General features: G+C 30.9%; 52 protein-coding genes and 1 other annotated feature (2 of these 53 running past the window's edge). Of the genes, 44 read left to right on the forward strand and 8 right to left on the reverse strand.

The window, feature by feature from the left end; translation table 11 throughout:
- Together hydF and add are read left to right on the forward strand one after the other, a co-directional pair.
- Window positions 1-1,023: the 3' portion of a [FeFe] hydrogenase H-cluster maturation GTPase HydF gene (hydF, locus tag CPJCM30710_RS00445; RefSeq protein ID WP_212902189.1), read on the forward strand. 213 nt of this gene lie to the left of the window's left edge; only the last 1,023 of its 1,236 coding nucleotides appear in the window; the start codon falls outside the window, past its left edge; its stop codon occupies window positions 1,021-1,023.
- A gap of 214 nt (window positions 1,024-1,237) precedes the next feature.
- Window positions 1,238-2,251, forward strand: coding sequence for an adenosine deaminase (gene add / locus CPJCM30710_RS00450; protein ID WP_212902190.1), 1,014 nt, complete (start codon window positions 1,238-1,240; stop codon window positions 2,249-2,251).
- Between the two features lie 317 nt (window positions 2,252-2,568).
- Here add and CPJCM30710_RS17740 read toward each other — a convergent pair whose 3' ends face one another.
- The gene (locus tag CPJCM30710_RS17740) at window positions 2,569-2,883 is read right to left on the reverse strand and encodes an RIO2 family protein (RefSeq protein ID WP_246503418.1); all 315 of its coding nucleotides are present in this window, start codon (window positions 2,881-2,883) and stop codon (window positions 2,569-2,571) included.
- A gap of 390 nt (window positions 2,884-3,273) precedes the next feature.
- Here CPJCM30710_RS17740 and CPJCM30710_RS00460 point away from each other — a divergent pair, with 390 nt between their 5' ends.
- Together CPJCM30710_RS00460 and CPJCM30710_RS00465 are read left to right on the forward strand one after the other, a co-directional pair.
- Window positions 3,274-3,474, forward strand: a complete 201-nt coding sequence (locus CPJCM30710_RS00460) for a DUF4250 domain-containing protein (protein ID WP_212902191.1) — start codon at window positions 3,274-3,276, stop codon at window positions 3,472-3,474.
- A 354-nt stretch (window positions 3,475-3,828) separates the two neighbouring features.
- Window positions 3,829-4,067: a binding site (T-box leader), on the forward strand.
- A 223-nt stretch (window positions 4,068-4,290) separates the two neighbouring features.
- Window positions 4,291-4,812, forward strand: a complete 522-nt coding sequence (locus tag CPJCM30710_RS00465; protein ID WP_212902192.1) for a tryptophan transporter — start codon at window positions 4,291-4,293, stop codon at window positions 4,810-4,812.
- A 160-nt stretch (window positions 4,813-4,972) separates the two neighbouring features.
- Here the strand turns inward: CPJCM30710_RS00465 and CPJCM30710_RS00470 are convergent, their stop codons facing one another.
- Window positions 4,973-5,275 carry a hypothetical protein gene (locus CPJCM30710_RS00470; protein WP_212902193.1) on the reverse strand — a complete coding sequence of 101 codons (303 nt, stop codon included), beginning with the start codon at window positions 5,273-5,275 and terminating at the stop codon, window positions 4,973-4,975.
- Window positions 5,276-5,482: 207 nt separating this feature from the next.
- Here CPJCM30710_RS00470 and CPJCM30710_RS00475 point away from each other — a divergent pair, with 207 nt between their 5' ends.
- From CPJCM30710_RS00475 to CPJCM30710_RS00490, 4 genes are all read left to right on the forward strand, one after another.
- Window positions 5,483-6,673 carry a DUF2334 domain-containing protein gene (locus CPJCM30710_RS00475; RefSeq protein ID WP_212902194.1) on the forward strand — a complete coding sequence of 397 codons (1,191 nt, stop codon included), beginning with the start codon at window positions 5,483-5,485 and terminating at the stop codon, window positions 6,671-6,673.
- A 107-nt stretch (window positions 6,674-6,780) separates the two neighbouring features.
- The gene (locus CPJCM30710_RS00480; RefSeq protein ID WP_212902195.1) at window positions 6,781-7,422 is read left to right on the forward strand and encodes a hypothetical protein; all 642 of its coding nucleotides are present in this window, start codon (window positions 6,781-6,783) and stop codon (window positions 7,420-7,422) included.
- Window positions 7,423-7,435: 13 nt separating this feature from the next.
- Entirely contained in the window at window positions 7,436-7,990 is a 555-nt protein-coding gene (locus CPJCM30710_RS00485; protein ID WP_212902196.1) for a hemerythrin domain-containing protein, read from the forward strand.
- Window positions 7,991-8,298: 308 nt separating this feature from the next.
- Window positions 8,299-9,294, forward strand: a complete 996-nt coding sequence (locus tag CPJCM30710_RS00490) for an N-acetylmuramoyl-L-alanine amidase (RefSeq protein WP_212902197.1) — start codon at window positions 8,299-8,301, stop codon at window positions 9,292-9,294.
- A 34-nt stretch (window positions 9,295-9,328) separates the two neighbouring features.
- Here CPJCM30710_RS00490 and CPJCM30710_RS00495 read toward each other — a convergent pair whose 3' ends face one another.
- Window positions 9,329-9,832 (reverse strand): amidase domain-containing protein, encoded by a 504-nt coding sequence (locus tag CPJCM30710_RS00495; RefSeq protein ID WP_212902198.1) that lies wholly within the window; start codon window positions 9,830-9,832, stop codon window positions 9,329-9,331.
- Window positions 9,833-9,916: 84 nt separating this feature from the next.
- Window positions 9,917-10,627 (reverse strand): polysaccharide deacetylase family protein, encoded by a 711-nt coding sequence (locus tag CPJCM30710_RS00500; protein WP_246503419.1) that lies wholly within the window; start codon window positions 10,625-10,627, stop codon window positions 9,917-9,919.
- A 609-nt stretch (window positions 10,628-11,236) separates the two neighbouring features.
- Between CPJCM30710_RS00500 and CPJCM30710_RS00505 the strand changes: the two genes are divergently transcribed.
- Window positions 11,237-11,506 carry a hypothetical protein gene (locus CPJCM30710_RS00505; RefSeq protein WP_212902200.1) on the forward strand — a complete coding sequence of 90 codons (270 nt, stop codon included), beginning with the start codon at window positions 11,237-11,239 and terminating at the stop codon, window positions 11,504-11,506.
- A gap of 221 nt (window positions 11,507-11,727) precedes the next feature.
- On the opposite strand, the gene CPJCM30710_RS00510 is transcribed toward CPJCM30710_RS00505, so the two are convergent.
- Window positions 11,728-12,981 (reverse strand): alpha-amylase family glycosyl hydrolase, encoded by a 1,254-nt coding sequence (locus tag CPJCM30710_RS00510; protein ID WP_212902201.1) that lies wholly within the window; start codon window positions 12,979-12,981, stop codon window positions 11,728-11,730.
- Between the two features lie 321 nt (window positions 12,982-13,302).
- On the opposite strand from CPJCM30710_RS00510, the gene CPJCM30710_RS00515 reads away from it, so the two are divergent.
- The 22 genes from CPJCM30710_RS00515 (at window position 13,303) to dut (ending at window position 41,691) form a co-directional block, all read left to right on the forward strand.
- Complete coding sequence (locus CPJCM30710_RS00515) at window positions 13,303-14,301, forward strand: LacI family DNA-binding transcriptional regulator (protein WP_212902202.1); 999 nt, start codon at window positions 13,303-13,305, stop codon at window positions 14,299-14,301.
- Between the two features lie 334 nt (window positions 14,302-14,635).
- Window positions 14,636-15,304, forward strand: a complete 669-nt coding sequence (gene pgmB, locus CPJCM30710_RS00520; RefSeq protein ID WP_212902203.1) for a beta-phosphoglucomutase — start codon at window positions 14,636-14,638, stop codon at window positions 15,302-15,304.
- 2 nt (window positions 15,305-15,306) lie between these two features.
- Complete coding sequence (locus CPJCM30710_RS00525) at window positions 15,307-17,604, forward strand: glycoside hydrolase family 65 protein (RefSeq protein WP_212902204.1); 2,298 nt, start codon at window positions 15,307-15,309, stop codon at window positions 17,602-17,604.
- A 256-nt stretch (window positions 17,605-17,860) separates the two neighbouring features.
- Window positions 17,861-19,084, forward strand: a complete 1,224-nt coding sequence (locus CPJCM30710_RS00530) for a sugar ABC transporter substrate-binding protein (protein ID WP_212902205.1) — start codon at window positions 17,861-17,863, stop codon at window positions 19,082-19,084.
- A 63-nt stretch (window positions 19,085-19,147) separates the two neighbouring features.
- Entirely contained in the window at window positions 19,148-20,074 is a 927-nt protein-coding gene (locus tag CPJCM30710_RS00535) for a carbohydrate ABC transporter permease (RefSeq protein WP_212902206.1), read from the forward strand.
- Window position 20,075: 1 nt separating this feature from the next.
- On the forward strand, window positions 20,076-20,975 hold the full coding sequence (locus tag CPJCM30710_RS00540; protein ID WP_212902207.1) for a sugar ABC transporter permease: 900 nt from the start codon (window positions 20,076-20,078) through the stop codon (window positions 20,973-20,975).
- 167 nt (window positions 20,976-21,142) lie between these two features.
- On the forward strand, window positions 21,143-22,864 hold the full coding sequence (locus tag CPJCM30710_RS00545) for a glycoside hydrolase family 13 protein (RefSeq protein WP_212902208.1): 1,722 nt from the start codon (window positions 21,143-21,145) through the stop codon (window positions 22,862-22,864).
- Between the two features lie 340 nt (window positions 22,865-23,204).
- Window positions 23,205-25,559 (forward strand): sensor histidine kinase, encoded by a 2,355-nt coding sequence (locus tag CPJCM30710_RS00550; RefSeq protein ID WP_212902209.1) that lies wholly within the window; start codon window positions 23,205-23,207, stop codon window positions 25,557-25,559.
- Between the two features lie 329 nt (window positions 25,560-25,888).
- On the forward strand, window positions 25,889-28,246 hold the full coding sequence (locus CPJCM30710_RS00555) for a glycoside hydrolase family 31 protein (RefSeq protein WP_212902210.1): 2,358 nt from the start codon (window positions 25,889-25,891) through the stop codon (window positions 28,244-28,246).
- A gap of 27 nt (window positions 28,247-28,273) precedes the next feature.
- Window positions 28,274-30,289, forward strand: coding sequence for an amylo-alpha-1,6-glucosidase (locus CPJCM30710_RS00560; protein ID WP_212902211.1), 2,016 nt, complete (start codon window positions 28,274-28,276; stop codon window positions 30,287-30,289).
- Between the two features lie 65 nt (window positions 30,290-30,354).
- Window positions 30,355-30,936: a sugar O-acetyltransferase gene (locus CPJCM30710_RS00565; RefSeq protein ID WP_212902212.1), complete on the forward strand. Its 582-nt coding sequence runs from the start codon at window positions 30,355-30,357 to the stop codon at window positions 30,934-30,936.
- A 394-nt stretch (window positions 30,937-31,330) separates the two neighbouring features.
- Window positions 31,331-31,648: a hypothetical protein gene (locus tag CPJCM30710_RS00570; RefSeq protein ID WP_212902213.1), complete on the forward strand. Its 318-nt coding sequence runs from the start codon at window positions 31,331-31,333 to the stop codon at window positions 31,646-31,648.
- Window positions 31,649-31,751: 103 nt separating this feature from the next.
- The gene (locus CPJCM30710_RS00575) at window positions 31,752-32,792 is read left to right on the forward strand and encodes a V-type ATPase subunit (RefSeq protein WP_212902214.1); all 1,041 of its coding nucleotides are present in this window, start codon (window positions 31,752-31,754) and stop codon (window positions 32,790-32,792) included.
- Window positions 32,793-32,807: 15 nt separating this feature from the next.
- The gene (locus tag CPJCM30710_RS00580) at window positions 32,808-34,793 is read left to right on the forward strand and encodes a V-type ATP synthase subunit I (protein WP_212902215.1); all 1,986 of its coding nucleotides are present in this window, start codon (window positions 32,808-32,810) and stop codon (window positions 34,791-34,793) included.
- Between the two features lie 90 nt (window positions 34,794-34,883).
- Window positions 34,884-35,306, forward strand: a complete 423-nt coding sequence (locus tag CPJCM30710_RS00585; protein ID WP_212902216.1) for an ATP synthase subunit C — start codon at window positions 34,884-34,886, stop codon at window positions 35,304-35,306.
- Window positions 35,307-35,320: 14 nt separating this feature from the next.
- Entirely contained in the window at window positions 35,321-35,629 is a 309-nt protein-coding gene (locus CPJCM30710_RS00590) for a V-type ATP synthase subunit F (RefSeq protein ID WP_212902217.1), read from the forward strand.
- A gap of 11 nt (window positions 35,630-35,640) precedes the next feature.
- Window positions 35,641-36,279 (forward strand): V-type ATP synthase subunit E, encoded by a 639-nt coding sequence (locus tag CPJCM30710_RS00595; RefSeq protein WP_212902218.1) that lies wholly within the window; start codon window positions 35,641-35,643, stop codon window positions 36,277-36,279.
- Window positions 36,264-38,024, forward strand: coding sequence for a V-type ATP synthase subunit A (locus CPJCM30710_RS00600; RefSeq protein ID WP_212902219.1), 1,761 nt, complete (start codon window positions 36,264-36,266; stop codon window positions 38,022-38,024). The genes CPJCM30710_RS00595 and CPJCM30710_RS00600 overlap by 16 nt, the downstream gene beginning before the upstream one ends.
- Window positions 38,025-38,035: 11 nt before the next feature.
- Window positions 38,036-39,418 carry a V-type ATP synthase subunit B gene (locus tag CPJCM30710_RS00605; protein WP_212902220.1) on the forward strand — a complete coding sequence of 461 codons (1,383 nt, stop codon included), beginning with the start codon at window positions 38,036-38,038 and terminating at the stop codon, window positions 39,416-39,418.
- A gap of 1 nt (window position 39,419) precedes the next feature.
- Entirely contained in the window at window positions 39,420-40,040 is a 621-nt protein-coding gene (locus tag CPJCM30710_RS00610; RefSeq protein WP_212902221.1) for a V-type ATP synthase subunit D, read from the forward strand.
- A gap of 74 nt (window positions 40,041-40,114) precedes the next feature.
- Complete coding sequence (locus CPJCM30710_RS00615) at window positions 40,115-40,786, forward strand: hypothetical protein (RefSeq protein WP_212902222.1); 672 nt, start codon at window positions 40,115-40,117, stop codon at window positions 40,784-40,786.
- Between the two features lie 464 nt (window positions 40,787-41,250).
- Window positions 41,251-41,691 carry a dUTP diphosphatase gene (dut, locus tag CPJCM30710_RS00620; protein ID WP_212902223.1) on the forward strand — a complete coding sequence of 147 codons (441 nt, stop codon included), beginning with the start codon at window positions 41,251-41,253 and terminating at the stop codon, window positions 41,689-41,691.
- A gap of 258 nt (window positions 41,692-41,949) precedes the next feature.
- On the opposite strand, the gene abc-f is transcribed toward dut, so the two are convergent.
- Window positions 41,950-43,869, reverse strand: coding sequence for a ribosomal protection-like ABC-F family protein (gene abc-f / locus CPJCM30710_RS00625; RefSeq protein WP_212902224.1), 1,920 nt, complete (start codon window positions 43,867-43,869; stop codon window positions 41,950-41,952).
- A gap of 250 nt (window positions 43,870-44,119) precedes the next feature.
- Between abc-f and CPJCM30710_RS00630 the strand changes: the two genes are divergently transcribed.
- From CPJCM30710_RS00630 to CPJCM30710_RS00640, 3 genes are read left to right on the forward strand one after another with little or no spacing between them, the layout of a single operon-like run.
- A complete protein-coding gene (locus CPJCM30710_RS00630) occupies window positions 44,120-45,463 on the forward strand; it encodes an efflux RND transporter periplasmic adaptor subunit (RefSeq protein WP_212902225.1) in 1,344 nt (447 codons plus the stop codon).
- The gene (locus CPJCM30710_RS00635) at window positions 45,464-46,183 is read left to right on the forward strand and encodes an ABC transporter ATP-binding protein (protein WP_212902226.1); all 720 of its coding nucleotides are present in this window, start codon (window positions 45,464-45,466) and stop codon (window positions 46,181-46,183) included.
- A gap of 12 nt (window positions 46,184-46,195) precedes the next feature.
- Entirely contained in the window at window positions 46,196-47,404 is a 1,209-nt protein-coding gene (locus CPJCM30710_RS00640) for an ABC transporter permease (protein WP_212902227.1), read from the forward strand.
- Between the two features lie 123 nt (window positions 47,405-47,527).
- On the opposite strand, the gene CPJCM30710_RS00645 is transcribed toward CPJCM30710_RS00640, so the two are convergent.
- Window positions 47,528-48,181, reverse strand: coding sequence for a DUF4397 domain-containing protein (locus CPJCM30710_RS00645; protein WP_212902228.1), 654 nt, complete (start codon window positions 48,179-48,181; stop codon window positions 47,528-47,530).
- Window positions 48,182-48,202: 21 nt separating this feature from the next.
- Complete coding sequence (locus CPJCM30710_RS00650) at window positions 48,203-48,637, reverse strand: hypothetical protein (RefSeq protein WP_212902229.1); 435 nt, start codon at window positions 48,635-48,637, stop codon at window positions 48,203-48,205.
- Between the two features lie 310 nt (window positions 48,638-48,947).
- Here CPJCM30710_RS00650 and CPJCM30710_RS00655 point away from each other — a divergent pair, with 310 nt between their 5' ends.
- The 10 genes from CPJCM30710_RS00655 to fabF form a co-directional block, all read left to right on the forward strand.
- Entirely contained in the window at window positions 48,948-50,249 is a 1,302-nt protein-coding gene (locus CPJCM30710_RS00655) for an aminotransferase class V-fold PLP-dependent enzyme (RefSeq protein ID WP_212902230.1), read from the forward strand.
- A 671-nt stretch (window positions 50,250-50,920) separates the two neighbouring features.
- The gene (locus tag CPJCM30710_RS00660) at window positions 50,921-51,472 is read left to right on the forward strand and encodes a manganese efflux pump MntP (RefSeq protein ID WP_212902231.1); all 552 of its coding nucleotides are present in this window, start codon (window positions 50,921-50,923) and stop codon (window positions 51,470-51,472) included.
- A 234-nt stretch (window positions 51,473-51,706) separates the two neighbouring features.
- The gene (locus CPJCM30710_RS00665; protein ID WP_212902232.1) at window positions 51,707-52,126 is read left to right on the forward strand and encodes a Fur family transcriptional regulator; all 420 of its coding nucleotides are present in this window, start codon (window positions 51,707-51,709) and stop codon (window positions 52,124-52,126) included.
- 250 nt (window positions 52,127-52,376) lie between these two features.
- On the forward strand, window positions 52,377-52,844 hold the full coding sequence (locus CPJCM30710_RS00670) for a MarR family winged helix-turn-helix transcriptional regulator (RefSeq protein WP_212902233.1): 468 nt from the start codon (window positions 52,377-52,379) through the stop codon (window positions 52,842-52,844).
- 2 nt (window positions 52,845-52,846) lie between these two features.
- The gene (locus CPJCM30710_RS00675; protein ID WP_212902234.1) at window positions 52,847-53,821 is read left to right on the forward strand and encodes a beta-ketoacyl-ACP synthase III; all 975 of its coding nucleotides are present in this window, start codon (window positions 52,847-52,849) and stop codon (window positions 53,819-53,821) included.
- Between the two features lie 45 nt (window positions 53,822-53,866).
- Complete coding sequence (gene acpP / locus CPJCM30710_RS00680) at window positions 53,867-54,091, forward strand: acyl carrier protein (protein ID WP_212902235.1); 225 nt, start codon at window positions 53,867-53,869, stop codon at window positions 54,089-54,091.
- 20 nt (window positions 54,092-54,111) lie between these two features.
- Window positions 54,112-55,044, forward strand: coding sequence for an enoyl-[acyl-carrier-protein] reductase FabK (fabK, locus tag CPJCM30710_RS00685; RefSeq protein WP_212902236.1), 933 nt, complete (start codon window positions 54,112-54,114; stop codon window positions 55,042-55,044).
- Window positions 55,045-55,053: 9 nt separating this feature from the next.
- On the forward strand, window positions 55,054-55,983 hold the full coding sequence (gene fabD, locus CPJCM30710_RS00690) for an ACP S-malonyltransferase (RefSeq protein WP_212902237.1): 930 nt from the start codon (window positions 55,054-55,056) through the stop codon (window positions 55,981-55,983).
- Between the two features lie 27 nt (window positions 55,984-56,010).
- On the forward strand, window positions 56,011-56,745 hold the full coding sequence (gene fabG / locus CPJCM30710_RS00695; protein WP_212902238.1) for a 3-oxoacyl-[acyl-carrier-protein] reductase: 735 nt from the start codon (window positions 56,011-56,013) through the stop codon (window positions 56,743-56,745).
- Between the two features lie 14 nt (window positions 56,746-56,759).
- A protein-coding gene (gene fabF, locus CPJCM30710_RS00700) for a beta-ketoacyl-ACP synthase II (protein WP_212902239.1) crosses the window boundary here: on the forward strand, window positions 56,760-57,671 show its 5' portion. 327 nt of this gene lie beyond the right edge of the window; the window shows 912 of its 1,239 coding nt (coding positions 1-912); its start codon is at window positions 56,760-56,762; its stop codon lies beyond the right edge, outside the window.

Here is a 57,671-nt window from a genome sequence, read left to right on the forward strand (position 1 = left end):
GATGAGGGAGAGCTAGGAGAACTTAGAAAAAAGAAGACACTTGAGGTTCTTGATAAGACTGATGTAGCTTTGGTAGTAGTTGATGGTACAATTGGAGTAACTGATTATGATAAAACTATAGTAGATATAATAAAAGAAAAGAATATACCTGTGATTGGAATACTGAATAAAGTTGACAAGATAGAAAATGTTCAAGAAGTTCCACAGATCATGGCAAAGGAATTGGCAATTCAAGTAGTTCCAGTTTCAGCTTCTACTAAAAAGGGGATAAAGGAAGTTAAAAATAAAATTATAAGCCTTCTTCCGGAGGATGAAGATAAGTTTAAGATCGTTGGAGACTTGGTAAGTCCAGGGGATATTGTAGTACTTGTTACCCCTATAGATAAGGCTGCGCCTAAAGGAAGACTTATCTTACCGCAACAGCAGACTATAAGAGATATTTTAGAAAGTGATGCTATTGCTATAGTAACTAAGGAATTTGAACTTAGGGAAACTTTAGATAGCTTGGCGAAAAAACCAAAGCTTGTAATAACAGATTCTCAGGTGTTTTTAAAAGTAGCGGCAGATACCCCAAAAGATATGATGATGACATCCTTTTCTATATTATTTGCAAGATATAAGGGCGATCTTGTGGAGCTAGTTAAGGGGGTAAAGGCAATAAAAAGTCTTAAAGACGGAGATAAGATTTTAGTGGCAGAGGGCTGCACCCATCATAGACAGGCTGATGATATTGCAAGGGTAAAAATACCAAGATGGCTTCGTCAGCTTACAGGTAAAGAACTTGTTTTTGAATTTTCCTCAGGAGTAGTTTTCACTGACGATGTTACACAGTACTCGTTGATTGTACACTGTGGAGGATGTATGCTAAATAGAACAGCAATGTGTTCACGAATCAATGATGCTAAGGAATATCAAGTTCCAATCGTTAACTATGGAATACTTATAGCTCACGTTCATGGAATACTTGAGAGAGCTCTACAACCATTTCCACTGGCAAAGATGATTTGGGAAGAAGAACTGTGAAAAATTGTGACGATATTGTCACAATTTTTTTGTTTTCTAAGAATATATTAAGTTGTTTATCTTTAATAATAGTTATAATTAGTATATAAGACTTTTGTATAACAATTATAATAAAAATGATTGTTGAGATACTAAGAAGTATTGAAGAGAGAAGAGTTTGTTATACTTAACAAAGTTTTATAATTATAAAATTTTATAAGAATCAGGTGATTTTATGGATATACAGGAGAGAATTAGAAACTTACCAAAAGTTCATTTACACTGTCATTTAGATGGGTCTGTGAGACCGGAAACTTTGATGGAAATAGCATTGAAAGAAAACATACCTCTTCCGGCTTATGAGTTGGAAGAACTAAAGGAGCACATCCAAGTTCAAAATAAATGCTTATCTTTAAAGGAGTATCTAAAGAAATTTGTTTATCCTATAAGTGTTATGCAAAAGAAAGAATACTTAAAAAGGATAGCTTTTGAGCTTATTGAGGATTGTAGTATAGAAAATATAAGATATGTAGAAATAAGGTTTGCTCCGTATCTTCATATTTCTCAAGGATTATCAGAAGAAGATGTAATAGAAGCGGTTCTTCAGGGAATTAAAGAAGGTGAAGAAAAGTTTCGTGTTCATAGTAATATCATCATTTCTTTTTTAAGACATGAAACAATAGATAAGAACTTACATCAGCTTCAAGCAGCAGCAAAGTATTTAGGGAAAGGAGTAGTTGCAGTAGATCTTGCAGGGAATGAGGATGATTATCCCCCTGAGCTTTTTATAGATTTATTTAATAAATCTAAGGTGATGGGCTTTCATATAACAATACATGCAGGAGAAACCGGTATTGCAGAAAACATTGAAAAATCTATTAGGTTACTTCATGCTGAAAGGATAGGTCATGGAGTATCAGCTATTAAAGATAGTAATATTATGAAACTTCTTAAAGAAAAAAACATACCGCTTGAGGTTTGTGTTACAAGTAACTATAATACTGAGATAATTGAAAATATTAATGATCATCCAATAAAACAATTTTATGATAGAGATATAAAGGTAACTGTAAGTACGGATAACAATACTGTATCTAATGTAACTTTAACTTATGAGTTATGTTTATTAAATAAAAGCTTTAAATTTACTGTAGAGGATATAATTAATATTATTAAAAACGGCATTGAAGCGTCCTTTTGTAATGATGAGTTAAAAAAGAAATTATTGAAAGAATTATCTCAATTTTAATTAATATAATGAGAATAAAGAGGATACCTTGCTTTAAAGGTATCCTCTTTTTGGGAGATGGTGTGGTAGTTATCTAATTTTATCATATGCAGAAATACTAGTTTGAAGAACACAAATCTTTTTTAAGTCTAATTTTATTAGCGGTTGAAGAGTTACTACAATTCAGTTTAAGAATTATAGGTTGATTTTTGGGGTCTTTGTATAAGCATTGACAATTTAGAGTATAAATTTAGATAAACAAGTTTACAATTAAATCAAATACAAAAACCTCTGATTAATATAATCAGAGGTTTTTGTTAGATTAATAAATCGAAGATCTAATCTTTTTTTGTCCAAAACGAAATCAAATGAGGCTTGTAGTTAGAAAGAATTTTTAAAAAATCATCAAACAGATTAAGTTTTTTTAGGGTACGAACAATTCTTGTCGGATAAGGATAATTTGTAGTATAAGTTTTTCTTGGATCAATTACCATGATGTTTTGTTGGTTATCAACAAAGATGTGCTTAGCCATTATGTCTATTTTGGTAAAGCCAAGTCGCTTAAATTCTTCCACCAAGTCAATTATATTTTTTGCGAGTTTTTGTGTAAGTCCTCGCTTTTTTATATATGAAGGCAGTGGCTCCCCTTCCACAAACTCCCTCAATATAGTTTTGTCTCTATAATAGATTACTTTTGGGAAGAACTTGCTTCCTTCTACCTTTGAAAGAATATCAAACTCATGCTTTGCATTTTTCTTTCTCTTAAATAGCTTTAATGCAAAGAATTCAGGCGTAAGGTAAACAATACCCTCATATCCTTTCCCGAGAATTTTACATTTTTTTAGATTAACCTTATATTTGATAGCCTATCTCCCCTAACATAGCTTAGACAATGTATAATATGTAATAATATATAATAGATGTTACAATATTTTACCTTAAATAATATGTGCATTTTTTACTTGGTTTTTAGAGAAAAGAAACACAAATATGGTATATTAATAATATTGATATTATAAAAATTAAGAAAGGTGTGTACGTTAATGCAGATAGAGAATATTAAAACAATGGATCCATATATACTTTTAAGTATAGTAAATATGAAGCTTAGAGATATGTATAGCAGTTTGGAGAATCTATGTGATGATTTAAACATATCCATTGAAGATATTTTAGTGAGATTAAAATGTATTGGTTATTTTTATAGTACAGAAAGAAATCAGTTTTTAGCTAAAGATAATTAGTATATAGATACACAACTTAACAACTTAATTTATAATTCATGCTATACAAGTTCATATTAAATTAAGAATTTTAGAAAAAGTATTGAATGCCGAGACTATTTTCTAAAATTTGCTAAGGATTGAACTTGTATATCGTAGAAAAAGCATTGCATGTCGAGGCTATTATGCTGCCATTTCACAAAGTGAAATCTGGCTCAAATTTAATAGGATCGATGCCTATTAAATTTTATTTAACATGAATTGATTAAAGATTGAAGTTGTTTATCTTTAACAAAGAAATTCATAACTGAGTTTACAATAAGTTATTATTGACAAATTATTAATTTATCAATATAATTATATTAAATTAATAAAGAAAATCCTATGAAGAGGAAAAGTAACTAGAAAGTAAATATTACAGAGAGCTGTGAGTGGTGGAAATACAGTATACGAGCTTCTAGCGAATGGGCCTTTGAGGAATATGGTGAAATCTTTTAGAGAGTAGCTATTATCGTAATTTGTACGTTAAAACAAATAGGGTATGTTAGTACCTGAAAAAGAGTGGCTTTTTGAGCAATTTAGGTGGCACCACGAATATAATCTTCGTCCTATTATTTAGGATGGAGTTTTTTATTTGCTGCTATTTAACAAATTGAAATCAGCTTGGCTTTTGCTCAATTTTATTTTTAACTTGCTATTAAGAATTATATAAATTTTATTTTAAATATTTACTTATCTACGAAAATATTAAAAGGGTGATGTTTTATGAAATGAAGGATAGATATTAATTAGATATAGTGTTTTATATAGAAAATATAATTTATGGGGGAGATCTTTATGAAAACTAATAAGATGATATTAAATGCTATTTTTATTGCTATAGGTGCAATATTACATCAAATTACACCAGCTTTAGGACTTCCAATGCAGCCAGATTTTGCATTAGTTGCACTATTTATTGTTTTAATGATAAATACAGATTATAAAACTGCTGCCATTTCAGGAATAATTATTGGAATATTTACTGCATTGACTACTAAATTTCCAGGTGGACAACTTCCTAATATAATAGATAAAGTAATAACAGCTAGTATAATGTATATTTTTATATCACTTATGAGAAAAAGATTTAATATTAATTTAATTATGCTTATAGTTTTACCAATTGGAACATTAATCAGTGGAGTTACTTTTTTAACTTCAGCATCAATGATAGTAGGACTTCCTGCAGCATTTAATTCACTTTTTATGATTGCAGTAGTACCAGCAGTAATTATTAATACTATTATAGGGTATATAATTTTTAAAGTTGTACTTTCAGCTATGAAAGTAACTAAAAAAGAAAATTTATATTTTTAGGTGCATCTACATAATTTCATAATTGAAATTCATTAAAGATACACTTGGTTATTCTTAATAAAAAAGAGGAGGTTATGTAACATAACTTCCTCTTTTTCTATGTTTCTTTTCACAAAGTGAAATCGGGCTAAAACTGAATATACCTGATGCCTAATAGGATTTATTCATATTTAAATTTAATAATAACTTCCTTTATTTCACCCTTGCTGTTTTTTCTTACTCTGAAGTCCTTAATATCCTTAAATTCAGCTTGTATTTGATAGTTTAATTCATTTATTGTGGCTTTTGCTTTTTTAGCTAAATTGCTATCTTCAATCACAACAAATCTTTCTTTTCTTGTTGTGATTTCATTCTGAGTGTCATCAATAATTACATAATACTTGTCCCCTTCTTCAAGAACAATATATTCCTTACCAACTGTTAAAGTTGAACAAAGAGAGTTATTTTCACATCTAACTAGCATAAGATTGCCTCCTTAAATATAATTTATATTACTTAAAATATACCATATATACAGCAACTTTAGTATATTATTTGTAAACGTATTTACTGAATTGTAAGTTAGCACAAAAAAATATTATCATATTGTAATAAATTCTATTTTATACAGTTGTATACAGTATTGCGAGTATTACATATAATGATACAAACAATTCATGGAGAAGTATAAATGATTTTAGAAAATTTTAAGCCACGTTATTTTAAGCAAATATCTTTGGTATTAACGTATGATGGAAAAACTATTTTAGATAGTCAACCAATTTATATTAATAATAATAGATATTTTGTACCATTAATTGAATTTATAAATGATATAGGTGGCAAAATAAATATTATAGGAAGTAGTTGTTATATTTCTATCAAAAAGAATGAGGTAATTATACTTGAATTAGAAACAATAAAACTTTCATATTTTAATAATAAATTATATGTAGCGCTGTTTGATATAGTAAATTCACTTGATTTTCACACTTATTGGGATTATAAGCAGAACAATATTAGGATTGCTAAATTATTAAAAAAGAAGGTTGTGCCTAAAATAGTAAGAAGCAAAAGGAATGTATTAGTAACACTAGAGGACTTTACTGATGGAAAAAATTATGATAGTGGGGATGCACTTTTTAAAGTTAGGATAGTGATGGATTATTTAAATGATAGGGGCATACCTTTCCATCTTTCATGGATACCTAGATATATAGATCCTTTAATGGGAATTGATAATAATTTATGTAATGATCAAAATATAAAAAATGCTGATTTTATATATACATTAGATTTTTGCTTAAGTAGAAAGGGAATTATTGGGCTCCATGGATATACTCATCAGCATGATGGAGAAATTTCAGGACAAGGAACTGAATTTAACGATGTAATCAATAACGAAGAAAATATAATTAAATATAGAATAGAAAGTGCTATAAACATTTCAAAAAAATTAGAAATTCCTTGTAGGTATTTTGAAACTCCACATCATGCAGCTAATACACTGCAGCAGAGTATTTTTGAAAGATATTTTGATTATATGTATGAACCTTATGTAGGCATTGTAGGAGATAAGGTTATAAGAAGTCCTAGGAATAAGAAGACTTTATATATTCCTATATCCTTTGATTATGTTAAAGAAAATAAAATTGAGGATATGCTAAAATATATTGATAATCTTTCAGAAAATACAATAGGTAATTTTTTTTATCATGTAAATAAAGAGTTCGATTTTATTAAATATCAAACTTCTAATGAATTTATTTCTATAGATTATAATAACAATTCCTTTTTAAAGAAAGTTCTTAATAAGTTTGAGGAAAATAGTATTAAAGTTATTAGCATATATGATGTTAATGAAGGTGATTTATTAAATTAACAATTCACAATAATCAATTGTTTTTTTGTAACTTAAGTTACTGATAAAATATTAAAAAATAGATATACTAAATGCATTAGAAGAGTTAAAGAAAGGTTGTGTAAAAAATGAGTTTGTTTTTAGGAAAGATACATTACTGGTTATTTAATAAGATAGAGTGGGTCGAGGACCTTGAAGATAAAATAGTAGAATTAGCTGAAAATAAGGGGTTAGCAGTTTCTCAATGGAAAGATGAAGTATACTCAAGATATGGAGCACCAATGGACAAAAAGCCTCTTGAGGACATGATAGATACTGGTAATATTCATGGGTGGCTTCAAGGTAAGATATCTTCAGCGGAGGGAAGACAGGCGTTTTTTATAACTAGAATTCTTAAACAGGATAATTCATTAAAGAATGATTTAATCAATATTTTTAAAGAACAGGGAACTAAAGCTGGAAAAGAATATAATGAGGAAAAAGGCATGCCTCAAAGTCCAGCTGAAGCGTATACAGCATTAAATGATTATATTCTTGAAGGAATGCCTTGTGATAGAATAAATGAAGTTATAGAAAATAATGAAGATAAAGTTATTTGGATTGCTAAAACATGCATACATGCTGAATATTGGCAACGAGAAGGTGGAGATGTAAAGAACTTTTATGAATTAAGAGATAATTGGATAACTTCTTTTGTCAAAGAATTAAATCCTGCTTTCAATTATCAAGTTTTAGAAGATGGCACAAAACTAATAAAGAGAGTGCAGTAATGGAGTGATTAATATGAATGCTATAGATTTAATGATAGAGGAACATAAAAATATAAAAAGAATGTTGCAAGTAATAAGAAAATATAGTTATAAGGTACTTAAGGGAGAAGAAATAGATTACAATGATTTCTTTAAGATAATTGATTTTGTTAGAAATTATGCTGATAAGCATCATCACGGAAAAGAAGAATCAATGCTATTTAATAAAATGCAGGATGAGTTAAATCAAGCTATTAAAAAGACAATACAGTATGGTATGCTTGTTGAGCATGATTTAGGTAGATTTTATACTACAAGTTTAGAAAAGTCTATTAATGAAGTTAAATCAGGGAATGATGAAGCACGACTTGATGTTATAGCTAATGCAATTTCTTATGCGGAACTCCTAAATAGACATATTGATAAGGAAGATAAAATACTTTATAAGTTTGCTAGAGAAAATCTATCAAGAGAGTCTTTAGAACAACTTGAAAAGCAATGCAGAGAATTTGAAGAAGAAGCAGAAAAAGTAGGAATTCAACAAAAGTATATGAATTTATTAGAGGAGCTTGATCGAAAAATAAAATAATTATGTATGTAATAATACACTACTGAGGAATAATCCTTTAGTAGTGTTTTTATTTGCTGCAATTTCATAGAGTGAAATCTAACTAAAAATAAATGAATTCGATGCGTATTCACTTTTATTTTATTAATATAAAAGGGTTTTGAAACAAATTATTAAAAAGATGCATAAAATGAATATATAAATGTAGACAAGTAAGTTTAAAGTTAAATTTGGTACTTAGTAAAAATATTTTAAGTCTATGTTATTTTCTCTAATTACATTAAGGAAAAATTTTTTCATTTTATTATAAAATTAAAAGGAGTGATAAGATGTATTTACCAAAAGGGGCTCTAATCAGTGGAGATGCTGGACACAATTGCTATCCAGATAGTGGAGCTGTAGGAATACGGGTAGAAGATAATTGTACTAAAGCTGTATGGAATCTTGTTCAGGTTAAGCTGAGAGATTTAGGGTATTATGTAAAAGACTGCACTCCGTGGAATATGTCCTTTAATTCTGTAGGAGCATCACTAGCTTATAGAGTGAAAAAAGCAAATGAAAGTAGTTCATCTCTTCATTTATGTATTCATTTTAATGCAGGGGGAGGTAAAGGTGTTGAATGCTGGATAAGTGATTTTGGAGGCAGATCGGAAAAGTTTGCCTCCAATATATGTGAAGAATTTTCGAAACTTGGATATTATAACAGGGGGATAAAATCAGGCAATCTTTATGTAGCTAATTATACTAATATGCCTTGTGTTATAATTGAGTGCTGCTTTGTAGATTCTAGAATAGACATGGATCTATATAATTCAGAAGACATTGCTAATGCAATAGTAAAGGCTGTAACAGGTGAACAATCTTTTGTAAAAAATGTGGATACATCACCAAGTTTTAATAGCGAAAATATAAATATGAATTACAGGCCGAATGCTGTAGTTCAATATGATTGGCTTTATGTCAGAGATTTTAATGGACAAATTGAACCTGAAAGAAGAGTTGATATTGGAGATAAAATTGAAGTTCTAAGTGTTTCATCTAAAAGTCAACTTGCATATATTATTTATCCTACGCCATGGGGAGTAAGAAATGCATATGTGGCCAATGGAAAGTGGATAAGCTATTTTAATCCTAATAACGGGGAAATTTCACAAAGTATAGAAGTTAGACAAGATCCGGATGGGATAGTTATAGGATCACTTTCAAAAGGAGAAAAAATTACTATATTAAAGCAAGAAGGAAATTGGGTGAATGTAGTTTATTCAACTAATAAAGGAGAGTTTACAAAGTCAGGGTGGATTCCTAATAATTTTGTGAACTATTAAAAGCTATGCATTGCATAGCTTTTTCTTTGAATTATTAAAGATAAATTTTTAAATAATGTATAGCGTCTCTGGGCCAAGTATCCTTTATAGCAATATTTAATGCATCAAAGGTATGTTGTGCAATAAGAGGCTCTCTATTAGAGGTAAAAGAAGTAATGATAGCACTATGAAAAACTAAACCCTTACTGTCTCTTAAAAAAATAATATCTCCTAATTCTAGTAAATTTTTGTTAGTAATTTGTTTTCCTTTAGGTCCTGGATATCCTTTCTCATCATTTACTCGTAATAACCAATATAAAGAATGGGCCACAGACCAAGAAATAGAGCACTCATATTTAGGAGGCGTTAAAAGTTTTTTGTAGTACCAAGGTTGAGGAGAATATGACATTGAAGCTCCACCTGCTAGCAGACATTGAGAAGTAAAATTTGTACAATCTCCCCCTACATTTTCTCTTAGAGGGAAATATACAAATTCTTTGTTCGGTTTTAGTGCGTACTTATATGCATAATTTACTGCAGCTATTCTGTTATAAACCATATCTTCACCTGAAATATTTATATAGTTTATTTTATACATTTTTTACAAAATTGTACTTAGAGTAAGAAATAAAAACTTATATTATTATTTTCTTCTAATCCTATATACTTCAGGGGTTTCAGATGTTATAACTTTAAACTTATAGTCATTTTTCTTATAATATTCAATAATTGATGGTAATGCCTTTACAGTATTTTTATTAACAGCCCCACAATGAAGAAGTATTACTGCTGGATTTTTTATGCTTTGTGCTCTTTTAGCTATCATAGAAGGTTCAATTTTAGGATTAAGACCATCAGTAGAATCAACATTCCAATCATAAATTTTCAGTTCACTATTATGAAGATTATTAACCATAGATGCAGAAAGTTTGTATGAGCCATTATTGGATCCAAAAGGAAATCGAAGAATATTGGTTTTAAATCCGGTTACTTCATAAATAATTTGTTGAGTAAGAATCATCTCATCGATAAAACTCTGGTTACTTCTATAGATTTTATTTCTTTCATGGCTATAAGTATGAAGTCCTAGAGAATGTCCTTCATCTACCATTCTCCTAAGATCTTGTTCTTGGCCTTTTATCATTTTGCCTATTAGAAAGAAGGTAGCATTAACGTTATATTCTTTTAAAATATCCAGGATTTCTCTGGTTATTATTTCGCTGGGTCCATCATCAAAGGTTAAATAAACAATTTTCTCAGTTCTAGCTTCCTCTGTTAAGGAAAAACACTTATATTGAGGAATAATAAAAATAAAAATTAAAATAAGTAAAAAAGTTTTTTTTATTACTTGCATAATCAATCACCTTTTTTATAATATTATCTGACTAAGTTAGTATGTCAACTTTGTAATAAATTATTTATATCCTTGTGTTTTGTATTTTAGTAATATTTCAAAATGGAGATTTCATTTTTATTTTTTCATTTTCAAGTTTTAGGGTATTATTTTGAAAATCAAACATATTTAGGTAATATAAACCTTTCTGTTCACCAGGAGGGTTTTTATATTTTTGTAAATAGATGAAAAACGTTATTAAATTTTAGTGAATTTTCTGAATGTATTTTAAATATTAAGATAGAATGATATAATTGGATAAAGATAAACAACTTCAGTCTTTAAATAATTCATGTTAAATAAAATTTTAAAGGCATCGAATCTATTAAATTTCAGCCAGATTTCACTTCGTGAAATGGCAGCAAATAGTCTCTGCATTCAATATTTTTTTCTAAAATTCCTAATTCAATGTAGATTTATACATCATGAATTATAAGTTTAGTTATGAAGTTGTGTATCCATAATTTATAGAAAAGGTATTACTTTCAGTGCATTTTTTTGTTCAACATTTAATTTAAAGTTATTTACTATAAAGTGTATTAAATAAAATAATTACAAAGGAAGGTTATTATGAATAATAAATTAAATAATTTGATAGTAATATTAGTGTCTATAGGGCTAATTTTTATAGTAACATATTTTTTTATAAAAGTTTTACCTTTTATATTGATTGTTATTGCAGTTACATGGGTATACAAAATGATTAAGAATATAAAGATTCGCAGTGCTAATAAACAACATGAAGATTCTAGTTGTGTTGAAATTATTAATGATAAACAAGATTTAAATGAATATGAAGATAAGAAAGTAATAGATGTAGAATATGAGGATTTACATTAATATAAGTGGCGTGGTGCCACTTTTTTTAATGTCATTTTATTATGCAGGTAAAAAAAGAGGAGGAACATTCATATCTAATAGAAGATGATGAATGTACTCCTTTCTAAAGATAGTCTTGGTAAGGAGATTTTTTTATGTGTAATTTATGGTAACAGTTTGTCAAGTACAGGTTTTAGTATTAAGCCTTTTTTGACTTTATATTTTTTCAAAAAATAATCAAATTATTTAATATTGATGATTTCAAAGCTCCATGGGTCAAGTACGATCTCTTCAAAATTACTATTCTTCTCTATCCTCTGACATTTATCAGAAAAGTTTATAACTATGATTATTTGATTTTTATCTTTCGTTCTGGTAAAGGCAAAAATACTCTGGTTTGTTTGTTCCAAAACGTTAATTTCTCCGCCATACTGCCCATTCCATAATTCAGGATTATTTTTTTTCAACTGAAGTAGTTCTCTATAAAAATCTGAGTATTCAAAGTTCTTCCAATCAATAATGTCTTTTTCAAAAAAAGCTAGTCTCTTATCTAAAACAGATTCTTGACCGCCATAGATTAACGGCATTCCCGGTAAAGTGGCAGCTAAGACAGCAAAGGCTTTAAAAGACTGTCCGAAGAGTTCTGTATCGGTGGCTTCCCAAGCATTTTTATCGTGATTTGATGTAAATAACATGCGATAGGCATCATTAGGAAAACGAACTTGAGATTGTTCAATGTATTTTTGAATATCCAAGGCAGTTTTCTTTCCTTTGACAATATCAGACATTAGGTCATACAAATCCCAATCATAAGTCATATCAAATGCTTTATTATGAAGTTCTGGATCAGACCATTCAGCTAGCATAAAAACAGGTTTTATGTTATCTAGTTCTAATCGAGCACGTTCCCAAAAGGCTGTAGGAACCAAACCCGCCACATCACAACGATAACCATCAATATCTGTTTCTTTCACCCAATAGGTTAAAGCTTCGATCATGCCGTCCCATAGAGTTGGCTGTTTATAATCTAGACCTACAACATCAGTCCAATACTCGAGTTCTTTACCATTATCATAGATATAGTCGTGAATCTCTCCTCGCTCATTTTTTTTGTACCATTCTGGGTGTTCTGTCACCCAAACATTATCCCAAGATGTATGGTTAGCCACCCAATCTATAATTACATACATACCGAGTTTATGAATTTCTTTAACTAAGTGTTTAAAGTCTTCTAAGGTTCCAAACTCTGGATTAACAGTCATATAGTTTTGCACAGAATAATTACTACCTAGGCCTCCTTTTCGATTTTTAAGTCCAATGGGCTGAATAGGCATAAGCCATAGTATATCTACTCCCATGTCTTTTAATCGAGGTAAATGCTGCTCAAAAGCTTTAATGGTGCCGTCAGGAGTAAACTGACGAAGGTTAACTTCATAGATATCGGCATTTTTTGACCACTCAGCATGTTTAAATTCCTGTTTTAAATAATCTTTCATTTATTTTCCCCCAAATTATAAATTTTTAAATAGTCATCTTAAATTCAAACTGTATTTTAACAATAAATGCAAACAAACGCTTGCGCAAATTCTAACATTAGAGTAAATGTATGTCAATATCGTAGATACAAAAAGTTAGACTTTTTATGTTAATTTTTTATCTCCATCTTCACAAGCAATAACTTCCGGGTATCACTGCGACTTTAGAGGTCATAGCCATCGAGTTAAGCTGTTGACACTCAAGTTTTATTTATATAAAATTAACATGTGAAATCGATTGTTGTTTATTTATATATATTACGAAAGTAGGATGTGAATTTTATGAATGTGACTATAAAGGATGTGGCTAGAGAATGCAATGTATCTCCATCAACTGTATCAAGGGTTATTGCTGGAAGTCCTAAAATTAGTGATGAAACTAAGAAAAGAGTAAAAGAAGCAATAAAAAAATTAAACTATCATCCAAATATTATTGCTAGAAGCCTGGCTAATAAAGCTACTAAGGTTATTGGTTTAGTTTTACCAAGTGAAGTGGATAACTTATTCGAAAATCCTTTTTTTATTCAGGTTATGACGGGAATAAGTTCTTATGCCAAAAAATCTGGATATTATATAATGTATACTTTTTGTAAAACAGAGGAAGAAGAATTAAAAACTATAAAAGATTATGTTAATAGTAATTTAGTAGATGGGGTAATTCTTTCAGTAGTTCGTTTTAAAGATAAATGTATAAAATATCTTCAAGAAATAGACTTTCCTTTTGTGGTAATTGGTAGACCAGAGGATACTAAAAATGTACTTTGGGTAGATAATGATAATTTTCAAGCTATGTACAATGTAGTAAGTAAATTGTTGCTTAATGGTCATAGGGAAATAGCATTTATAGGAGCTAATAGTCAATTAAATGTAACCAATGACAGATTAAGCGGATATAGACAAGCACATAAAATTCATGGTTTAGATATTAATGAAGATATTATAGTGGAAGTTGAAGATTTTAAAGAACATTTAGCCTATAAGGCTATGAAAGAAATATTGAAAAAAAGTAAACCAACAGCAGTAGTAGCTACGGATGATCTTTTAGCCATTGGAGCTAACCATTGTCTAGTAGAGAATAGTATAAAAGATGTGGCTATAGTGGGATTTAACAACATTCCTTTAGTAGAATATCAAAAGCCTTCTTTAACTTCTGTGGATATTAATGCAAAAGAAGTAGGGCATTTTGCAGCAAAATTATTAGTTGATAAGTTACAAGATAATATAAAGATAGGTCACTATATTATAGATGTTAATTTAGTAGAAAGAGAATCAACCAAATAATAAAAAATAGAATAATTTAATTATAAGAGTCCTAAGTTTATATTAGTAATATCTTAGTGCTCTTTTCTTCTTTATTTAGGAAATTTTAAATTAAATTTACCATTATATTGACAATATTTCCACTAAGGAATATAATTTACCTATAAGGCAAGCGATTGCACAAATGAAATTAAAATAAAGATAGAGTGTTAACCCTTTTAAGAGAATATTTTTTTTGTATTTTGTGCAATCGATTGCAATTGGATTAGTTCTATTAAATCAATATTATAACTACATTAATAGTATCAGACCATTATGGAGTAGAAGTAGATATAAATTTAAGGGGGGATAAACAATGACAAAGATTAAAGCATGCTTATTTGATTTAGATGGTGTAATTGTAGATACCGCTAAATATCATTATTTAGCATGGAGGAGATTAGCTAAAGAATTAGGATTTGATTTCACAGAGGAACATAATGAAAGATTAAAAGGCATAAGTAGAATGGATTCTCTTGAAATACTTTTAGAAGTAGGTGGCTTAACCTTAGATGAAAACGTAAAAGTGAAGCTAGCAGAAAAGAAGAATAATTGGTACTGTGAATATATTGCAAAGATGACTCCAGATGAGATATTACCTGGTACTAAAGAATTTTTGGAACTTTTAAGGGGAAATAAAATTAAAATTGCGTTAGGTTCTGCAAGTAAAAATTCTATGAGTATATTAACTAATGTAGGATTAGTTAATCATTTTGATGCTATAGTGGATGGAAATAATATAACCCATGCAAAGCCTGATCCACAAGTTTTTTTATTAGGTGCAAAGGAGCTTGGCGTAGCACCTGAGGAATGTGTAGTTTTTGAAGATGCTAGGGCAGGTATTGAAGCAGCAATTAATGCTGGAATGTACAGTGTTGGAATTGGTGATCCAAAGATTTTAAATAAAGCAAATATTGTTGTTTCTTCTTTAAAGGAAATGACATTAGAAAAATTAAATTCTCAAATTTATTGTAAAGGAGCTTAAGTATGAAACAATATTTAAAAATAGATGAATGGAATATAATAGAAGAAGGTTTTAATGGGGATAATCATGAACTATCTGAGGGTATTTTCAGTATAGGAAATGGATATATGGGACAGAGAGCTAATTTTGAAGAAAAGTATAGCGGAAAGTCTCTTCAAGGAAGCTATATGGCAGGGGTATATTATCCAGATAAAACAAGAGTTGGTTGGTGGAAAAATGGATACCCAGAGTATTTTGCAAAGGTACTAAATTCTACTAACTGGATTGGAATAGATTTTAGTGTTGATGGAGAAGTTTTAGATCTTGCAACATGTGAAGTAAAGGATTTCGTAAGAACTTTAAATATGAAAGAAGGATATTTGCATAGAAGTTTTATAGCAAAACTTCCTAGTGGAAAAGAAGTAAAAGTAGATGCAAAAAGATTTGTGAGTATTGTTGAGAAAGAAATAGGAGCTATTAGATATTCTATTACTCCACTTAATTTTGAAGGAACATTAAGTGTATCACCTTACTTAGATGGTGATATAAAAAATAAAGATTCTAATTATGATGAAAAGTTTTGGGATGAAGTTTCAAAGAAAAGCAATTTAGGACAAGTATCTCTAGTAGTAAAAACAAAAAAACTTGATTTTTATGTATGTTCTTCAATGAGATACGATATTATACAAGCTGATAAAAAAGTAGATTTTAATGGAGAATGTATAGAAAAAGAAAAGTTTGCAGGTAATATAGTTAATTTAAATGTAAAACAAGGTGAAGAAACTGTAGTTTATAAATATGTTTCTAATGTAACTTCAAGGGACTATAAAGCGGAAGAATTATTAACTGTTGGTAAAGAAGCTTTAGAAAAGGCTTATGAAAAGGGCTTTGAAGTATTACTTGAGGAACAAGCAGGAGCTTGGGCTGAAAAATGGAAAGAAAGTGATATTGTTATTAAAGGGGATGCATCAGCTCAACAGGCTATTAGATTTAATATTTTCCAAATGAATCAAACATACACTGGAGAAGATGATAGATTAAATATAGGACCAAAAGGATTTACAGGAGAAAAGTATGGTGGAAGTACTTATTGGGATACAGAAGCATATTGCTTACCATTTTATTTAAGTACTGCTGATTCAAGAATTGCTAAAAATCTTTTGATCTACAGATATAAGCAATTAGAAAAGGCTAAGGAAAATGCAAGAAAGTTAGGCTTTACAAAAGGTGCGCTATATCCGATGGTTACTATGAATGGAGAAGAGTGCCATAACGAATGGGAAATTACTTTTGAAGAAATTCATAGAAATGGTGCTATAGCACACGCTATATATAATTATGTTAATTATACTGGAGATAAATCTTATTTGGGACAATGTGGATTAGATGTATTAGTAGAGATTTCAAGGTTCTGGGAAGAAAGAGTTAATTTTGCTTCAAATAAAGGAAAATATGTAATGCTAGGGGTTACTGGTCCTAATGAATATGAAAATAACGTAAATAATAACTGGTATACTAATAGAATTGCTGCTTGGACATTAGAATATACTACAGAGGTAATTGATTACTTGAAAAATAATGAAGCTGAAAGATATGCAGAGTTAGTAAAGAAATTAGATTTAAAAGAAGAAGAAGTTAATAAATGGCAAGATATAATTGAAAACATGTATTATCCAATAGATGAAGAATTGGGCATATTTTTACAACAAGATGGTTATATGGATAAAGAACAGATTCTTGTAAAAGAATTAGATCCTAAACATTTGCCACTAAATCAAAACTGGTCTTGGGATAGAATTCTTAGATCCTGCTTTATAAAACAAGCGGATGTACTACAAGGATTATATTTCTTAGAGGATAGATATGATTTAGAGACTATAAGAAGAAATTTTGAATTCTATGAGCCAAGAACAGTACATGAGTCATCTTTATCTCCTTGCGTACATTCTATTCTTGCAGCAAAATTAGGAGAACAGGAAAAGGCTTATGAAATGTATTTAAGAACTGCAAGATTAGATTTAGATAATTACAATAATGATACAGAAGATGGATGTCATATTACTAGTATGGCTGGAAGTTGGATGTCCATAGTTGAAGGCTTTGGGGGGATGAGAGTAAGAGATGGAAAACTTACTTTAAATCCTTTTATACCAGAGAACTGGGAGTCATTCTCCTTTAAGGTTATGTTTAGAGGAGCATTACTTAAAGTAAATATAAAGAAAGATAAGGTTGCTATTACTAACGAAAGTCAACAAGGAATAACTTTAGCTGTTAATGGTAAAGATTATACAATAGCTGGAGTCAGTGAAATTTCTGCCTAAATAATATTTTAGAAACAAAAAAGAAAAAGTCACCAGCAGATAACATGCTGGTGGTCTTTTGGTGCATGCATTTGCATTGAAAAGGTTCGCAACAAGGGAAACATGCATGAAATTTACATGAAAAAGTTATTTATGAATAGAAAAAAATATTTTATGAAAACGTATTGATTGCTTATGTATAAAGGTATATAATAAAGCCAAGGGTTGTTCAAACGTTTGCACTAAAGTGCAATATATTTAAGAGAGGGGAATGGAAATGAATAAACGTGTAAAAATATTAGCAACTATGATGTCAGCTTTAGTTCTTTCAACTGCATTTGTTGCATGTGGGAAGAAGGAAGAAAGTAAAGGTGGAGACGGAAAAAGTGGTAAGGAAATAGTAGTATGGTCGCACTTAACTGACCCAGAAGTTAAGGAGTTAGACAAGCTGGCTCAAGAATGGGCAAAAAAAACTAATAATAAAGTAAAAGTTGTAGCGGATAAAGGAGACATGCAAGCTTACATTCAAGCTGCACAAAGCTCAAAGGGTCCAGATGTTATGTATGGTATAGCGCATGATAACTTAGGTACATTCCAAAAGGCTGGATTATTAGCTAAGGTACCAAGCGGAGTAATAGATGAGAGCAAGTACGTTTCAAAGTCAGTTATGGATGCTGTAACATTAGTAGGGAACAAGTATGCTGTTCCATTATCAATGGAAACGTATGCATTATTCTATAACACTGAAAAAGTTAAAGAAGCTCCAAAGACATTAGATGATTTAGTTGCTAAGGCTAAGGAAGTTGGATTTAAGTACGATGTAAATAACTTCTACTTCTCATATGGTTTCTTAGCAGGTAACGGTGGATACGTATTTAAAAATAACAATGGAACACTAGATCCTAAGGATATCGGATTAAACAACGAAGGAGCAGTTAAGGGATATCAATTCATTCAAGATTTAGTAGTGAAGAACAAATTTATGAATGCAGACATAAAGGGAGATGGAGCTAAGGGAGAATTCCAAGCTCAGAAGATTGGTTTATACATTTCAGGTTCATGGGATGTTAAGGGATTTGAGGATGCTAAAGTGCCATTTGCAGTAGCTCCACTTCCAACCATAGATGGAAAACCATGTCCATCATTCATGGGTGTACAAGCTGCCTTTGTAAGTTCAAAATCTAAGAATCAAGATCAAGCATGGGATTTAATGAAGCACCTAAATGAAAAATCATCTCCAATATTAATTAATGTTGGTAATAGAATACCAGTATTGAAATCAGCTCTAGACAGTGATGCATTTAAAAAGAATAAATACTCAGCACAATTCGCAGAACAAGCTAAAAATGCTGAACCAATGCCAAACATTCCAGAAGTTCAAACTATGTGGGGACCTGGTGGAGCTAATCTAACTCTATTAACTGCAAATAAGGTAGATGCTAAGAAGGCTGCTGATACTACAGTTGAACAAATCAAGCAAAGTATAGCACAACAAAAGTAACTACCTAATGGGGGGAGGAGAATAGCTACCCCCATTATTTAAAAATATAGAGGAGGGTTAGTTATGGAACAAATAAAAAGAAATAAAACTTTAGGTTTAAAAACATACGGATACCTAATGCCAGCGCTTATTACAATAACTATATTTACATTAATTCCGATATTATATACGATTTACATTGCTTTTACTGACTATACAATGTTTAATGAAAACTATAAATTCGTTGGATTAGCAAATTTTATTGAGATACTAACAGGTCCATTTAAAGAAGTTTTCTTTCCAGTATTCGGATGGACGTTTGCGTTTGCATTACTTTCAACTTTTGGTACATTTTTTGTAGGTTTGATAGTTGCACTTGTTCTTTCCAATAAAAATATGAAGGAAGCATTTTTATATAAAGGTATATTGATTATTCCATGGGCACTTCCAGTAACAATTGCTATACTTTCATGGCAAGGACTATTAAATACTGACTACGGTGCAATAAATACATTTCTTATAAATTTACATTTAATAAAAGAACCAATTCAATGGCTTACAGATCCATGGTATGCAAGAACAGCTATAATTATTGTTAATATATGGCTAGGTTTTCCATATATGATGAACGTTTGTATAGGAGCTATATCAGCAATTTCAGAGGATCAATATGAAGCTGCTGAGGTTGATGGTGCTAGCAAGTGGGTACAATTTGTTAAGATTACATTACCTTCACTTGCAAGAACAGCTTATCCACTATTAATTTCATCATTTGCATTCAATTTTAACAATTTTGGTTCAGCATTCCTAATCACAGGAGGAGGTCCTGCAAAATTAGATACTCAATTTGCTGGATATACTGATATACTTGCATCAACAACATATAAGTTAGCAATGCAGTTTGGTAGGTATGATATAGGTTCAGCTTTATCAATAATGATGTTCTTACTTATAGGAACAATCTCATTAGTACAAATGAAGTCTTCAGGTCAGTTTAAGGAGGTTGAATAGTATGGCAGAGATAAGCATAGGAAAGATAAAGATAAAGTCTAAAAGTGATGTGTCATCTAAGTATAAGAAAAAGCTAAGACCATCTGAAATAAGAAATCTATGGCTTGGTAGAATATTTATATGGATTGTAACAGTACTTACTCTTGTGCCAATAATTGCTGTACTTTCAGCATCTATGGCACCTGGAGATGCCTTTGTACAAACATCATTTTTTCCACAGCGTTGGACATTGGAAAACTATATTAAGGTTATAAAAGAAACAGATTTCTTAATATGGATGAAGAATTCAATGGTTCTTTGTTTTTCAGTAGCCACTATTCAGCTAATAGTAACATTACCAGCAGCATTTGCATTTTCAAGACTAAGATTTAAAGGAAGAAAGAATGGATTGATGTTCCTACTAATACTTCAAATGTTCCCTGCAACAATGGCTTTACCAGCTATACTTGGTATAGCATACAATCTTGGTTTTATGGATAAGTTATGGTCATTAGTATTATTAATGTGTGGTGGTTCAGCATATAATGTATGGCTTGTAAAGGGATACATTGATGGAATTCCAAAAGATTTAGACGAATCAGCATATGTTGATGGAGCTACAACATGGCAGATGTTTATTAGAATAATCCTACCATTAACTAGGTCAATGCTTGTAGTAATATTTTTATTTACATTTATTGGAACATATTCAGACTTTATATTTACTTCAGCGTTGATGAAAGACCCAGGAACTCAAACGGTTGCAACGGGACTTAGAAGTTTCATAAATAACAAGTTTTCAGCAAACTGGACACAATTCTCCGCTGCATCCATAATGGCTTCGCTTCCAATAATGGCAGTATTTATGGGATTACAGAAGTGTATTGCTAAGGGACTTACTGCAGGATCAGTTAAGGGTTAATAAAAAATAAAAATGAATAGGCATTGAGCCTATTCATTTTCAATAAGATTTCACTTATTGAAATAACAGCAAATAAAGAAAAAATAGGGACTTAAGTTAGGAAATTATATAATTTTAGTTTCCATAAGTAGTTGAGTTCCCAAAGTTTTAATGGGGGTAATATAGTTATGAATAAGCATGCAATTTATCATATAAAAGAAGCACCATATACATATGGTATAGGAGAAAAGACTTTAGCTTTAAGATTAAGAGCAGCTAAGGGTGACTTAAAAAGCTGTAAGATTTATTATAAGGATAGATATGATTGGAAAACAGAGTTTGAAGTAAAAGAATTAGAATTAGTAAATACATCTAATCTTTTTGATTACTACGAATGCAGAATAGAAGTAGAAGAAAAGAGATTTAGATATTTTTTTGAACTTGAAGACAATGATGAAAGTATATGTTATCTAAATGAAAGAGGTTTAGTAACTGAAAGGCCAGAGGAACCAAATGCATTCCAATTTCCTTACCTTTGTTTAGCAGATATTTATGATGAAGTCAATTGGGCTCAGGAAGGTATAATATATCAAATATTCCCAGATAGGTTTTGTAATGGAGATAAAAGCAATGACCCAGATGGTACTCTTCCTTGGGGGGAAGAAGTAACTGAAAAGACTATGTTTGGAGGGGACATTCAAGGAATCATTAATAAGGTGAACTACTTAAAGGATCTTGGAGTAACTATGATTTACATGACTCCAATATTTATGTCAAAGTCAAACCATAAATATGATACCAAAAGCTATTATGAAGTTGATCCGCACTTTGGGGATAATGAAAAATTAAGAGAGCTTATAAAGAGGTGTCATGATGCAGGTATAAAGGTAATACTTGATGCTGTATTTAATCATTCAGGAAAGGATTTCTTTGCATTTGAAGATGTTATAGATAAAGGTAAAAAGTCAAAATATAAGGATTGGTATTTTATTAATTCTTATCCAGTAGATACTGAGAAGGTTAACTATATTACATTTGCAGACAATGTAGCAAATATGCCCAAATTAAACACAAAGAACTCAAAGGTTAAAAAGTACCTTCTAAAGATAGCGAAGTATTGGATAGAAGAAATCGGAATAGATGGATGGAGATTAGACGTTTGTGATGAGGTTGACCATGTATTTTGGAGAGAGTTTAAAAAAACAGTTAAGAAGGCCAATAAAGATGCCTTCATTATAGGTGAAATAGCGCACGAATCAGGTTCTTTCTTAAAAGGAGATCAGCTCGATTCAATAATGAACTACCCATTTAGAGAGTGTTGTTTAGACTTTTTTGCAAGAAGAAATATAACTGCTGAAGAGTTAGATCATATATTAGCAGAAAATAGATCATCATACATGAATTCAGTAAATAGACAGCTTTTAAATCTAATAGATAGTCATGATACCCCTAGATTTTTAACTGAGTGTGAAGATGATAAGGAAAAAATGAAGCTTGCCATAGTACTTCAATACACTTATATTGGTGTTCCATATATATACTATGGGGATGAGATAGGACTAGCAGGTGGAAAAGATCCAGAATGTAGAAGATGTATGATTTGGGAAGAGGATAAACAAGATAAGGAACTTCTAGATTTTTATAAAAAGATGAATATAATGAGAAAAAAATATAAGACATTAGTGTATGGGGAGTATACTAATGTTTATAAAAAAGAGATGGTTCTTGGATTTGTAAGAAAGCATAAGGACGAAGAAGTTCTTATACTTATAAATAATAGTGATGATAGCTTTAACTATGTCACTGACATCAAAGGAACTGTATTTAATATATTTGAAGAAGAAGAAGAAATAGTTGATGGAAGAATTGAGTTAAATCCGATGTCTTTTAAAGCTTTAAAAATCAAATAAATCAATGGTAGCTTGAATTAGTTATAACTACTAATTCAAGTTACCTTTTTCGCTGTATAGGGAATTATAGAATCGTCAAGTTATATAAGATATCTCTTATAGTTTGTACAGGATTATTAACTAAATCTCAAAGATTAATAAACTAATAGTAATAATCTATAAATACTATTAGTTTTTTCAAACAATGGGTAAAATAGAAGGTTTTTTTATATAAATGTAGAATTGTATAAAAATGTAGCACTTACAAGGAGTGTTTTTAGAATATCTTATATAATTAAAAGTTATAGCAAAATATACAATTTTAGTTGCAGTACGATATCTTTCTTAGGAGGCTTAATTTATGAAGCATAATAAACGCACACAACAATGCAGTATTTTTTTTATATTTTCTAGTATATTCTTTTTTTTCTTTCAAAAATCTGTTTATGCCGTAGGTGAAGATAGGAAAAATGTACTGATTTTAAGTTCCTATGGAAATGAAAGTGCTATTTTATCTGGAAATGAATCAAGACAATGGACTGATGAAATTATATCTTCTATAAATTCTAAGTTTATAGATAGTAAAAAAAATATAAATGTAAAAATGGAATATATGGGTTTAGGATATAAAGCTTGGCCACAATATTATGAGCTATACCAACATAATTTTACAAATACTAAATTCGATGTTGTAATTAGTCTAGATGATAATGCATTTAATTTTTTGCTACAGTATGGAGATAAGTTATTTGCCAATACTCCTGTTGTATTCAGTGGTGTATATACATTTAATAAGTCTATTATTAGTGAGCACCCCCTTTTTACTGGGATAGTAAAGAGTCATGATACTGAACGCACTTTAGATATTTCTTTGAAGCTTCATCCTAATACTAAACAAATATTTGTAATTGATGATCATGAAGAATCCATGAAATGGGCATCTACTTTATATAAAGATAAAGTTAACATAGTGTTTTCTGATGTGGATAATATTCTAGAAGCTAAAGAAAAAATAAATAATCTACCTAAAGATACTGTTATTTATTTTAGTAAAACATTTAAGGATGATAAAGGTCAAGACATCTCTATTCAGAAAAGTACAGATTTTCTATTTAAAGATATTAACATACCTGTTTATTCTAAATACTACATACAACTTAACAGAGAAAGTGTTGGGGGAATGATTACAAATGGTACTAACTTAGGAAAAGAAGTAAGTCAATTAGCTTTAAGAGTATTAGATGGTGAGAAACCCTCGGATATTCCTGTTACTGAAGATTTGTCTCATAACTATGTATTTAATTATGATAAATTAAAACAATTTCATATTAACTTAAAAGCTTTACCTAAAGGGTCACAGATAGTCAATCAGCCTTCTAAATTTTATAATATATCTAAAACGCAAGTTTTGTATTTAATAACTGGTATTATATTTGTTATTGTTCTAGCAATATCTTTTGTAATTATTAATATATATAGACGTAGACTTGCTGAAAGATTATTATCTGATAGTGAGAGTGTGTTATATACAGTAATGGATTCCACTCCGAATATAATCTACATGAGAAGTCCCGAGGGGAAGTTTCTTAAGGCAAATAATACAGTTTTAAACTTATTAGATATTAGCGAAAAGGATTTTGAAAATAAAAGTGTTGATGAGTTAACCAATTCATCAGTTGATGCAAAGTATGTACTGGAAAGTTGGATGGATCAAGATGAGGAAGCATGGAAATGTGGCACTATGTATAGAAGTGAAGAAGTTATACCAGATAAAAAAGAGAACATTGATAGATTTTATGATACATTAAGAATACCTCTATTTAATGATGATGGAACCCGTAGAGGATTAGTTTTATTTGGACTTGATATTACAGATCATAAGAACAATGAAGAAAATTCAAAGCTTATTCAAGAAATGATGCACTATGATAAGTTAAAAACTAATTTCTTCTCTAATATTTCTCATGAACTGAGAACACCATTAAATTTAATTTTTAGTGCTCTTCAAATTATAGAATTGAAAACTAATGTATTTAGGGAAGAACAAGAGAGCGTAGAAAAGTATATAACTATAATGAGACAAAACTGCTATAGACTGCTTAGAATTATAGGTAATCTTATTGATATAACAAAGATTGATGCAGGACATTTTTTTACACATCATCAAAATAGGGATATAGTAAATATCGTTGAAAATATTGTATTATCAGTTGTTGATTATGTTGAAAGCAAAGGTATTTCTATTACTTTTGATACAGAAATAGAAGAAAAAATTATGGCTTTTGATCCAGATGCCATGGAAAGAATCATACTTAATCTATTATCAAACTCTATAAAATTTACTCGTAGTGGTGGAAGTATAGAAGTTAATATATATGATAAGGTAAATAGTATAGTAATATCTGTTAAAGATACTGGGATAGGAATACCTATTGAGAAGCAATCTTCAATATTTGAAAAATTCGTTCAGGTGGACAAGTCTTTATCTAGAAATAGAGAAGGAAGTGGAATAGGTCTTTCATTAGTTAAGGAATTAGTAGTCATCCATAATGGAACTATTGAATTAGAAAGTATTCCGGATAAAGGAAGCGAGTTTAGAATAGAGATTCCTGTAAGATTGATACATGAGGATGAAAACTCTACTGAATTTAACATCTATACAAGTGAAGATAAGGTAGAAAGGATTAAAATAGAGTTTTCTGATATATATAATTAGCAAACAGTATCATAGAGAATTTTAGTTTCTTAATATTTAGAGGGAGTGCAATTTTTGTACTCCTTAAATTTTTTTATCAGGTAACTAAATTAGGAGCTATATGAGAGTAAATATTTAATGGAAACATAGCATTACCGTGAAATATTTTTTCTTTATAAGTTATTATTGTGCATATTTACATCATTCTTACTATTTTGGTCAAAATAATGTTATTTTTAGATAAAATAACGCAAGTTCTTAATTTTAAATGTAGATATAATGTTATTATAATACTAAAATTCAATAAATTAGAAGTTAATATTATAAAATGCTTTAGGGAGGGTAAAGTAATGTTTGGTAAAATTATTTCATATGAACATCATGATAATAAAGTGAGAATTAACTTTGAACATAGAGTTGGGAAAATTGAAGTAATAACGCCTAATATAGTAAACGTTTTTTCTTCATTTAAATATCAAGACCATTTTTCAAGAGCAATAGAAGATCTTGAAATAGTAAAATGCAATTTTACTGTAGATAAAAAAGATAAATATATAGAAGTTATTACTGATGAATTAATAGTGAAGATTTATGATGAATTTAAGGTAGATTTCTATAATAAGTCCTTAGAAATTTTATGTGAAGATTATAGAGGAGAAAGAGACTCTTTCATAAGGAGAGGTTGCGGTTCTATTGCAGAGGAAGAAGGTCATAAGGTTGAAAAGAATACTGATAATCATAAAATACAAGTTATAAAGAAAATATATGGGGATGAAAAGTTTTATGGACTTGGAGATAAAACAGGTCACTTAAATAAGAGGGGATATAACTATGAAATGTGGAATACCGATGATCCATCTCCACATGTAGAATCTTATAAATCTCTTTATAAATCAATACCTTTCTTTATAACCTTAAGAGAAAAATATACTTTTGGTATTTTCCTTGATAATAACTTTAAGACTTACTTTGATATGGGAAAAGAAAATAGTAACTATTATTACTTTGGTTCTGATGACGGAAACTTAGATTATTATTTTATAACCGGTATAGACATGGCTGAAGTTGTTAATGGATATACCTATCTAACAGGAAAAACACCATTACCACAAAAATGGACACTAGGGTATCAACAATGTAGATGGTCTTATACTCCAGAGAGTAGGATAAGAGAAGTAGCAAATAATTTTAGAAATAAGGATATACCTTGTGATGTTCTTCATTTAGATATTGACTACATGGATGCTTTTAAGGTTTTTACATGGGATAAAGAAAAATTCCCAGAGCCAACAAAGTTACTAAAAGATTTAAAAGATAATGGCTTTAAAGTAGTAACTATCATAGATCCAGGAGTTAAGAAAGAATCGGGTTATGATATTTATGAAGAAGGATTAAAAAATAACTATTTTGCTGTAGATAAAGATGGAATAACTTATGTTAATAAAGTATGGCCAGGGGATTCAGTATTCCCAGATTTCTCTGATAGTAAGGTTAGAGCATGGTGGGCAGAAAATCAAAAGATAATGGTTGATACGGGTGTTAGTGGAATATGGAATGATATGAATGAACCAGCTAGTTTTAATGGACCACTACCAGATGATGTTCAGTTTAGAAATGAAGGTAGGGGTGGAGATCATACAGAAATTCACAATGTATATGGACATCTTATGTCAAAAGCAACCTTCGAGGGCTTAAAGAAACATACAAATAAACGTCCTTTTGTAATAACAAGAGCTTGCTATGCAGGTTCACAAAAGTACTCAACAGTATGGACAGGCGATAATCAAAGCTTTTGGGAGCATTTAAGAATGTCTATACCTATGCTTTGTAACTTAGGACTCAGTGGTATATCCTTTGCAGGGGTAGATGTTGGTGGTTTTAGTTTTGATTGTACTCCTGAGCTCTTATCTAGATGGGTACAGGTAGGATGCTTCTCCCCTCTATTCAGAAATCACTCTTCTATGCTCACAAGAGATCAAGAACCCTGGGCTTTTGATGAAGAAACATTAAATATAAATAGAAAATACATTAAGCTAAGATATAAGCTACTACCATATTTATATGACTTATTATGGCAGGGAGAAACTACTGGATTGCCCGTTATGAGACCACTAGTGCTTCATTATAGTGATGATGATAAGGTACATGAAATTAATGATGAATTCTTAGTTGGTAAGAATATACTTGTAGCTCCAGTTGTTGAACAAGGCAAGAGAAGTAGAGCGATATATCTTCCAAAGGGTAAATGGATAGACTATTGGACAAAGGAAGAATTAGAAGGTGGCAGAACAATATTAAAAGAGGCTCCACTAGATCTATGTCCTATATATATTAAGGTTGGAAGTATTATTCCTAACTATCCAGTGCAAAACTATGTTGGTGAGAAGGAAATAGAAGAACTAACCATTGATATATATCCAGGTAATGGACACTATACACATTACTTAGACGATGGAGAAAGCTTCAATTATAAAAGTGGAAAGTATAATTTATATGATTTTACAATGAAGGAAGGTAACGGAGTAACTCTAGAGATAAAGACACCACACTTAGAATATGAAAAGGGCTATAGCACTTTTAGAATACTAATAAATAGCACTGAAATAAAGGATGTAAAATTCAACGGTAAAGATATAGCATATGAAACAAAGAAACATGTAGTTGAGTTCTCAATTAAAGCAGAAGAGGGGATATTAGTTATAAAATAAAACTTGGATTAGATAGGAGGAAGAAAAGTGGAGCTTGCATACAAGTTAGGTAGAGGAAATTGGAGGACAATTGAAGAAGGAAATGAAAAAGAGTGGCTGATAGGAAATGGTATTGGTGGATATTCTGGACATACCATCGTAGGTGGGGGATTCAGATCCTTTCACGGATATTTAATTGCAGCAATGAATCCTCCAGTTGAAAGATATGTAGTGCTTACAAGAACACAAGAGCAAATAATTGTTGATGACAGGGAATATGATTTAACTTCACAACAGTATGTTAATTATGCTAAAAATGGTCAACAATATCTCCAAAGATTTATTTTTGATTCTGTTCCTCAGTATATTTATCAGGTAGAAGATATTAATATTAAGAAAACTATATCCATGGAATATGGTCATAATACAGTGGTTGTATGTTATGAAGTTAAGAATGGTAACAAACCATCAAAATTAAATGTAGTACCTTTGCTAAACTTTAGATATGCAGGCGAAACAACAGAAAGAAGTAAGTTAAATTTTGATTTAGATCTTAACGACAATGTATTGAAACTAGTTCCACATTTCAAAAAGGATATAACTATAAATCTTTTTGCATCTGAAGGGGAATTTGTTGATAGGGCACTTCGTCCAACTAGCATGGCAACACCTAATTATTTGATAGAAGATAATCATTATTATGGTTTTGATAATAGAAATGGATCTTTAGGATTAGATAATCATTATACTCCTTATGACATACAAATAGAGTTACAATCCTTTGAAAGAAAGAAGTTTTATATTAAATGTACAGTGGAAGAACTTAATGAAAAGGATGGATTTGCAATTATTGAGGAGTATAAAAACAGGGCTAATAAGCTTATGGAACAATCAGGTTATAAAAATCCTTTAGCATTAAACTTAGCAAAAGCAGCAGATCATTTTATCGTAAATCGTAAAAGTACTGGTTTAAAGACAGTACTTGCAGGTTTTCCTTGGTTTACTGATTGGGGACGTGATACAATGATTGCTTTTGAAGGGTTAACCCTATGCACTAAGAGGTTTGATGATGCAAGAGAGATATTAGAGTCATTCGTTAAATACATTAAGAAGGGTCTTGTTCCTAATGTATTTCCAGATAAGGGTTCAGAGCCACAATATAATACTGTGGATGCTTCTCTTTGGTATATACATGCAGTATACCAATATCTTAAGTACACTGGTCAGCAAGAAGATTATAGTTTTGTTGAAGAAAAGTTATATGAAAAGATGATTGAAATCATAAAAGCTTATGCAACAAGTACTGATTTCTCAATAGGTATGGATGAAGATGGATTAGTACATGCAGGTGGAGGATTAGATCAAGTAACTTGGATGGATGTTAGGGTAGGAGATTTTGTAGTTACTCCAAGACATGGAAAACCTGTTGAGGTAAATGCGTTATGGTATAATGCACTTTGTATTATGAAGGACTTATCAAAGAAATTTAGTAAGGATTATAGCCTCTATGAAGAATTATCTATTAAGGTTAAGAAGTCTTTTAATAATAAGTTTTGGAATGAAAAAGAGGAATGTTTATTTGATGTAGTTGATGAAAATGATTCTAAAATAAGACCTAATCAGATTTGGGCTGTTTCTCTTCCATTTACAATGTTAGATAGACTTAAGGAAAAAAAGATAGTAGATAAAGTGTATAAGGAACTATATTCTACTTATGGATTAAGGTCATTAACATTTAAAGATATAGGTTTCAAGAAACAATATATAGGTAAGCTATTTGATAGAGATTGTGCATACCATATGGGAACAACTTGGGTGTATCCAATAGGAGCATTTATATCAGCATATTGTAAAGTAAATGACCATTCAACTGAAGCTATAGCTAGGGCAAAAGAAATGTGTGAAGTTTTTGAAGACCATATGAGTGATGGATGTATAAATGGTATAGCTGAGATTTTTGATGGAGAATTTACTTCAACAAGTAGAGGGTGCTTTACTCAGGCTTGGAGTGTTGCTGAGGTATTAAGAGCTTATACTGTAGATGTCCTACCATATTGTGAGTAGTTTTTTGAGCTCAATATATATATCTTTTTATTTTCATAATAAAAACCATTGGGAGGAGTAAAACAATGAATTTGAGAGAAAAAATGTGTGCAAGTAAAATGTATAATGATTATTCAAAAGAATTGATTGAAGCAAGAAAACGCGCACTTTTATTAACTAATCAGTATAATCAAAGTTTTGGACAACCAACGGAAGAACGAATAAAAATCTTAGACCAACTTTTAGAGAATCATGGTAAAAGTACACATTTTGAGCCAAACTTTCGCTGTGAATTTGGCTTTAATATCACCATAGGAGATAATTTTTTTGCAAACTTTGACTGTATTATTTTAGATTGTGCTAAAGTGATTATTGGTGATAATGTATTGTTCGGACCAAGAGTTGGTATTTATCTAGCTAACCATGCGACTATAGCTGAGGAACGTGCTGCTGGTGGATGTTATGCAAAACCTGTAACCATTGGAAATAATGTTTGGATCGGTGGTGGAGTTAATATAAACCAAGGCGTAACAATAGGAAATAATACTATCATTGGTTCTGGTAGTGTTGTTACAAAAGATATTCCAGATAATGTTGTTGCAGCAGGTAATCCATGTAGAGTATTAAGAGCCATTACTGAAGCAGATAGAACTGGTTTTTTAGGGTAAAGTTATGGATATAAACAAATTGATAGCAGGTATAAACAATATTAATCACTAGAATAAGATGGAAGCAGAAATTAACAAAAATAATAGTATTTTAGTTCCAGCATCACTAGGGAAGTATACACTAATAACTAATTGGGCTGTCCCAAAAGCATGAAATGCTTTTGGGACAGCCCTTGTGTTACTCTTTCGGAATATTGTGTATTAACAAAATTAAAATTTAAATAACAAAAAAATGTAATATATTAAACTTATGTATAAAATTATAATTTTTGAAAATAATACTAGGATGAATTTCCAGTCATAAATATGGAAAAATTTCAATTAACTGCATAATGAGTTGCTGGCATAATACATTTATACAAAGATGATTATTTTTCTTAGTATGGAGGTTTATATGGAACTTATCATTCAACAAATTATAAATATTGATAATTGTGCGGAAAGTTATAGAAAAGATACTAAAAGATTACTAAATGAAAAGGAAAAAGAGTTAGAGGATGAGATAAATGAGCTTTGGATGCACTGGTATAGTGAAAAAAAAGTAATAAGCACTGATACATTGAAAAGAATGGAGGAAGAGGGCGAAGAAATGGCCAAAAAGATAAGAGCGGAAGGGGAACAGAAGCTTAGTATTATTAAGAATGAATTTAACAATAGAAAGATGATTATTGTGGATGAAGTAGTTTCGAGGATAACAAAATTAAACACTTAATTAATTAAAAAGTATCGTCAGTTATTAATATTTTTTAAAAATCCTAAGTTAAGATATAAGCAAATATATGTATTACTGTTATTACGCTTATGGTGGTGATTAGATGGGAGATATAGTAAAGTATGGGGCTATTAATGCAAAGGTAAAGGCTCTGACGGGAAGAATGATTAAAAAAGATCAATATAAAAAGTTATTAAATGCTGTAAATTTTATGGAATGTATTAAGATACTAAAGGAAGAAACTTCTTATGTATCACTTTTAAATGCACTAGATCTGGATAATATTCACAGAATAGAACTAGAAGTGGCTATAAATAAATATTATACATTCATATATGAAAAATTAGTACATTACTTTAATGGGGAATATAGAAGATTCTTTAAGGAGTTTTTTCGTAGGTTGGAGATAGAGGATTTAAAGATAATATTAAGAGGGAAAGCCATTAATAAGAATAGTGAAGAGATTTTTAGAATGCTTACCTCCAGTAGTAAGCTTAGTTCAATGGATCTTAAAGAACTCATAACTTCAAAAAAATTAGAAGTGTTTGTAGAAAAACTAAGAGATACTCCATACTATAACTCACTTAAAATTTTAATTAAAAATATAGGGCATAAGGATTTATATAGAATAGAAACTGAGTTAGATCTACTATATTTCGAAAGAATACAGCGATCTCTTAAGTTATTAGATACCAAGGATAGAGAAGTTATTTTAAAGTTCATTGGTATAGAGGGAGATATTTTAAACTTATCGTGGATTTTTAGAGGAAGATTAATATATAACATTTCACCAGAGGTGTTGTTTAATCTTACTACACCTTTTACATTTAACATAAGAAAAAGTCTCATTAAAGAGTTATGCTACATAAGAAGTTTTGAGGAGTTTAGAGATAAGATTAGGATATCTCCTTATGATAAGATTTATGCAAATCAAAATTCAGAAGAAATTGAAATAAGAGAAAGGGCTTTTAAATATAAATTATATAAAAGGTTCTTAAGAGAAAATAAAAATGACATTTCTGTAGTTATTAGTTATTTATTGCTTATGAAACTTGAAATCATGAATATAATTACCATTGCTGAAAGTAAAAGATATAATATGACTTTTGATGAGATATATAAGTATATTTCTTTTTCGTTGTGAAAGAGGTGATCCTTTATGGCTATAGAAAAGATGTATTTAATTAATATTGTAGGACCTATGAAAAATTTTGATGGAACTTCGAGGCGATTAGCTGTAAATAGTTGTTTTCACCCTATTAATGCTGTTCAGGAAATAAATTCATCTAATTTTCTTTTGAAAACCTCACAGGAGAATATGGAAGCATTAGTTGATATATGTTATATTAGACCTTTTATTAAAAAAGAGAGTTATGAACAATCAGAAAAGAAATGTAAAGAACTTATTAAGGAACTTAAGGTGATAGAAGATAAAAAAGTGAATGTACGGAAAATAAATTACGATATCCAAGAAGCAGATCATAGACTTGAAGAAGTTTATAAGGGATATGATAATTTGCATATGACTCTTTTAAAAAAGAAAGAAGAGTTAGATGAGAGTAGACAGCTTTTAGATACCATGAGTTTTCTAAAGGAGATAAGAGCAGAAGTAAAGGACTTTGTTAATCTAAGTAATTTTACTGTTGGGTTATATAAAACAAAGAAAAGTTCAATGAAGAAGCTTGAAGAGAATTATGAGAATATACCATCTATTATTAAAGAGGTATATAGTGAAAAGGAATTTAGTATTTTTTTATCTTTTACACCTAACTTATTATACTCAGAGGTAGAAAAAATTTTTATTGCTGCTAATTGTGAAAGTATAACGCTATCTTCAAGTTTTAATGGTACCCCTGAAGAGGTTTGTGTGTACTTAAAGGGGAAAATAGAAGTAATAAATAGTAAAATTAATGATATTAATATTGAAATAAGAAAATATTTACTTTTAAATAATGATCTAATATATGATCTTGAAAACATTTTTATTATAGAAAGTAAAGCTGAAGATATAAAGAGGAATGCTGCATGTACTAACGAATTCTACTTTATTTCTGGATGGGTGCCAGAAGGTTTTATTGAGGGTGTTAATGATTCAGTTGATCCATATAAAAGTCAAACTATAATTATAGCAAAAAAGCCTGAACAAATAGTTAACAATTTGTTGATACCTCCAACAAAACTAAAAAACAACTGGTTTTTTAGGCCCTTTGAAGCACTAGTAAAAATGTATGGTATTCCAACTTATGGTGAGATTGATCCTACACCATTTTTGGCTATAACCTATACATTAATGTTTGGAGCAATGTTTGGTGATATAGGTCAAGGGGCCATAATATTTGCTTTTGGTATATTGTTAAAATACGTAAAAAATCAACCAAGTTTGGGTGGTATTCTTTCAAGACTAGGAGTTAGTTCTATAATTTTTGGCTTTTTATTTGGAAGTATTTTTGGATTTGAGGATATCATACCAGCTGTTCTAGTAAGACCTATGGAAAACATTCCACTAATACTTTTATGGGCTGTTGTTTTTGGATGTGTTTTTTTGATGCAGGGTTTTATTTTAGGGATAATAAACAGGTTAAGAAAACGAGATATTGAGTGTGGAGTTTTTGGGAAAGAGGGAATTGCAGGTTTTTTATTTTATATTAGTGCTTTATTAATTGTGATAGATAAATTACTAAATTTAGATTTTTTACAATTACCACAATTAATTGTAATTTTACTTGTTATGCTCGTACTAATACTATTAAGGGAACCTCTAGCTAACCTAATAATAGGTAAAAGACCATTGTTTAGGGATGGAGCAAAAGATTATTTCATAGAGGGAATATTTGAAATATTTGAAGTAGTTCTCTCTATGTTTTCAAATACCTTATCCTTTATAAGAGTGGGTGCTTTTGCACTAAATCATGTGGGGCTCTTCATAGCTTTTTCAGCTTTAGCTAGTATGATGAGAAACTTTGTAGGTTCTATAATCATTCTTGTTATTGGAAATGTAATAATAATAGGGTTAGAAGGGCTGATAGTATTTATTCAAGGTTTAAGACTACAGTACTACGAATTATTTTCAAAATACTATGATGGTGAGGGTATTCCTTTTCAGCCAGTAAGCACAAATATTTTAAATAAAAGTGAAAGTAGATAAAGGGGTAGTTATATGATTATTATTTTATTTTTAATTTTTTGCGCTGTAATACTGTATATCTTTAATAAAAGTAATTAAAGGGGTGGTTATATGGTTATTATTTTACTTCTAGTCTTTTGTGTTGTAATATCGACTCTTACTTATGGAGTTATACAAAGAGTGAAAGATGATATTAATGGTAAAGAGAAAATGAAAAAAGCATTGAAAATAAATCTATCTATATTTATACCAATAATAACAGTAGCATTAATCCTTAATATTCCTACAGTAGTTCTTGCTGCTGAAGACTCATTATCATCATCATCAGGATTAGGGTATTTAGCAGCTGCGCTTTCTACAGGATTAGCAACAATAGGTGCAGGATATGCTGTAGGGGCTGTTGGTTCCTCTGCGTTAGGAGCGGTTTCAGAAGATCCTAAAATATTAGGTAAAACTTTAATCTATGTTGGGCTAGGTGAAGGAATAGCTATATATGGATTAATAATATCAATTATGATTCTTTCAAGGCTTTAGAAAGGAAGATTAAAATGAGAAGTTTTCTTATAAGTGATAATTTGGATTCTTTTATTGGTATGAGAATGGCAGGAATAGATGGAATAGTACTTCATGATAAAGAAGAGATTCTAGAAAAGTTAAATGAACTTACACAAAGAGAAGACTTAGGAATTATTCTAATAACTGAGAAGGCAGCTTCTTTATTACCTGAAAAAATAAAAAAAATGAAGTTGAAAAAAGGAACTCCACTTATTATTGAAATCCCTGACCGGCATGGATTCTTCAAGGATAGGGATTATATTGAGGGATATGTAAAGGAAGCTGTTGGATTAAAAATCTAGGGGGAATATTCATGACTACTATAGATGATAAACTAAGTCTTTTCTCAAAAATAATTTATGAAAAACTTGATGCGGAAATAGAAAATAGTATATTGGAGTTTGAGAAGAAAAAGAATGAAAAACTTAATGTCCAATATAAAAAGATTGCTGTATTAAGGGAAGAAGTATTAAAGGACATAGAAAAAAAAGGAAGGTTTAAGCGAAATGAAATTGTTTCTAATGAGAAACTTAAATTTAAAAAAGAAAATATGCTTCTTAGAAAGCAGTTAATTAAAGAAGTTGTTATAGAAGTTTACAAAAAAATAGATCAATTTACTAAAAGTCCACAATATAAAGATTATCTTTTAAAAAGTATAGAAGAGATTTTAGATAAAGTAAAGCAGGGAAGTTATGAGTTAATGCTAACTAAACAAGACATAGAAAAGTATAAAGATGAGATAATTGATATATTGAAGAGATTCCATGATGTTAGAGTGAAGCTTTCTTATAGTAATGAGGATATGTTAGGTGGAATGTTATTGATAGATGAGGATAAAAGCTTTGTTTTAGATAATACGCTAAATTCAAAAATACATGATAACAAGGAACTAATTGGAAAGAGAGTTATGGAGCTTTTCACCCAGGAGGTAAACGAATGGAAGGAAGTATAATTGGTGTAAATGGTCCAGTGGTCAAGGCTATAGGTATGAATGGATTTAAAATGAGAGAGATGGTATTAGTTGGAGAAAATAGTCTTATAGGAGAAATAATAATCTTAGAAGAAACTTATGCTACAATTCAGGTTTATGAGGAAACCACTGGACTAAAAATTGGTGAAAAGGTAGTTTCTACTGGAAATCCTTTTTCTTTGAAGCTTGGGCCAGGAATATTAGGAAATATATTTGATGGCATTGAGAGGCCATTAACTACAATAAATAATATGTATTATGGATTTATACCAGAAGGTATTGGTCTGATTTCCTTAGACAAAGAAAAGATTTGGAAAGTAAGTGTTAAAGTTTCTATAGGACAAGAGTTAAGGGAAGGAGATGTGTATGGAGAAATACAGGAAACTCCTTCTGTTATTCATAAGCTTATGGTTCCTCCTAAAGTAAGGGGTAGGGTTATAGGTATAAAAGAGACTGGAGAGTACGCTTTAGAGGAAGTTATAGTTAAGCTTCAAGATGAAAAAAAAGTTCATGAGTTAAAGCTTTATCAAGAATGGCCTGTGCGTACGCCGAGACCTGTTTCATTTAGAAAAAGAATTTTTAAACCTTTAATAACAGGTCAAAGAATCATAGATATATTTTTCCCATTAGGTAAAGGAGGAACCTGTGCAATACCTGGGGGGTTTGGAACAGGAAAAACAATGACTCAACATCAACTTGCTAAGTGGTCAGATGCAGATATTATTGTATATATTGGTTGTGGTGAGCGGGGAAATGAGATGACTGAGGTATTAGAAGATTTTCCAAAACTTATTGACCCTCGTACTAACCTTCCTCTTATGAACAGAACAGTATTGATAGCCAATACTTCTAATATGCCCGTAGCTGCGAGAGAAGCAAGCATATACACTGGTATTACTATTGCAGAATATTATAGAGATATGGGTTATCATGTTGCTATAATGGCTGATTCAACTTCAAGATGGGCAGAAGCCTTAAGAGAAATTTCTGGTAGGCTTGAAGAAATGCCTGCAGAGGAAGGGTATCCAGCCTATCTTCCATCAAGGCTTGCTGAATTTTATGAGAGAGCTGGGTATGTGGAAAATTTAAATGGAACTGAAGGGTCCGTAACTGTCATAGGAGCTGTATCTCCCGCAGGTGGAGATTTTTCTGAGCCAGTAACCTTAAATACAAAAAGGTTTGTATCTTCATTTTTAAGTTTAGATAAAAAGTTAGCGTATAGTCGGCATTATCCCGCAATTAATTGGCTTTCAAGTTATAGTGGTTATCTTGGACTACTTAAGGATTGGTATGAAGAATTTGTTTCTCCAGAGGTCATAGATTTAAGAGGGAAAATGTTAAAGATTCTTCATGAAGAAAATAAACTTATGGAGGTTGTAAAGTTGGTAGGAGAAGATGTACTTCCAGATGATCAAAGATTAATTATGGATATATCTAGAGTGCTTAAAATAGCTTTCCTACAACAAAATGCCTATAATGATGTAGATACTTATGTTCCACTAGAAAAGCAATATTCAATGCTTAAGGTTATAGAGAAATTCTATGATCAAAGCTTAGAGGCCGTAAAAAGAGCAATCCCCATATCCTTAATTATGGATAAAAGGTTAATGGAACAGCTATATAAAATGAAATATAATGTCTCTAATGATGACTTTTCTTCGTTAAGAAAACTAGAAGAAGAAATCAATAATCATTTTTGTAGACTTAAAGATAAATATAAAGATTAGGAGGGGGTACCATGAAAAAAAGATATTTAAAGCTTAACAGTGTTCAGGGACCTCTTATAATTCTGTCCAATGTTGAGGGTGTAAGCTATGATGAAGTTGTGGATATAGAGGTAGAAGGGCAACATAAAAAAAAAGGTAAAGTAGTTCAAATATATGAGGATAAAGCTATAATTCAAGTGTTTGAGTCAACTGTTGGTATATCAGTTATCAATGCTTCTGTCACTTTTACCGGAGAATCCTTTAAACTATCATTATCTAAAGAGATTATAGGAAGAGAATTTAATGGGATTGGTGAACCAATAGATGGAGGAACACCTATTTACTCGGATAATAGATTTAGTATTAACGGAAGACCTATGAATCCTGTAGCAAGAAGATATCCTAGAAATTTAATTGAAACTGGAATATCCTCAATAGATTGTTTAACTACCTTAATAAGGGGGCAAAAGCTTCCTGTGTTCTCAGGAAACGGAATATCTCATAACGAGTTAGCAGCACAAATCATAAGACAGGCAAAGATTGGAGATGATGAAAAATCATCATTTTGTATAGTTTTTGCAGCTATGGGGATAAAGCATGATGATGCACATTTTTTTAAAAAAAGTTTTGAAGAGGCAGGAGTTATGGAGAAGGTTGTAATGTTTACAAATCTTGCAGATGATCCTATTGTTGAAAGAGTAATAACTCCAAGATGTGCATTAACTGCCGCAGAGTATCTTGCTTTTGAAGAAAATATGCATGTGCTTGTAATACTTACTGACATAACAAATTACTGTGAAGCTTTAAGAGAATTATCTTCCTTAAGAGAAGAGGTGCCAAGTAGAAAGGGATATCCAGGTTATCTTTATTCAGATTTAGCATCTCTTTATGAGAGGGCAGGAATGATGGAAGGAAAATCAGGAAGTATAACACAAATTCCTATGCTTACAATGCCAAATGATGATATTACTCACCCAATACCAGATTTAACAGGTTTTATAACGGAGGGACAGATCGTTTTAAGCAGAAGTATAGAGCAGAGAGAAATCTATCCACCAGTAAATATATTACCTTCACTTTCTAGGTTGATGAAAGATGGTATAGGAAAGGGTTATACCAGAGAAGATCATAGTGAAGTGGCAAATCAAATTTTCTCAGCCTATTCAAGAGTTGAAGAAGTTACAGCTCTAGCTCAAGTAATTGGAGAAGAGGAACTCTCAGATATTGATAAGCTTTATATGAATTTTGGAAGAGTATTCGAAGAGAAATTTCTTAAACAGAAATTTGATGAAAGTAGAAATATGGAAGAAACTCTTAATTTAGCATGGAGCGTACTTTCGATACTACCAAAAAGTGAACTGGATAGGGTATCTCCTGAAATTTTAAATAAATACTATGGAAATGTGGTGAGTTAAATTGGAAAATTTAGCGCCAACTAAGGCTAATCTAATGGCTTCAAAAAGTTCCTTGGAATTTTCTAAAAAAGGATATGAACTTTTAGATAAAAAGCGAAATGTACTTATTAAGGAAATGTTATTATATTTAGAAAGGGTAAAAACTCTTCAAGAAGAAATGAACACCGCTTTTGCTAATGCTTATCAAGTTCTTCAAAGAGCAAGTATAACTTCTGGTATGTCTACTGTGGAGGATATATCACTTTCTGTAGGTGAAGCAGATGATTACTTTATTAGATTTAGAAGTGTAATGGGAGTTGAGCTTCCTGAAATTGTGTATAAGTCAGTACCTGTTAAACCAACTTATAGTTTTTTTACAAGTAATGGAACAATTGATGAAGCAATACTAATATTTAATAGAGTTAAATATATTATATATGAACTTAGTGAAGTTGAAAATTCTATTTATAGATTAGCAGTAGAAGTTAAAAAAACTCAGAGAAGAGCAAATGCTTTAGAAAATATATCTATTCCTAAATACATGGAAATTGTAAAATTTATAAGCGAAGTACTTGAGGAGAAAGAGAGAGAAGACTTATTTAGGTTAAAAAAAGTTAAAAAGAGAAGGTTAGTAAAAATTTAGGAAGATGTCGGATATAATCACAAATTTGGTATTCCCTTCATAATATGTAGGAGAAGGATGAAAGGAGGGATACCATGGATAAAAATTTCAACGAAATTTTTGATAATATTTCTTTTGATAGCTTCAAATTTGAGGATGATTTCACAGCTAGGGAAGAAACATCAAAATCTCATAGTAAGTCTAGTAGGAAGCATGATTGTGATGATATATCAAAATCTCATAGTAAGTCTAGTAGGAAGCATGATTGTGATGATATGAGTAGTAAGTCATGTTCTAAATCCCATAAAAGAAGGGGAAGAATAGCTGTAACATCAGTACTTGGATGCAGCGAACGTGAACCCATAAGTGGTGTTACAATAGTGTTATTCAGGGTTGTGGGATGTTCATTAGAGTTTGTAGATGCTGAGGTTACAAACGCTAATGGAAGAGTAGTTTTTAACAATCTCAGAGATGGTATTTATAAGGTTGTTCAACTAATAAGAAGATGTATTTTTGAGGAACCTATATTTTTACCAACCGACCAAGTTACAATTGATGAAGATAACAGAGAATTTGACATAATAATTATTAATAAAATAAAAGAATTTAGGAGTAGGAGTAGAAGTATGAGTAGAAGTAGTAGAATTAGATGTAGAAGAAGACGTCGTGTCGATGATTTTGATGATGAGATATTGATCCTTATAATACTATTCTTCTTCTTTGGATGTGGATTCTTCCCATTTGGATTTGGAGGATTTTTCTTTTAATCAATAGGAGATGAGGCATAGGAGCTTCATCTCTTTTTTTACTCTTTAGGAAATTATAAAATTCAAGAATTATGGATAACTTGAAAATGTAATTTAGGACGGCCAGTTTAATTACGACATCTAAAGAGTAAAAAATAAAATATAATTCGACTGTCAATTTTTCCTCACATGTGTTCGGAAAGGCAGATGCATAAAAAAAATCGACAGCTCCACAGTCGCCTTGGCGATTTTTTACTTTCTTATAATTTCAAAATAGGCTCTATATAAATTTGTAGGGAAAAACTATATATGATAATATAAACTTAGAAATAAAGATACATAAGGTGCTATCCATATCCTCCTAGGAGAGTGAAGAATGTCCCCAAAAATATATTAAATAAATTTTAGAATTAATTTTTTTAAAAAGAATTCTAACTTTAATTATAAATTTGTATATCTATATTTATTGGAAAGGTGAGAATTATATGGAAAGATTTTTACTTAAGGTACATAGAATTCATGAAGATGCGATTCTTCCAAACTATGCCCATGAAGGTGATGCTGGATTAGACTTATATTCAGTGGAAGAATTACTTCTAGAATCAGGTGAAACTAAGCTTGTTAAGACAGGTATAAGAATAGAATTACCTAAGAATACAGAAGCTCAGGTAAGACCAAGAAGCGGTCTTGCTTTAAAGCACTCCGTAACTCTTTTGAATACTCCTGGCACTATAGATGAAGGCTATAGAGGTGAAGTAGGAGTTATAATGATTAACCATGGAAAAAAACCATTCAAGGTAGAAAAAGGAATGAAGATTGCTCAATTAGTAGTTAAACCAATATGGAGAGTTGGCGTTGAAGAAGTTTCTAATCTTTCAGATACTGAAAGAGGAAAGGGTGGCTTTGGTTCTACTGGATTGAGATAATAATTTTATATTTAGTATTGTAAGGAAATATTTCTTTAATAAGTATTATTAATAGATATATAAGGATTGCATTTCTAGTTTGTAGAAAAAATAACTTAACCAAAAAGGAGTTGCTTTAATCTAACAGCTTAATGGTTAAGTTAATTTTTTTACTTGCTATTATTTTATAGATAAATGACTTCGCAACTGAATTGATTTGCTGTCATTTTACGAAGTTAAATCTGACTAAAGCTCAGCACGGGCGATGCTTAGTTAATTTTACTGAGCTAAATCTTCCCATTCCATATAAAGAGAATCTATTTTTTCCTGAAGGAAAGTTATTTCCTTATTTACTCGTTCACTTTCTTGAGGGTTCGAATAAATATCTTCAAGACAGAGCATTTCTTGAAGTTTTATAAGTTCTTCCTCTTTGGTGCTTATTTCCTTCTCTATGTTTTTAAGCCTTTGAGCAGCTTCTTTTAAAGATTTTTCAGCTTCTCTTTTTTTTCTTTTTTCTTCTTTAAGTTGGGTTTTAGTTTTTCCAGCTTGTTCTTCTTCTAAACCTTCATATCTATTCGGATTTCTTTTTTTCTCAGTATAGTAGCTATAGTTTCCTAGATATTGCTTAACGCCGTTCTCTTCTAGTTCATATATTTTATCTATAACTTTGTTTAAGAAGTATCTATCGTGAGAAATTACTATTAGTGTGCCATCATAGCTTAATATGGCTTCTTCAAGTGCTTCTCTAGACATTATATCCAAATGGTTTGTAGGTTCGTCAAGAAGAAGAAAATTGGATTTTGAGAGCATAAGCTTTAATAGATTGATTCTGCATTTTTCTCCACCACTTAAAAGAGAGATCTTTTTAAAAACTTCATCTCCATTAAAAAGGAAAGATGCTAAAGTTGTTCTTATGTCGGTGGTAGTCATCTTAGGGAATTGATCCCATATCTCGTCTAAAATAGTATTTTCTAGATTTAGATTTGATTGCTCTTGATCATAATATCCTAGAAATACGTTTCTTCCTAGTACAACTGAACCACTATCTTGTTGTATTTGATTTAGTATAATTTTAAAAAGAGTAGTCTTCCCTCTTCCATTTTCTCCAATAAGAGCAACCTTATTCCCTCTTTTAAGGTCAAAATTTACGTCTTTAAACAGTATCTTATCTCCGTATGCCTTAGAAAGATTTTCTATATGAATTACATCATTACCACTTTTTATTTGAGTTTCAAACTTTATTTTTGAAGCTCCTTTATCTCTATCAGGTGTATCAATTTTCTCCATCTTAGCAAGGACTTTTTCCCTGCTTTCAGCAGCCTTTATACTTTTTTCTCTGTTAAATGAACGGAAACGTTCAATTATTTCCTCTTGACGCTTAATCTCCGCCTGTTGAAGATTATATGCCTTCAATTGAGCTTCATAACTTTTTTGTCGTAGCTCAAGAAATTTTGTGTATGGTGCATTATAACAGTTAATATGACCGTTTATGAGTTCAAAGGTGTGAGTGGTTATACTGTCTAAGAAAAATCTATCATGAGATATTACAAGTACAGTACCTTTATAGCTTTTTAAGTATTCTTCTAACCATTCGATTGCTTCTAGATCAAGATGGTTCGTAGGCTCGTCTAGTAGTAGTATGTCAGGTTTTATAAGTAATAGCTTACAAAGAGCAACTCTTGTTTTTTGCCCACCACTAAGTACTTTTATTTCCTTATAAAAATCCTCTTCAGTAAATCCTAGTCCTTTTAACACTCTGGATATTTCGCCTCTAAAGGTATATCCCCCTCTGTTCTCATAAAGTTCTTGACTAGTAGTATAATCTTTTATTAATTTATTATGGTAATCTTCCTTAGCGTGATCGTAAGGTTCATTCATTTTTATTTCAAGGTCTTTAATCTTATTTTCAAGTCTTAAAATATCCTCAAAAACATTAAGTAATTCATCATAAATTGTCTTACAACTTTCTAAAGCAAGATGTTGAGAAAGATATCCTATGGTTTTGTTTTTATCAATAAACAAATCACCATTATCTTGGGAAAGTTCCCTTGTTAAGATCCTAAACAGTGTAGATTTACCTTCTCCATTTGCACCAATAAGACCTACTTTTTCTCCTTCATTTATATTAAAAGTCACATTTTTTAAAACTTCATCTATTCCAAAGCTTTTCTTAACATCCTTACAGCCAATGACAATCATTTCTAAAACTCCTTTATTTCTTAATTTGACTATTACTTATTATACTATCTCACAGACCGCATGACAATTAAAGCAAATATTTTACATAAAGGTAATGGATAGTATATTTTAAATGATGTACTACAATAATATTGCAATATATTTCTGGAAATATTTATAAAATTCCCTTTAGTGTATTATATTTTTTACGGTATAATAAATTTAATATAGTTAACTAATATACTACATAGGAAAGGATGTGACCCTAAAAATGAGTAGGGGAAAAAAGATAGCATTAGTTACTGGAGTTTTTGTTGTTATAATAGCAGGATTATCGTTAACCACGTTTTTAAAGAAAAATCCTAAGGTTATTACTGTAAAAACGTCAGTGGCGCAAAAAGGAGGTATTAAGTCATACTTAAATACTACTGGAATCATTAAATCAAAAAATATTAAGGACTATTATGGTTCACAACTTAAAGTCTCCAAAGTGAAAGTAAAGGTTGGAGATAGTGTTAAAAAAGGCGATGTTCTTGTAACTTTTGATAACTCAGATCTTCAAAGTGCAGTACAGCAGGCTCAATTACAGTATGATAATGCAGTGCTTAGCAGAGATGATTTATTAAATCAGAAGAACAATATTCAGGATACAATTGCGTCTTTAGATAATCAGATAAAAGATTTGCAAAATAAGATAAAGACAACACAAAATACAGTGCAAAATGAAACCATTCTTACAAAATATGAAACAGACCTTGAAAAAGCTAAGGTAAAAATTGCATCTTTAGACAGTCAGATAAAAGATTTGCAAAATATAATAAAAATAACACAAAATACACTACAAAATGAAAATATTCTTACAAAATATCAGACAGAACTTGAAAAAGCGAAGGCAAAAAGAGAAAATCTTCAACCTATATCTAATGATAAAGTTAAACAATCTGATAATGCAGTATCTCTTGCAAAGCTAAGCCTTGATAATGCAAAATTAAAAGCATCATCAGGTGGAAGCATAGTTGCTGATTTCGATGGTGTAATAACAGCAGTTAATGTTTCTGAAGGTGGAGTAGCAAATCCTTCAATACCTGTGGTTGAACTTAAAGATCTTGGTTCTTTAAAGGTTGTAGTATCTCTTAGTAAATCAGATGTTGAAAGAGTAAAGCTTGATCAATCTGCTGTGGTTAAGGCTGGGGGAAAGAGCTACAATGGAAAAGTATCCTTCTTAAGTCCAGCAGGAAAAAAAAGTGGATTGCCAGCAGCAGCAGCAGGTGCTTCTTCAGATGTTACATTAGATGCTGATATTGATTTATTAGAGATTGGAGATACTTTAAAAGTAGAATTTGATGCTGATATAGATATACTTCTAGGAGAAAAGAATGGAGTTGTAAATGTTCCTACAGAAGCATTAAAATCAGCTAAGGGTGGCAAAACACTAGTATATATTGTTGACTCAAATGGAAAAGTAACAGAAAAAGAAGTAAAAGTTGGACTTCAATCAGATTTAAATGCTGAAATTCTAAGTGGAGTAAATGAAGGAGAAAAAGTAATATTAAATCCAAATACTTCAATAGAAAATGGAATAATTGTTAAAGAAAGTGGTGAAGGTGAGAAATAGATGATTGAAATTATAGATGTCTTTAAAACCTATAGAACTGGTCATATAACCTATACCGCTTTAAAGGGTGTTAATTTAAGTGTTCAAAAAGGTGAATTTACAGCTATAATGGGACCTTCTGGGTCAGGAAAGAGTACCTTAATGAATATTTTAGGATGCTTAGATAGATTAGATAAAGGCAAATATATTCTAAATGAAAAAGATGTATCTAATATGAGCGAAAATGAACTTGCAAGAGTTAGAAATAAGGAAATAGGTTTTGTATTTCAAAACTTTAATTTACTTCCAAGAATGTCTATACTTGAAAATGTAGAACTTCCTATGATATATGCAGGTATACCTTATAAGGAAAGAAGAGAAAAATCATTGATAGCTTTAGAAAAGGTAGGACTTACAAATTGGATAAAGCATAAACCTAATGAGATTTCAGGTGGTCAGAAGCAGAGAGTAGCAATTGCTAGAGCGATAGTAAATAGTCCATCTGTTATAATGGCAGACGAGCCTACAGGGAACTTAGACTCAAAGGTTAGTGAAGATGTGATGGGGATTTTTCAAGAACTTAATAATGATGGAGCTACAATAATTATGGTAACTCATGAGCCAGATATAGCTCAGTACACAAAAAGGCTTGTAAAGGTTAAGGATGGACTAATTATATCAGATGAAATAGTTAAAAACAGAAAAATATTAACGAAAAAAAGAGATGAAGAATTAGCATAGGAGGGGAACTAAATGCAGTTTTTTGAAAACTTTAAGATGTCCATTGATAGTATAAAGTCAAATAAACTTCGATCTTTCTTAACTATGCTTGGTATTATTATAGGAATAAGTTCTGTTATAACAATATTAGCTTTAGGTACAGGAGGGAAGGAAAGTATAACAGGAGAATTTGAAAAAATAGGGTCATCTACTGCTGAATTAAAGATAAACCCTCAAAGTGCTACAAAATCAGATTATTTTACATTAAGTGATGTTAAGGCAATAAAAGATAAAAGTTCATCAGTAAAATATGCTTCTCCATCTCTTCAAAAGCAGGGAATAGCTAAGAATGATAATAAAAATAAGAGGGCTGTAATAAGTGGAGGAAATACTGATATAAATTATATTCAAAATAATGAATTTCTCTATGGAAGATTCTTTAATGATAAGGAAGTTGAAGAAGCAAAAAATGTTGGGGTTATAGATGAATTTACTGCAGAATATTTTTTTGGTTATAAGGACGCTGTAGGAGAAAGTCTTCTAATAGGAAGGAATACAACACCTAAAAAGATAACAATTATAGGAATCACAAAGACAAGTAGGTTCATGGCTGATGTTCGTAGAGATCAAGTACCAGCTATAATAACAATACCTGTTACATCTTTGAATAATCTTTATGATGGAGATGGAACTATAGATAATATTTATGTATTGGCAGAATCCAAGGATAAGGTAGAAGATGCTGCTTCAGAAGCAGTAAATATAATAGAAACAAGGCATAACAATAAGGGCAAAGAGTTATATTATGCAGAGCAATTAATGAAACAAATTGATGAAATAAATAAAGTTTTAGATATATTTACTTCCTTTATTAGTGCAGTGGCAGCAATATCATTGTTAGTCGGCGGAATAGGTGTTATGAATATAATGCTTGTTTCTGTTACCGAAAGAACAAGGGAAATTGGTATAAGAAAGGCTATAGGTGCAACTACTAGTTCAATATTAATACAGTTTCTTATGGAGTCTGTAATTATATCTCTAATAGGTGGGTTTATAGGACTAATAATAGGAGTATTAGGAGCTTTTGGGTTAGGAAGTTTTGCGGGAGTAACTCCTGTACTTTCAATGAAACATATAATCCTTGTAATACTTTTCTCTAGTAGTGTGGGTATATTCTTTGGTATATACCCTGCAAGAAAGGCAGCAAAGTTAAATCCTATTGATGCACTTAGATATGAATAAAATGTAGCTTACTTAAGGTAAAAAGATGGCATAAGCCATCTTTTTTAATGCCTATAACATTTTATTTTCTATTATTTCACAAAGTGAAATCTGACAATAGATTATTCAATTTTGTTACTATTATTATCGTATTCCATCTTGTATAAGTACAGATTGAATACTAGGAGTTCCTCCTACAATCCCTATAGCATAAATTGTATAAAATTTATTTGGTCTTAGATTTACATCGGGAATCCGTAAAGTCAAGGCACTTACACCTGATGGGGCTAAGTCAAAGGTATAAATTCCAGGGGATAAGGGATAATACCCTGTGATTTCTTTGTATTCAACCATTTTAAATAATTTGTTTGTGCCTATAGATAAGTCAAGCAATGGTGCATTTGTTGAAAGAGAAATAAATCTTAAAAAGGATATATTGGGATTTACAGCTCCACTAGCATCTTTTATTACCAAGAGATCTAAATTTGCTGGAAGATTAACAGCAGCTACTGTAAAAATACTATTAGGAGCAACCTCTAGAGTTTTTGTTATAACTAGATTTTCTTTAGTGCCGGTTGGAAATATTTCAATTTTATATTCCCCAGGAGAAACTTCAATATAGTTTGTGAATTTTGAAAAAGCAAGATCTTTAGCTATAAGGTTACCATTAGCATAAACATCTACTGATGGTGCTGTTGGTGATGCATGAAATAATCTGATTAGACTTTTAAGGTTTGGCATAGCATTTCTAAAGGTGTTTATGTTTCTATAACTATAATAGTCATTATCCCAGTACATATAAAGTGACTCCTTTATTAATTAATATCTTAACGTAATAGATATGATTTTTCTTATTATTTTTTTAGTCATAGAATATGGGATTTTATATACTCCAAATATTTTAAATACAGTTGGATGTTCTTTTTCGATTCTAGATACGATCATATCTACTCTTTCTTTATCAAATCTCTCATTCTCTGAATCTAAGTCTGAGTCCAAATCCTCAAATATGTTCATTGAGGTCATCATTTCGTCCATTGGTGGGCTAAAAAGAGCATTCATCCAGTAAAATTGGGGAGGAGTTGTTCTAGCGTAAAAGTCATCCATAACATTAAAAGGCATATAATCTACTGGTGGCGTATTGTAGAAATACGGACAAAAGTCGTTTGGATTAGGGTTTTCAAAGGAAAACGGCTCAAATCCTAAGTCAGAAGATTCTATATTATCCTCTCGATATTTCTTGTCTGAATACATTGGTATACCTCCAAAATCACACTATTTATACTTATAACTATGATAAAGATAATGATAATATTCAACCTTAAGTATAGATAAGCGACTTCATAACTAAATTGATTGAGGATTTAAGTTGTTTATCTTTAATCAAGTTAAGTACTTAATAATCAAAAAATAGTTAGAATTTAATATTTTATATTAAATTGAAAATTTAGCTATGAGTTGATTTTAAACTTCATATAAATGTAGCTTAGAAATCCTATATAAATAATAATGCTTCATGGACAATTAAAAAGATAGTGAATAGAATATAGTGGAGGTAGTTGATATGGATGAAAGGAAAGAAATGAATTTCAGAGAGTTGTTTTACGGAATTGATAACTTTATACCGACAAAGTTTGGAAAGAAAGTTACAGGTATTAATTTTGATAATGCAGCCACAACTCCACCACTTAAAAGTGTCGTAAGTTGTGTAGATAGCTTTTTACCATGGTATGGTTCCATAGGAAGAGGTAAAGGTTATAAGTCTACTGTTAGTACTAAAGTTTATAATGAAGGAAGGGCGGAAATTTTAAAGTTTTTTAATCTTAAAAGAAGAAAAGATTATACAGTAGTGTTTGTTAAAAATGCAACAGAAGGATTGAACCTTTTAGCTAGTGTTTTAGTAGATAGCAAGGATGATGTAGTAATAACCTCAAGAATGGAACATCACTCTAATGATTTACCATGGAGAGCTATTTGTAGGGTAGAATATATAGAGGTAGATAGATGGGGAAGGCTTAAGCTTAAGGAACTGGAGGAAAAACTTTATAAAAATAGAGGTAAAGTAAAATTTGTTTCTATTACAGGAGCTTCAAACGTTACAGGATATGTGAATGATATCCATAGAATTAGTTATTTAGCTCACAAATATGGTGCAAAGATTATTGTGGATGGAGCACAGCTAGTACCTCATAACAAAGTTAATATGTGCGGATATCAAGGAAATGATTGTATTGATTTTTTAGTATTTTCTGCTCATAAAATGTATGCCCCCTATGGAGTTGGTGCTGTAGTTGGTTTAAGGGAATATTTTGAAAATAATGGACCTTTTATGCTAGGGGGAGGCACTGTAGATGCTGTTATGGATGATGATGTATATTGGGCAGAAGCTCCAGAAAAAGATGAAGGAGGTACACCTAACGTATTAGGCGTACTCGCTCTTATTACAGCGATAAAAGAAATAAATAAAATTGGATATAACAGCATAGAGAAACATGAGAGGATGTTAAGCGATTATTTGATTGAAGGTTTAGAAAGTATACCTAAAGTTATTATGTATGGTGATAATCGCGATAGAACTAGGCTTGGTATTGTTGTATTAAATGTAGAAGGGATCTATCATGAAGATTTAGCACAAATGCTTTCAGACTATAGAGGAATATCTGTACGAAATGGATGCTTCTGTGCTCAACCTTATGCTAAAAGGCTTTTAAATATAAGTGAGAGAGACGCTCTGAAATATGTTCTAAATCCTAAAGAACCTAAGCCTGGAATGGTAAGAGTTAGCTTTGGATTATATAATACAATTTATGAAGTGAATGAATTTTTGAATGTTATGGAATATATAATAATGAAATATAAAAAATAAGGTGCAGCAAAAGACTGCACCTTAAAATTTATTTAGGTTATTTAAAACATACTAAATGTACGTTATATGCTGAAGTGTGATATACTATACTTTGTGCTATATAATGGAATATCAGGAATATGAAGTTTTTATAAAGAAAAAGAGCATACTTTTTATTTGTTAGTTATAAAATATTTTATATTTATTTAGCTTGACACTCCACATGCATAAATGGATGAGATTCTTTGGTGGTAGTCGTTAGTTTATTTCTGATAGTCGTAGTTCCTCAAGGTTTAGGGTGCGCCATCACCATTCCTAAACCAGTATATATAGCAGTTTAGGCACACACTTTATTATCAAATGTGTCTGATTTTTTTTCTCTAAATGTTTTAGCATGTTTGACTTCACGAAATATAAAATTTTACACACAAAATGAATTAGTTTGTGCAACCTTGTATTTTATCTGATTATCAATGAGGAGTTAGCGTTTTAAAGTCTTCTACTTGCTATTTGTATTATAAAAAAGTCACTATAATTTACATTAAAGTTCTATAAAATAACCTTTCATTCCACGCTTGAAGGACATGGGGTTTTGGATAAATATTGTAATGCTGATACAGTATAGGCAAAGTGTCATAAATTGTGATATATAGGCTATACTAAAAGATAATTATTTAAATAAGGAGGATATTATGGATTTTAAGAGCTTAATAATAATAGCAATAGCCCTTGCTATGGATGCATCAGCGATTGCACTTAGTATAGGTATCAATTGTGGAGTACAAAAGTCAAATAAGTTATTTTTTGCTCTTTCATTTGGTTTTTTCCAGTTTTTATTTTCTTTTTTAGGAGCCTTTGCAGGCCTTTTGTTTGAAACCTATATTGCTACAATACCTAATATAGCAGGAGGAATTATAATTGCTTTTGTAGGTGTGTTGATGATTAAGGAAGGGATGGAACAGAAAGATGAGTGTTTCCTGATAAGACCTAAAATGTATTTAATACTTGGTATATCGGTTAGTATAGATGCTTTAGTTGTTGGCTTTACTGCTTTCCATGACATTAAAGATTTTTTGCTAATTCTTTCAAATACCTTAATTATAGGTTTAGTAACTTTAATTCTAAGTATAGCTGCATTTTTATTGTCAAGATATGCTCGAAAAATAAGTTTTATATCAAAGTACGCAGATTATATAGGTGGAATTATATTAGTTATATTTGGACTAAAAATGATATTTTCATAACCTTTCTTAAGATATTAATGTTACTCATTAGAAGAGAATTAATATATATTTTATTAAGAAAAATCAATCTAAGTAGAGAAGCTGGTTTATTTCATTCAAGACTTTACATAATAAAATAAAAGCTTTTTTACTATAGTCATAAGATGTTAAATATATTTTTCTTTATTAATATAGGGATATTTGATGAATTTTGAAATGTGATATAATTAAAGAAAAAAGATTTAGGAGTAAGTTATGAGGGCATTAGAGGCTTTAAAGGAAAAAGGCATAAAGATAACTAAAGCAAGAATAGCAATTTATGAAATTTTAACAAAAAATGAGTCCAGTGTTACTGTAGATTTTTTATATGATGAATGCAGGAGATTGGGATTAAATTTAAATATTTCTACAGTCTATCGAACTTTGGAAATATTTGAAGAAAAAAAATTTGTAGAAAAATTTTATTTAGGAGAAGGAAGATATTCTTTTGCTATAAAGAAAAATCACCATGTTCATAAGCTCGAGTGCTCTCTTTGTCATAAAGAAATAGAGGTTTCGTGTCCAATGCAGCATATAGGGGAGTTACTTAAAACTCAGACAGGCTTTACTTTAACAGAACATAAACTGGATTTAAAGGGAATTTGTGAGGAGTGTAAGCACAAGGATAAGGAATAAATATATTATAAATTAATTGTAATAAAATGTTGAAATTTAGGGAAATTAAGGAAGTTTTTACAAAAAACGAAGCTGTACTAAGATTGGTAGAGTTATAGTGAAAAAAGTATAGCTTTTTTGTTTTATTGGTCAGTATTTCAAATAATTATGTGAATTAAAGGGAAAACTATATATTGACGTAGTGGGAGATATTAAATATACTTTGATTATAAAAATGTTTGATAATCAAAGTAATTTTAGGAGGTAAGTGATGAATAACACCCACAACGTTATTAACGACCTTCTAGTAAATATTTTCAATGAGATTCTTGTTATTGAGCAAAATGCATTAAAAATGGGTGTGTTTAGTGATGTAACAATAACAGAAGTGCATACAATAGAAGCTATTGGACTGTATGACTCAAAAAGTATGGGTGAAGTTGCAAAAATGCTAGGGATTACTGTAGGCACACTCACTGCTGCCATAAATAATCTTGTTAAAAAAGGATACGTAGAAAGAATTCGTTCACAAGAAGACAGAAGAGTGGTAAAGATAAGTCTTACAAGAAGAGGCAAACTTTTATATAGAATTCACAAAAAATTTCATGGTGATATGGTTAAGGCCACAGTAACCGGTTTAGATGAGAAGGAGGAAGCTGTATTGGTGCACTCTTTAGAAAGACTGGAAGAATTTTTAAAAGAAAAATACACTTTGTTAAGTAAGGGAAATAAGGAGTAATTATGAGTTGTATTAGAATTGTAGGAACAGGAAGTGGTGTTCCTGAAAGCGTAGTTACAAATGATGATTTGTCAAAAATAGTAGAAACTGATGATCAATGGATAAGTTCCAGAACTGGTATCAAGGAAAGAAGAATAAGTCAAGGAGAAAATACATCTGAACTTGGTGCTAAAGCTGCTATGAATGCATTAGAAGATGCTGGGTTAACTGCTATGGATATAGATATCATAATAGTAGCAACAACTACTCCAGATAGTTTTACTCCATCAACTGCCTGCATCGTGCAAGATATAATAGGAGCTAAGAAAGCTTATGCTTTTGATGTAAGTGCTGCATGTTCAGGTTTCATATATGGAGTAAATATTGCAACAAAAATGCTTAAAGCAGGAGATGAAAAGAGAGCACTTATCATTGGAGCAGAGACATTATCAAAAGTTTTAGACTGGAATGATAGAAGTACTTGTGTACTTTTTGGAGATGGAGCAGGAGCAGTTGTTCTTGAAAAGGGAGAAGAGGAAGGAATATTAGCCTCAACTATTGGATCAGATGGAACCTTAGGAAGAGCATCTCTATCTTGTGGTATATTTAATGTGCATAATCCTTTTGTAAAAGATGATATAGAAGATAAAATCAACATGGCAATGAATGGTAGAGAAATATTTAGGTTTGCAGTAAACATAGTTCCGCAAGCTGTAGAAGAAGTTTTACAACTTGCAGGGAAAAAACTTGAGGATGTAAAATATATTATTCCTCATCAAGCAAATCTCAGAATAGTAGAAGGTGCTGCAAAGAAATTAGACCTTCCACTAGAAAGATTTTATATGAATCTTCATAAATATGGTAATACTTCAGCAGCTAGCATTCCACTAGCCTTAGATGAAATGAATAAGAATGGGTTACTTCAAAAAGGAGATAACCTTGTACTTGTAGGCTTTGGTGGAGGGCTTACCTGGGGTTCATTATTAATAAAATGGTAAAAGCAATAAGAAATGGTAAAACCAAAATTTAAGGAGGAATTAATCATGATATTTGAAAAAATTAAAGAGGTAATAGCAAATCAATTAGGAGTAGACGAAGAAAGCATAGCTATGGAAACAACATTCCAAGAAGATTTAGGAGCAGATTCACTAGATTTATTCCAAATAGTTATGGATTTAGAAGAAGAGTTTAACGTAAAGATTGAAAATGTAGAAGAAATTAAGTCTGTTTCAGATGCTGTTAAGTATATTGAAGAAAGAACAGAGTAAGCCCACAGGGGGGAGAATTAATGTATAAAACTGAAATTTGTGACTTATTAGGTATAAAATATCCTCTACTTCAAGGGGGAATGGCTTGGGTAGCAGATGCATCTTTAGCATCTGCTGTATCCAATGCAGGTGGTCTTGGAATAATTGCAGGAGCTAATGCGCCTGTGGAATATGTAAGAGAACAAATAAGAAAAGCAAAACAAATGACAGATAAGCCTTTTGGTGTAAATATAATGCTTCTTAGCTCTAATGCAGAAGAACTTGCAAAGGTTGTTTGCGAAGAGGGAGTTAAGGTAGTAACTACAGGAGCAGGGAACCCAGGAAAATATGTTGAAATGTGGAAACAACATGGAGTAAAGGTTATTCCAGTAGTACCTTCTGTGGCACTTGCAAAAAGAATGGAAAGATGTGGTGCTGATGCAATTATAGCTGAAGGATGCGAATCCGGCGGACATGTTGGAAAGCTTACTACAATGGCATTAGTTCCTCAGGTTGTTGATGCAGTAAATATTCCTGTAATTGCAGCAGGCGGAATTGGTGATGGCAGAGGAATAGGTGCTGCTTTTATGTTAGGTGCTAAGGGTGTTCAGGTTGGAACAAGATTCCTTGTAGCTGAAGAATGTACAATACATGAAAACTACAAGAACATGGTAATAAAGGCTAAGGATATTGATACTATAGTTACAGGTAGACCAACAGGTCATCCAGTACAAGTTCTGAAGAATAAATTATCTAAGAAATTTGAACAGCTAGAGAAGGAAGGAGCATCTCCAGAGGTATATGAAGAGCTAGGAAAAGGTACACTACCTAAAGCTGTAAGAGAAGGAGACATAGAACATGGTTCCTTCATGGCTGGACAGATAGCTGGTATGATAAGTAAAGAACAAACTTGTGAAGAAATAATTAAAGAAATGTTTTCACAATATGAGGAGTTAAGAAGTAGCTTTAAATAGGAGGATGGCATGAAAACAGCATTAATTTTTGCAGGTCAGGGAGCACAGTATGTTGGAATGGGAAAAGAGCTTTATGATAACTTTCAATGTGCTAAAGAAGTGTTTGAAAGAGCTGATGAAGCACTTAAAATGAATTTATCATCACTGTGTTTTGAAGGACCATCAGATGAGCTTAATAAAACAGAAAATACACAACCTGCCATTTTAACTACTTCAGTTGCAGCACTAAGAGTACTTGAGAGTCAAGGTATAAACTTTGACGTTACTGCTGGATTAAGTCTTGGAGAATATTCAGCACATATATGTGCTGGAACCTTTTCCTTTGAGGATGGAGTAAAGCTTGTTAAAAATAGGGGACGCTTCATGCAAGAGGCAGTGCCTCAAGGTGTAGGTGGTATGTCTGCAGTACTTGGTCTTGATAGAGGTTTATTGGATGAAGCTGTAAAGGAAGCAGCACAATTTGGAATAGTTGAAGTTGCTAATTATAACTGTCCAGATCAAATTGTTATTGCAGGTGAAGTGGAAGCAGTTAAAATTGCTGGAGAAAAAGCACAAGAAAAAGGTGCAAAAAGAGTTATTACTCTAACAGTTAGTGGTCCTTTTCATACTTCAATGTTAAAAGGAGCCGCAGAAAAACTGAAAGAGGAGCTTAATAATATAGAAATAAAACAGTTTACTACTCCAATAATAACTAATGTTACTGGAGATTATATAAAATCTTTAGAAGAGGTAAAACCATTCTTAGTAAAACAAGTTATGTCTTCTGTAAAATGGGAAGATTCAGTAAGAACTATGCTTAACGATGGAATAGATACATTTATAGAGCTTGGACCTGGAAGAGTACTAAGTGGTTTTAGTAAGAAGATAGATAGAAATGTCAAAGTATTCAATATTGAAGACTTAAAGTCTTTAAATAAGACTCTAGATAGTTTAAAATAAGGAAAACTTCTAAAAGGGTGTGAATTAATGTTAAAGGGAAAAACTGCTATAGTTACAGGAGCAAGTAGAGGAATTGGTAAGGCTATTGCACTTAAGCTTGCTGAAAATGGAGCAAATATAGTTTTAAACTATAGAAGCAGTTCTATAGATGATATTATAGATGAAATTGAAGCAAAAGGTGTTAAAGTCGTTGCAGTACAAGGTGATGTATCTATATCAGAAGATGCAGATAAGCTTATAAAGGCTGCTGTAGATAACTTTGGTTCAGTGGATATACTTGTAAATAATGCAGGTATAACAAAGGACGGCCTTCTTATGAGAATGAAGGACGAAGATTTCGATAAGGTTATAGATGTAAATCTTAAAGGTGCATTTAATACTATAAGAGCAGCTTCAACTATAATGATGAAACAAAGAAGTGGAAAAATCGTTAATTTATCATCTGTTGTTGGTTTAACTGGAAATGCAGGTCAGGCTAATTATTCAGCTTCTAAGGCTGGACTTTTAGGACTAACAAAATCTGTTGCAAGGGAACTTTCAGCAAGAGGTATAACTTGTAATGCAGTAGCACCAGGATTTATTGAGACTGATATGACAGATGTTCTTTCAGATAGAGTAAAAGAAGGTCTTATAAACAACATACCGCTAAAGAGATTAGGTAAACCAGAAGATGTCGCTAATCTTGTATGCTTTTTAGCATCACAAAATGCTGATTACATCACTGGTCAAGTTATGAATGTCGATGGCGGCATGGTAATGTAAGGAAAGGTGAGAAGATGAAAAGAGTTGTAATAACAGGTATGGGAGCGATAACTCCGTTAGGAAATGATTTAGCTTCCTTCTGGAATGGAATAAAAGAAGGTAAAAGTGGAGTTGACTTTATAAAGCAATTTGACACAACAGACCAAAAGGTTAAGGTTGCAGCTGAAGTTAAGGATTTTAAACCAGAAGAATATATAGATAAAAAAGAAGCAAGAAGAATGGATAAATATTGTCAATTTGCTATGGCAGCAGCTCATCAGGCAATTTTAGATTCTTCTCTTGATCTTGAAAAAATAAATAAAGAAAGACTAGGTGTAATTGTAGGATCAGGAATTGGTGGCTTGTATACTATTGAAGAACAGGTATCAAAGCTAAATTCAAGAGGACCATCAAAGGTTTCACCATTCTTTATACCTATGTCTATTGGTAACATGGCAGCAGGAAATATTGCTATTCGTTATGGAGCTAGAGGAATATGTACATCTGTTGTAACTGCTTGTGCCACAGCAACTAACTGTATAGGGGAAGCTTTTAGAAACATTAAGTTTGGCTTTAGTGATATGATGATTGCTGGGGGAGCAGAAAGCTCTATAACACCAATGGGTATAGCAGGCTTTGCTTCTTTAAATGCTCTTTCAAAGAATGAAGATGTAACTAGAGCATCTATTCCTTTTGATAAGGAAAGAGAAGGCTTTGTTATGGGAGAAGGAGCTGGAGTAGTAATATTAGAGGAACTTGAGCATGCACTAAATAGAGGAGCGAAAATCTACGGAGAAGTTGTAGGTTATGGTGCTACTTGTGATGCTTATCACATGACATCTCCATCACCAGATGGAGAGGGAGCAGCAAGAGCTATGGAATTTGCTATTGAAGAAGCCGGAATAAAGAAAGCAGAAGTAAGCTATATCAATGCACATGGAACTAGT

It is taken from the genome of Clostridium polyendosporum (assembly GCF_018332455.1).
Taxonomy (GTDB): Bacteria; Bacillota; Clostridia; order Clostridiales; family Clostridiaceae; genus Clostridium_AY; species Clostridium_AY polyendosporum.

Coding starts and splice junctions, on each gene's coding strand:
- add (WP_212902190.1), top strand. CDS start 1,238: ATGGATATACAGGAGAGAATTAGAAACTTACCAAAAGTTCATTTACAC.
- CPJCM30710_RS00460 (WP_212902191.1), top strand. CDS start 3,274: ATGCAGATAGAGAATATTAAAACAATGGATCCATATATACTTTTAAGT.
- CPJCM30710_RS00465 (WP_212902192.1), top strand. CDS start 4,291: ATGAAAACTAATAAGATGATATTAAATGCTATTTTTATTGCTATAGGT.
- CPJCM30710_RS00470 (WP_212902193.1), bottom strand. CDS start 5,275: ATGCTAGTTAGATGTGAAAATAACTCTCTTTGTTCAACTTTAACAGTT.
- CPJCM30710_RS00475 (WP_212902194.1), top strand. CDS start 5,483: ATGATTTTAGAAAATTTTAAGCCACGTTATTTTAAGCAAATATCTTTG.
- CPJCM30710_RS00480 (WP_212902195.1), top strand. CDS start 6,781: ATGAGTTTGTTTTTAGGAAAGATACATTACTGGTTATTTAATAAGATA.
- CPJCM30710_RS00485 (WP_212902196.1), top strand. CDS start 7,436: ATGAATGCTATAGATTTAATGATAGAGGAACATAAAAATATAAAAAGA.
- CPJCM30710_RS00490 (WP_212902197.1), top strand. CDS start 8,299: ATGTATTTACCAAAAGGGGCTCTAATCAGTGGAGATGCTGGACACAAT.
- CPJCM30710_RS00495 (WP_212902198.1), bottom strand. CDS start 9,832: ATGGTTTATAACAGAATAGCTGCAGTAAATTATGCATATAAGTACGCA.
- CPJCM30710_RS00500 (WP_246503419.1), bottom strand. CDS start 10,627: ATGCAAGTAATAAAAAAAACTTTTTTACTTATTTTAATTTTTATTTTT.
- CPJCM30710_RS00505 (WP_212902200.1), top strand. CDS start 11,237: ATGAATAATAAATTAAATAATTTGATAGTAATATTAGTGTCTATAGGG.
- CPJCM30710_RS00510 (WP_212902201.1), bottom strand. CDS start 12,981: ATGAAAGATTATTTAAAACAGGAATTTAAACATGCTGAGTGGTCAAAA.
- CPJCM30710_RS00515 (WP_212902202.1), top strand. CDS start 13,303: ATGAATGTGACTATAAAGGATGTGGCTAGAGAATGCAATGTATCTCCA.
- pgmB (WP_212902203.1), top strand. CDS start 14,636: ATGACAAAGATTAAAGCATGCTTATTTGATTTAGATGGTGTAATTGTA.
- CPJCM30710_RS00525 (WP_212902204.1), top strand. CDS start 15,307: ATGAAACAATATTTAAAAATAGATGAATGGAATATAATAGAAGAAGGT.
- CPJCM30710_RS00530 (WP_212902205.1), top strand. CDS start 17,861: ATGAATAAACGTGTAAAAATATTAGCAACTATGATGTCAGCTTTAGTT.
- CPJCM30710_RS00535 (WP_212902206.1), top strand. CDS start 19,148: ATGGAACAAATAAAAAGAAATAAAACTTTAGGTTTAAAAACATACGGA.
- CPJCM30710_RS00540 (WP_212902207.1), top strand. CDS start 20,076: ATGGCAGAGATAAGCATAGGAAAGATAAAGATAAAGTCTAAAAGTGAT.
- CPJCM30710_RS00545 (WP_212902208.1), top strand. CDS start 21,143: ATGAATAAGCATGCAATTTATCATATAAAAGAAGCACCATATACATAT.
- CPJCM30710_RS00550 (WP_212902209.1), top strand. CDS start 23,205: ATGAAGCATAATAAACGCACACAACAATGCAGTATTTTTTTTATATTT.
- CPJCM30710_RS00555 (WP_212902210.1), top strand. CDS start 25,889: ATGTTTGGTAAAATTATTTCATATGAACATCATGATAATAAAGTGAGA.
- CPJCM30710_RS00565 (WP_212902212.1), top strand. CDS start 30,355: ATGAATTTGAGAGAAAAAATGTGTGCAAGTAAAATGTATAATGATTAT.
- CPJCM30710_RS00570 (WP_212902213.1), top strand. CDS start 31,331: ATGGAACTTATCATTCAACAAATTATAAATATTGATAATTGTGCGGAA.
- CPJCM30710_RS00575 (WP_212902214.1), top strand. CDS start 31,752: ATGGGAGATATAGTAAAGTATGGGGCTATTAATGCAAAGGTAAAGGCT.
- CPJCM30710_RS00580 (WP_212902215.1), top strand. CDS start 32,808: ATGGCTATAGAAAAGATGTATTTAATTAATATTGTAGGACCTATGAAA.
- CPJCM30710_RS00585 (WP_212902216.1), top strand. CDS start 34,884: ATGGTTATTATTTTACTTCTAGTCTTTTGTGTTGTAATATCGACTCTT.
- CPJCM30710_RS00590 (WP_212902217.1), top strand. CDS start 35,321: ATGAGAAGTTTTCTTATAAGTGATAATTTGGATTCTTTTATTGGTATG.
- CPJCM30710_RS00595 (WP_212902218.1), top strand. CDS start 35,641: ATGACTACTATAGATGATAAACTAAGTCTTTTCTCAAAAATAATTTAT.
- CPJCM30710_RS00600 (WP_212902219.1), top strand. CDS start 36,264: ATGGAAGGAAGTATAATTGGTGTAAATGGTCCAGTGGTCAAGGCTATA.
- CPJCM30710_RS00605 (WP_212902220.1), top strand. CDS start 38,036: ATGAAAAAAAGATATTTAAAGCTTAACAGTGTTCAGGGACCTCTTATA.
- CPJCM30710_RS00615 (WP_212902222.1), top strand. CDS start 40,115: ATGGATAAAAATTTCAACGAAATTTTTGATAATATTTCTTTTGATAGC.
- dut (WP_212902223.1), top strand. CDS start 41,251: ATGGAAAGATTTTTACTTAAGGTACATAGAATTCATGAAGATGCGATT.
- abc-f (WP_212902224.1), bottom strand. CDS start 43,869: ATGATTGTCATTGGCTGTAAGGATGTTAAGAAAAGCTTTGGAATAGAT.
- CPJCM30710_RS00630 (WP_212902225.1), top strand. CDS start 44,120: ATGAGTAGGGGAAAAAAGATAGCATTAGTTACTGGAGTTTTTGTTGTT.
- CPJCM30710_RS00635 (WP_212902226.1), top strand. CDS start 45,464: ATGATTGAAATTATAGATGTCTTTAAAACCTATAGAACTGGTCATATA.
- CPJCM30710_RS00640 (WP_212902227.1), top strand. CDS start 46,196: ATGCAGTTTTTTGAAAACTTTAAGATGTCCATTGATAGTATAAAGTCA.
- CPJCM30710_RS00645 (WP_212902228.1), bottom strand. CDS start 48,181: ATGTACTGGGATAATGACTATTATAGTTATAGAAACATAAACACCTTT.
- CPJCM30710_RS00650 (WP_212902229.1), bottom strand. CDS start 48,637: ATGTATTCAGACAAGAAATATCGAGAGGATAATATAGAATCTTCTGAC.
- CPJCM30710_RS00655 (WP_212902230.1), top strand. CDS start 48,948: ATGGATGAAAGGAAAGAAATGAATTTCAGAGAGTTGTTTTACGGAATT.
- CPJCM30710_RS00660 (WP_212902231.1), top strand. CDS start 50,921: ATGGATTTTAAGAGCTTAATAATAATAGCAATAGCCCTTGCTATGGAT.
- CPJCM30710_RS00665 (WP_212902232.1), top strand. CDS start 51,707: ATGAGGGCATTAGAGGCTTTAAAGGAAAAAGGCATAAAGATAACTAAA.
- CPJCM30710_RS00670 (WP_212902233.1), top strand. CDS start 52,377: ATGAATAACACCCACAACGTTATTAACGACCTTCTAGTAAATATTTTC.
- CPJCM30710_RS00675 (WP_212902234.1), top strand. CDS start 52,847: ATGAGTTGTATTAGAATTGTAGGAACAGGAAGTGGTGTTCCTGAAAGC.
- acpP (WP_212902235.1), top strand. CDS start 53,867: ATGATATTTGAAAAAATTAAAGAGGTAATAGCAAATCAATTAGGAGTA.
- fabK (WP_212902236.1), top strand. CDS start 54,112: ATGTATAAAACTGAAATTTGTGACTTATTAGGTATAAAATATCCTCTA.
- fabD (WP_212902237.1), top strand. CDS start 55,054: ATGAAAACAGCATTAATTTTTGCAGGTCAGGGAGCACAGTATGTTGGA.
- fabG (WP_212902238.1), top strand. CDS start 56,011: ATGTTAAAGGGAAAAACTGCTATAGTTACAGGAGCAAGTAGAGGAATT.